This is a genomic window from Amycolatopsis sp. (assembly GCF_035546795.1).
Taxonomy (GTDB): domain Bacteria; phylum Actinomycetota; class Actinomycetes; order Mycobacteriales; family Pseudonocardiaceae; genus Amycolatopsis_E.
This window is the reverse complement of record NZ_DASZWC010000042.1, coordinates 1-57,671: the sequence shown is the minus strand read 5'-3', so window position 1 is coordinate 57,671 and position 57,671 is coordinate 1. Positions and strand designations below refer to the sequence as shown.

Genomic DNA, 57,671 nt, shown 5'->3' with positions numbered 1-57,671 from the left:
CCTTGCAGGCCGGCGTGCGCTCCCGCGGCCAGCGCCGCGGACAGCACCACGGCGTCGGCTCGTTGTTCCGGGGTCAGGTAGACGTTGCGCGAGGACAGCGCGAGGCCGTCCGTCTCACGCACCGTTGGCACCCCGATCGGCCTTGTCGCCAGGTTGAAATCGGCGACCATCCGCTTGATCAGCACCAGCTGCTGGTAGTCCTTCTCCCCGAAGAACGCGTAGTCCGGGCGGATGATGTTGAACAGCTTGTTCACCACGGTGAGCATCCCGGAGAAATGCCCCGGCCGGTGCGCGCCCTCGAGCTCGTCGCCGAGCGGGCCGGGGTGCACCGTGACCGCGCGGCCCGGCAGGTACAGATCGTCGGCCTTGGGCACGAACGCCAGGTCGACCCCGGCCTCGGCCAGCTTCTCCAGATCGCGGTCCAGCGGGCGCGGGTACGACTCGAAGTCCTCGCCCTCGCCGAACTGCAGCGGGTTCACGAAGATCGAGGCGCCGACGACCGTGTTCGGCAGGCGCTTGGCGCGGCGCAGCAACTCCAGGTGCCCGGCGTGCAGCGCGCCCATTGTCGGGACCAGCGCGACCTTCCGGCCGACCGAGTGCAGCGCGGCCGCGACCCGGCTGACGTCGTCCGGGGTCTGGAAGACGTTCAGCTGCCCGCGGGTGAATTTCGGGATGGGAGTCACTTCGGTCCTTCGAGCAGTTCGGTGATTTCGGCGGCCGCGCCGGCGCCGAGCAGGCCGGCCGCCGTGGCCCTGGCGGCTGTCCGCCGGGCGAGCGCCGTGTAGCAGGGTTCGATCTCGGGCGCCGCGTCCGCGAGCACCTCCAGATGCTTGCGGACGGTGCCGACATCGCCACGTGCCACCGGCCCGGTCAGGGCCCGGTCGCCGTGACGCAAAGCGTTGTCCAGTGCCGCTGACAGCAGCGGGCCCAGCATCCGCTCCGCGTTCGCTATCCCTGCTCCGCCAAGGAGTTGCAGGCAGTCCGCGACGAGGGTGACGAGGTTGTTCGCGCCGTGCGCGAGCGCCGCGTGGTAGAGCGGGCGCGCGGATTCGGGCACCCGCACCGGCTCGCCGCCCATCTCGACGGTCAGCGCCTCGCCGACGTTCCAGGCCGCCTCGTCTTCCGGGGCCGCGGTGACGCCGATGGTGCAGGCGGCCATCCGCTGCAGGTCTTCCTCGCGGCCGGTGAAGGTCATCACGGGGTGTAATGCCAGCGGCAGCGCCCCGGCTTCGGCCGCCGGATCCAGCACCGCCACACCGTGCGCGCCGGACGTGTGGATCACGATCTGCCCCGGCCGCCAGGTCTTCGTCGCGGCGAGTCCTGAAACCAGGCCCGGCAAGGTGTCGTCGGGGACCGCGAGCAACACCAGATCGGCCGCCGTGACCACCTCGTCCGGCGGCAGCAGCGGGACGCCAGGCAACAGGCGTTCAGCGCGCTCGACGGACGCGGCGGAGATCCCGGAGGCGGCGACGACGCTGTGCCCGGCACGCGTAAGCGCGGCGCCAAGCACGCTGCCGACCCGGCCGGCGGAGACCACTCCGACGCCAAGCCGGGCGGGCCTCATTGCGTGCCCCTTTGGACGCACATGGCAAGAAACTCCTCAACTCGTTCCAGTCCCGCTCTTCCAGGCGCGGGTACCGGACGACGGCGCGAGAGTAGCTCGAAGCCGGACGGGCCGACCGGCGTTGGTGACAAGCTTCACCCGTCCTGGGGCATCCCGGCTACGCGTTTTCCCCCGCCAGCCGGACGGCTTCGGCGCGGGAATTCCGCAGGCTGGTCAGCAGTTCCTGCTCACGGCGCGGGCTCTGCCCGGTCGGCTTCGCGCGTTTCAAGAACGCCAGCTGGGTGACACTCGCCTGATACGCCGCCACCGCCTTCGCAGCCCGCCGTCCGGACTGCCGCCGGGCCTGTCTGCGCCACTGCCGCCTGCCGGTCAGGCTGGACAGCAGCTCGACCTCCGAGGCCGCGATCCACCGCGCCTGCACCATGTTCGGCAGCGCCGCGACGATGATCCGCTGTTCGCGCCGTCGTTGCAGCAGCACCAGCAGGAAGACCGCGATGAACATCGGCACGAAGATCAGGAAGTACACGTTGAGGAACGTCTTGGCGCCACCGAGCGTGGCGGCGCCGTTCCACAACGCGTGCAGGAAGACCGCGCAGACGTAGCCGGCCAGCGGAGCCAGAATCCTGGTGGCCTTCGAGGCCGACCCCGCCGCCACGCCGAGCCCGATTCCGGTGAGCGTCGCGAACAGCGGATGCGTGAACGGGGAGAGCACGCCCCTGAGCACGAACGCGGCGACCACTCCGGCGCTGGTGCCGTCGCCGAACCCGTAGTCGGCGAAGGCCCGGCCGAAGTAATAGATGTTCTCGGTGAAGGCGAAGCCGGCCGCGGTGAACCCGGCGTAGACGATGCCGTCGATGATCCCGTCGAACTCTTCGCTGCGGCGCAACAGGATCGCCAGCACGAACGCGCCCTTGGCCGCCTCCTCGACCAGCGGGGCCGAGACCAGCGCACTGACCCGGCTGCCCTTTCCGTTGCCCAGCAACAAATCCCCGACTGTCTCGGCGGTGTTGTTGATCAGCAGGGCGGTGATCGTCGCGATACACGCGCCGTAGGCGAACGCGAGCAACAGCAGTTTCGCCGGCTCCGGCTCCCAGCGGTCGATCCACAGGAACGCCGCCACCACCACGGCGACCGGGATCAGCGCGGCGGCCATCCCGATCGCGACCGCCAGCAGGCCGACGCGCACGGTGGCGAGCGCGAGCAGGGTCAGCCCGCATACCGCGACCACGATGAGGCCGAGCACGGGCAAGAGCACGGTGATCCTGCGGGGAGCCGTCACAGCCCGGCACTCTACGGTGACGCTCCACGCACTCCGGAGAGTGCTGTGGCGGGCGCCTCAGTCTTCGGCGCGGCGGCGCCTTCGCGGGATCGCGTCCGTGGTGCCGTGCGCCTTGAGTAGATCGCTCACCGAACGACCGGACGCGTGCGAACCCGTCGGCGTGCCCTCCTCGAGCGCGGGTCGGTAGCCCGAGGACTCCGCCACGCGGCGGCCGTTCGACTCTGGCACGGCCCGATAGCCCGACGACTCGCCGGACCGGCGCCCGGCCTGCGGCGCTGCCCGGTAGCCGGACGACTCACCGGACCGACGCGGCGGCGCGTTACGGTAGCCCGACGATTCGCCGGTGCGACGCGGCGGCTCGATGGGCGCTTGGTAGCCCGAGGACTCGCCGCGGCGGACTTCGGACATATCCGGTTTGGCGTGGCTGCCGGAGTGCTGGCCGCCGTTCGACGTGCCCCATGACGGCGGTTCGCCTTCCGCGCGTCGCCTGCGGCCGCCGCCCGAGGTCTCGGCGGGCGACTCGTCCTCGGAGCGACGGCGACGGCCACCGCCCCGGGCTTCCTGCGCGGCGCGACGCACCTCGACGGGCAACGTCGGATTGCTCGGCGACGGCAGTTCTTCTTCCGGCGGCTTAACCGGTTCCGCCCTGGCCACCACGGGCTCGGGGTGGCGGGCCGGCGCCGGCTCGGGGGTCTTGGGCGCGGTGTTGCCGTTCTCCCCGCGATCACGGTTGAAGCGGCCTTCCCACGAAGGCGTCCAGTCGGCGTCCACCGGCTTGGACATCTTCGTCGGCTCTTCGACGGGCTCAGGCTCCGGCTTCTCCGCCTTCGCCCGGCGCGCCCGCTCAGACGGACTGAACGCGGGGCGGGTCGACTCGGCGCGAGTGTCACGCCGCTGCTCACGCGGCGGCGTCGCGGGCGCCTGCACGCGGGTCTGCTCCGCGCGGGCTTCGGCGGCGGCCTTCGAAATGCTCGACGCGGCCGAAGTGCGGTTCGGCAGTGGCTGATCGTTGTTCGGCGGGCGCCGCGGCGGGAGGTCCAGGGAACGCTCTGGACGGCGTGGCTCCGGCGCGGCCGGACGCCCACCGGCCCGCGCCGGCTGTTTTTCCCGGACGCGGTCCATGAACTGCGTCGGCCGCTCCTTCGGCGGCGTGGGAGCCGCTGTCAGCTGCGCCGGGGTGCGATTGCCGTTGCCCGAGGCGGGTTCCACGACGCGCTGTTCCTCGCGAAGCGCACGCATCCGCGTTGCCTGCGCAGTGAGCGCGACGCGCTCCAGAAGCACTTCGCCACCGAAGAGCGACTGCAGGTTGTCCCGCAGCGCGCTCACTTCGGCGCGCAGGGCGTCGAGTTCGTTCCGGGAATCGGCCTGCACCCTGGAACGGGTTTCGGCCTCGATTTCCAGCTCGTACTCGCGCCGGGCCGCGATCTCCCGTTCCAGTTCCAGTTCGTAGACCTCTTGCGCCTGCGCGACGGCTTCTTCCGTGCTGGCAGCGCTCTTGCGGTACTTGACCGCGAGGAACGCTCCGACGAGTGCGGCCCACAGCGCGGCGACGATGCCCAACCGTAGGTAGCGGATGTCGTCGGCCAGCACGAGTGCCAGGGTCGCGGCCAGGGCGAGGGCCAAGCCGACGACGAACCACGGCCTGCCCAATAGGCGGCCGCGCGAGTCGTCACCCACGCCAGTCATGCCGAACACCGTACCCTCTAGTTATTCGTTTGAGACCTAGTCGGTACTTCGAGCGGTAGCTTCCCCGCGTTAACCGGTCGAGTGATTATCGCGATCCTGATCACGCCGCTCTGGCGTGCGGCAGCAGTGTTCCAGCCACAAAGCCGCCGGTACAAGTAGCGCGGCACTGATCAAGCCGATGATCGCGCTGCGTGAGTCTCCGGCGGCCGCCGATACCTCGTTGACACGTGGCAGCAGAGCCACTAGAGCGCCCAGCCACGCGCCGAAGAACAAGGCTCCCAGCAAAGAGGACGCTTTCGCGAGCGCCACCGCCCGGGCGACTGCGATCGCGCCGACGAGCCGGCCGGCCTTGATCCGGCTCCGGATGGACAGCGCCAGCACGAGTTCGATCACCGCGATCACGAGCAGGGTCACCCCGGCGAGCCGCGGCAGTTCCGGCAGCGAGCCGTAGGCGAATTCGAAGGCGAGATACGCCAGCACCAGCCCGATCAGCCCAGCGGTCACCAGTTCACGGGGCCGCGTGAAATGCATGGGGCCTACGGTACCCGTAACGACTTGACCCTCCAGTCGCTGGAGACCGCAACATGAAGGACGTGAGCAGGAAGTTCACCATCGGCGAGCTGGCACGCCGGACCGGGCTGAGCGTGAAGACGATCCGGTTCTACTCCGATGAGGGGCTGCTCCCGCCCACCGACCGCACGCAGTCGGGCTACCGGCTCTACGACACCACGTCGCTGGCCCGGCTCGAACTGATCCGCACCCTGCGCGAACTCGGCCTCGGTCTCGGTGAGATCGCGCAGGTGCTGGCCAGCGAGACCACCGTGCCCCGCCTGGCGGCCCGGCACGTGGACGCGCTCGACGAGCAGATCCGCCGGCTCCGGCTTCGCCGGGCAGTGCTGCGCGCGGTCGTGAAGCGCGAATCCGAACTGGAGGAAGTGAAGCTGATGAACAAACTGGCCTCGATGTCTGACGACGAACGCGCCAGGCTGCTCGACGAGTTCTGGGCGGAGATGACCGAGGGCCTCGACGTGGACTCGGCGTTCTACGACAGGCTGCGCTCGGCGAAACCGGTGTTGCCCGACGATCCGAGCCCGGAACAGGTGGAGGCCTGGGTCGAGTTCGCCGAACTGATCCAGGATCCCGCCTACCGGCGGGCGATCCGGAGCATGAGCGAACGCCATGCCGCGGTCCGGGCCGCGGGGGTGAACCCGCAGCCCCTGCCGGTCCAGCAGGAAACGTTGTCCGGCTGGACGGACCGAGCGCAGGCGTTGCTCGACAAGGGAAGCGCACCAGATTCGAAACCGGCACAGAAGCTGGCGAGTGAGGTGGAACGCAGCGGTGTCGGCCTGACCCGGCAGGAACTGGCCGACCGGATCGAGCGGCACAACGACGCACGGGCCGAGCGTTACTGGCAGCTGCTGGCGATCATGAACGGCTGGCCGCCGATTCCCAGCCGCTCCGCGGCGATGGCATACATCGTCGCGGCGCTGCGCGCCTGACCGACCGGGCTCCGGACAGCTGCGGGCGCCCGCAGGTGTTCGGGCTCCGTTCGGGCCGCGATGAACTTGGGATCCGCCGGCCGGAGGAGAGAAAGTCCTCTTTGGACATCACGGCCTGCACGAGAAAGCAGACGCCGGTGACCATGGTGAATCCACCGTGTTGGTACGCGAACGCGGCTTGAACGTGCCCGGCGACGTGCGGATCCTCGGGTAGGGTGACCATCCGTTCGCGGCGTATGCAGAGGGGTTTGCCCCGGCCCACGCGCCCGCCCAACTCCCGCCCGGCGACGCCACCCACGCCTCCACGCCGCCCACACCCCGCCACCGAACCGATCCCCAGCGCCCTCAGCGGCCGACGCACCGTTGAACACCGCGCGGATCGGGGCGGTCGTGGGGTGCCTTAGCGCGCTCCGCGCGCGTCCGTTCCTGTCGCAGTGCAATCGTTGCAGCGCAAGGGAAAGGCACGAGTACAGAGATCAAGAGAACTCCTCGCCGGAGGGGCTGCCCCAGGATGACCAGGGGCTCGTAGCTCGGGCGCCGGTGGAGTGGGTGGTTGCGTCGGGTGGCTAACCCGCCTAAATCCGCTTGCCCCAACGATATGCACGTTGTATACAACGAGCATGGAAAACGGGCCACCGTACTACGCGGTAATCTTCACGTCGAGACACACCCCCGGCGACAACGGCTACGCCGCGACGGCGGAGCGGATCGATGCGCTGGCGGCCGAGCAGCCGGGCTATCTCGGCGTCGACTCGGTGCACGACGCAAACGGCTGTGGCATCACGATTTCCTACTGGCGCGACCCCGAATCGATCGCGGCGTGGAAGCAGCACGCCGAACACACCGAGGCCCGCGAGTCGGGCCGGCGGCAGTGGTACGAGGAGTTCGACGTGCGGGTGGCGAAGGTCGAGCGCGCCTACGGCTTCCGCCGGCCCACCACTGACGCGTGCTGACCGCGCCGGAAAAGTCGCAAATCCGGGCGCGGGTGCACCGAGTCGCGGTCCGAAGCAGGCCGGGCCATCAACAGGGTCCGCACCGGACCGTGCCCGGGCAGCACCGCCTCCGGCTCGATCTCCAGCCACGGCACGAGCACGCTCGCCCGCTCCGGGGTGCCGGGGTGCGGCAGCAACAACTCCGGATCGTTCGAAAGCACCCCGTCCACGGTGACCACGTCGACGTCGAGCGTCCGCGGGCCCCAGCGTAGTTCTCGCACCCGGCCCGCGGCCTGCTCCAGCTCCTGCCCGGCACGCAACCACGCCCAGTGGTCCCGCGCGGGATCGTCCACAATGCACACCGCATTGAGGAAGTCCGGTTGGTCGGTCACGCCCCACGGCTCGGTTTCGTACACAGTGGACACCGCCAGCACGGCGAGCCCGAGGCCGTCGAGCACGGATTGCAGATGTGCCAACCGATCACCGAGGTTCGACCCCAGCGAAAGGACCGCCCGGCTCATCGGTCCCGCCGGACCGTTACGGCGACGTCGTCGAAGGTGAGCGGGATCGGGGCGGACGGTTTGTGCACGGTCACCTCGACGGCGCTCAACCGCTCGTCCCGCATGACCTCGTCGGCGATCTTCCCGGCGACGCTCTCGATCAGGTCGTAAGGCTCGCCGCCGACGATCCCCGCCGCGAGTTCGGCTAGTTCCCCGTAATGCAGCGTCTGTTTGAGGTCGTCGGTCTCGGCTGCGGCGGTGAGGTCGAGCCACGCCGTGATGTCGACGACGAACTCCTGCCCGTCCCGCTTCTCGTGCTCGAACACCCCGTGCCGCCCGAACACCCGCAGTCCGCTCAAGGTGATCCGGTCAGCCATTGCCACGCTGCCAAGCCGCGGCGACAGCCACCGCGTCGAGCGACGCACCGACCGAATGCACCCGCACTCCCCAAGCTCCGTTCGCCGCGGCCAGCGCCGAGATGGCCGCTGTCGCGTCCTCGCGGCCTGACGGCGGCCGCGGGTCGCCGTTCTCGTTCGCCAGCAGGCGGCCGAGAAAGCGCTTTCGCGAAGCCCCGACCAGCACTGGGAAACCCATCGCCACGAACTCGCCCAGCCCGTGCAGCAAAGCCCAGTCATGCTCCGCGCGCTTCGCGAAACCGAGGCCCGGGTCGATGACAAGGCTTGCCTCGGCCACGCCGGCCGCGAGCGCGGCGTCCACCCGCTGGGTCAGCTCCGCGCGCACCTCGGCCACCACATTTTCATAGCTGGCAAGCGCGTTCATGTCCTTGCTGTGCCCACGCCAGTGCATCAGCACCCACGGCGCCTGTGTGCTCGCGGCGACCTTCGCCATGTCCGGATCGGCGAGACCGCCGGAAACATCGTTGATGATCCGCACGCCCGCGTCGAGAGCGGCCTCGGCCACCGCTGCGCGCGTGGTGTCCACCGAGAGACACAGGCCATCGGCCGCGAGCGTCCGCACCACCGGAATCACACGCTCGATCTCCGTCTGCGCGTCCACTCGGGAGGCACCAGGGCGGGTGGATTCACCGCCCACATCGATCACATCCGCGCCGCGCGCCCACATCTCGTGCGCGTGCGCCAGCGCGGAATCCAGATCGAGATAACGCCCACCGTCGGAAAAGGAATCCGGGGTGACGTTCAGAACACCCATCACCGCACAGCGACCCGGAGTGGGCAGGCCGACGCTCATCGTCGGCCCGCCCGCGCGGTCAGCTCACTGTCGATTTTGGCCGTCCTGGTCGTTCTCCGGATCCTGCGGCGGGTACTGCCGACGCGGGTTCTGCTCCTCGCCGGGGGCGTGGCGCCAGTCGTCCGAAGGACGCCACGGCTGCTGGTTCCCTGGCTGGGTCGCCGGGGTCCACCCCGGCGGCGCCCCGTAGTGCGGCGGACCGGACTGCTGCCCACCCGAAGGCCACTGACCCGTGCCGTTCGGACCATACGGACGGCCACCACCGTTGGGCGGGTAACCACCCGAAGGCGGCGGGGCGTACGGGTTCGACGGGGGATCCGGCTGACCGTACGGCGGACCGCCGGGCAGATCGCCGCCACCGGGCGCGCTGCCCACGGGGGTGGGTTCCGGACGCCGGACCGGCTTCTCCTGCTGCGGCGGAGGCCACGGCTCGCCGCGCTCCATCGCCAGCTCGCCCGGGGTCTTGATGGGCGGCTTGTCGGACGGGATGCGCTCACCGAACTCGTTGAAGACGGTGATGTGCGGCCGCTTCTCCACCGTGGCGAAGATCCGCTCCAGGTCCTTGCGCTGCAGGGTTTCCTTCTCCAGCAGCTCCCGCACCAGATCATCGAGCACGTCGCGGTAGGTGTTGAGCACCTCGTACGCCTCGGTGTGCGCCGTCTCGATGAGCTTGCGCACCTCCTCGTCGATCTCGTGCGCGACCTCGAGCGAGTAGTCCGCCTGACGGCCCGCGGAGCGGCCGAGGAACGGGTCGCCCTGCTCCTGGCCGTACTTCACAGCACCGAGGCGGGCGCTCATGCCGTACTCGGTGACCATCGCCTTCGCGATCTTGGTGGCCTGCTCGATGTCGGACGAAGCGCCGGTGGTCGGCTCGTGGAAGACCAGCTCCTCGGCGGTACGCCCACCGAGGGCGAACACCAGCCTCGCGATCATCTCCGAGCGGGTCATCAGCTGCTTGTCGTCCTCCGGGACGACCAGCGCGTGCCCACCGGTGCGCCCGCGCGGCAGGATCGTGAGCTTGTACACCGGCTCCAGGTCCGGCATCGCCCACGCGGCCAGCGCGTGCCCGCCCTCGTGGTAGGCGGTGATCTTCTTCTCCTTCTCGGAGATGATCCGGCTCTTGCGGGCCGGGCCGCCGATCACGCGGTCCACCGACTCCTCGAGCGCCGCGTCGGTGATCACGTGCCCGTTCTCGCGGGCGGTGAGCAGCGCGGCCTCGTTGATCACGTTGGCCAGGTCCGCACCCGACATGCCCACGGTGCGCTTGGCCAGCGCCTGCAGGTCGACGTTCTGCGCGAACGGCTTGCCCTTGGAGTGCACTTCCAGGATCGCGCGGCGGCCCATCAGGTCCGGCGCGGACACCGGGATCTGCCGGTCGAACCGGCCGGGACGCAGCAGCGCCGGGTCCAGGATGTCGGGCCGGTTGGTGGCGGCGATCAGGATGATCCCGCCGCGCGCGTCGAACCCGTCCATCTCGACCAGCAGCTGGTTCAGCGTCTGCTCGCGCTCGTCGTGCCCGCCGCCGAGGCCGGCGCCACGCTGGCGGCCGACCGCGTCGATCTCGTCGACGAAGATGATGCAGGGCGAGTTCTGCTTGGCCTGCTCGAACAGGTCACGCACCCGGGAGGCACCGACCCCGACGAACATCTCGACGAAGTCCGAACCGGAGATCGTGTAGAACGGCACCCCGGCCTCACCGGCGACGGCACGCGCGAGCAGCGTCTTACCGGTACCCGGCGGGCCGTAGAGCAGCACGCCCTTCGGGATCTTCGCGCCCAGCGCCTGGTATCGCGCCGGGTTCTGCAGGAAGTCCTTGATCTCGTAGAGCTCTTCGACCGCTTCGTCGGCGCCCGCCACGTCACCGAACGTGGTCTTGGGCATGTCCTTGTTCAGCTGTTTGGCCTTGGACTTGCCGAAGTTGAGAACGCGGTTCCCGCCGCCCTGCGCGTTGTTCATCATCCACATCAGCAGCAGGAGCAGGATGCCCAGCGGGATCAGGTAGACCAGCACCGACTGGAGCCAGGACTGCTGTGTCACCGACGTCGAGAACTTGACGTTCGGCGCGTTGATGAGCTTGTCGTAGATCTGGCCCGTGGCGTCGGCCGGATACGGCGTGATGATCTGGTCGACCTGCTGACCGTCGACGTCGATCTTGTTGTTGAGCGACAGCTTGAGCTGCTGCTCCTTGTCCTCGAGGTTCGCTTCCTTCACGTTGTTCGCGGTGATCTGCGCGATCGCCTGTGAAGTCGGAACCTGGGTGTAGCCGCGATCGCTGTCGAAGATGGTGTTGTACGCCAAGAAGAGCAGCACAACCGCGACGATCCACAGAAGTGGGTTCCTGAGCAGGCGCTTCCGGTCCATATGCCTCGGCCGTGCTGGCCTTGACCCTCCCTGGTTAGGCGGTAGATGTTGACATCCGCCGTCACGGTGTAACTACGACTGACGGTGTGCTAGGGACACCCGTCCAACCAGGGTACAGTCCGGCCGACGTGGGCACCTGCACGAGTCTCCGGCTGGTCAACGGCCGATCAAGGTCCGGTGTTCCCGACGGTCAGCCGCCGAGGCCGGTGACCATCTCCCCGAGCCTGCTGCGCAGGGTCTTGGCGTCGGCCCCGGACACCGTCACCCATTCGCGGCCATCGGTGCCGGCACGGGAAAGACTCAGGTAGCGGCCGGTGGAGGTGTCGAACCAGGCCAGCACCGGCGAGCGGCGGCGGCCGTTCAGCTCGCTTCGCGTGTTCGCTGCAAGCTGACCTCCGCGCAGCCGCGGCTGGCCGGAAATCCGGGCATAAGTATCGCGTTGGTCGGCCGCCTGATCACTGAGCGAGGTCCGGCGCCTCGACTTCACCGGGGCGTCGGGCCCGCCGGCGGGCACCGAAACCCGCGAAGGCGGGATCCGCAGCGCCTCTTCCACCGGCAACGTGACGGAAGGCTCGGTGCCGCGGCTGCCCGGCGGCAGCAGTTCCACCACCGCGGAGACGAGACCTTCGGCGAACGTCGGGCGAATCCAGACGCCGTCCGCGTCCTGGATCGCCAGCACCCCGGTCTGCCCGTCGGACGCGGCGAGAATACCGACCGGCGGCCGCTGGAACTCCGGGATGTGCAGCGCGTCGATGCTCAGCGTGGGCCGGGCCAGCACCGTGAACGCGTCCTCGATCCACGGTTCCAGCCTGCCGAAGTGATCACGCAGACCGCGGGCCTTCAGCTCGTTGTGGGCTCGCTGCCGCAGCGCGGCCCGCTCGTCCACGGTCGCGCCGTGTGAGCGCACCCGCAGCGGATACGGCAGTTCGCCCAGCTCCATCGACTCCCACAGGAAATCGAAGGTCAACGGCGTGAAGAATTCAGGCCGCGTCACCATGCTCCTCCCGGTGCCATGTTCGTTCTGGCGGCACCGGAGAGCATCTCATTGAGGCGCGAGCGCAGCGAGGCCACGTCCGCGGGGGCGATGGTGATCCAGTCACGCCCGTCGTGCCCGCGACTGGCCTGGGTGAAGTAGCGGCCGCTTTCGGTGTCGAACCAGCTCAGCACCGGCGTGCGGGCCTTGTCACCGGTGCGGGTGCGGGCGTTGGCGCCGATCTGGCCGCCGCGCAGCCGGGGCTGGGCCTGCAGCCGGGCGAGTGCCTTGCGGTCGGCGTCCGCGCTGACCCTGCCCTCGGCGCCGGGCACGCGACGCTGCAGGAAATCGGCGCCCGTGCCGGTCAGCAGCTGCTCCAGCGGGACCGTGATGGATTTCTCGGTGCCACGCGGGGCAGGCGGCAGCAGCGAGATGATCGCGCTGGCCAGGCCGTCGGCGGGGGCGGGACGGAAGTGGAAACCACGCTCGTCCCGCACCGTGAGCACGGCCTGTCCGCCGAGCGACGCGGCCACCGCCAGCAGCGGATGCGTGTTCGGCCCGCCGATGTGCACCGAGTCGAGGCTCACCTCGGAACCGCTGAGGATCTCGAAGAAGTTCTCGACATGCGGCTCCGGACGGCCGCGGCCGTCGGCAACGCCACGCCGGACCAGTTGGGTCATGGTCTGTCCACGCAGGTGGGCGCGTTCGTCGAGGGTGGCCCCGTGGGACCGGACCTCCAGGGGATAAGGCAGCTCGCCCTGCCCGAACGACTCCCACAGGAAGTCCAGCTCCAGCGGAGTGAGCAGCTCCGCTCGTGTCACTACGGTCCCCTAACCCCGGGCCGCCACAGCGGTGCCGGACGAAAGCCGGGAGCGAACGCCCCCGGCTCCGTGCTGATCCGTGCTAGTCCTCGTCCTCGTCCGACCAGGCCCCGATGACCGGCGGCGCGGTGGACACGTTGGCGCCGAACGCCTCGTCCGGGTCGGCCTCGATGAGGAAGGAAGCACGCGTGTGCTCCTTGTCCTCCTCGCCCTGCGCCCCACCTGCGCCCATGCCGCCCATACCGGGCGTGGCGGCCGGGCTGTTCTGGCCGCCGATCGTGCCGCTCGCCGACATCATGCTCTGGTTCTGCGCCGCGCCGTGGCCCTGCTGGTCAGCCCCTTCGGTGCTGGCCGCCGCGGTGCCGTCGGCGTCTTTCTTGGCACCCGACTTGTTGCCGCGGCCCAGCGCCGCCTTGATCCCGGCCGTGCCGAGGCCGCCACCGAGCAAGCCGGCGCCGACGCCGAGCGCCGCGGCCGAAGCGCCGCCCGAGGACGACGCCGCCGGCGTGGCAGCGCCCGTGTGCGCGGCGGCACCGGAGCCGGCGCCGGCGCCCGGCACGGGTGGCCCGGCGGGAGCGCCCGGCGCCCCCGGCGCGCCGACCTGGCCGGCTTCGCCGATGTGACCGAACGCGGAGCGGCTGCCCGCGAGGTCGCCGCCCGTGGCGTTCTGCGCCCCGCCCGGGATCAGCGAACCGCCGCCGAAGGCGCCCGTGATGGAGGCGCCGGAAGCGCCGACGGAGGAAGCCTTGGTGGCGCCGATGTTCCCGTCGGCGGGCAGGCCGAGCGAATCGGGGCCGAAGCTCGGGGTGGCATCGTCCACATCGGACATCGCCTGGGTGTACGCGTTGAAGTACTGGACCTGCTGGGCGTGCACCGACTTGGCCTCGTCGGACTGCTGCTTCATGTCCGCGACCATCGCGGCCGGGCCACCGGCGAGCATCGCCGCGGTCTGCTTGGCCGGGTCGAACTCCTTGGGCGCGGGCATCTTCTTGACCTCGGCGGCGGCCGCGGCCTGCTGTGCCATCCGGTTCGCCATGGTGTGCGCCGCGTCCCCGGCTTGCTGGCTCGAGCCCGCGATACCGACCAGCGCGCCCTGCGCCGACGCAGCGCCCTTGCCGACCCAGGCGTTGCCGAGCTCGCTGATCGCGTTGTACAGGTCGTTGGCCGCCTGGTGCAGCTCGTCGCCGTGGCCCTGCCACAGCTGGCCGGTGGCCTCCGCGGTCGCCGGGTCGTTGTTCACCGTGGCGCCCTGGTAGAGCTGGGTGCTCTCCTGCGAAGCCCAGTTGGGCGGGCTGGCGATGGCGCGGTCGGCGCCGTAGTCGAACCCGCCGGCGGAGTTGCGCGCCTGCTGCACGATGGCCGCGCTCTCGCCGTTGTCGCCCAGCTGCACTGTCGACGGGGTCCCGGCCGGAGTCGAATCGCTCTGGTTACCCATGTGTGCTCATGCCCCCCTGGTAGCTCAGGCCCGGCCGGACAATGCGTCCGAGGCGTCCTGCTCGATCTGGTGGTAGTGGCTCATGGCCGCGACGATCGCGTCCTCGGCCTGCTGGTACTGGCCATAGAGGTTCTGCAGCGCCTGCGCGTAGGAGTCGCCCCCGCCGTCCGCGCGCTGGGAGAACTTGGCCGCGATGGCGTCGCCGACCGGGTTGGCGCCGAGCTTCGGCGCCTCGGCCAGCGCACCCGCGTTGTTCAGCAGGTTCTCCACCGAATCCTTGCCGGCACGGATCTTCTTGAGCACGTTCTGCGCGGCGTCCGGGTCCACACCAAGCTGACCGTTCACCGCCGCGTTCTTGAACGCCGCGGCATCCGCGTAGCTGTTCCCCATCGGTACTCTCCTACCCCAAGTCGATGCCGCGCGTGGCAGCCCGGCTACCCGTGTTCGCTAGGTTAACGCACTCGGACCTGCTCTATGACGCGTTCTCGCGACACCGGGTTCCGCAATTTCCGCAACGGCTCCCCGGCATTCACGCGCCGTTACCGATCCGACCGGAAGTAGGCGGAGACGCGCCGGCAGCCGATCTGCTCGTAGCGACCCATTTCCGCCGTGGCTGTAGTCGGATCGGTAACTAACAGCGGAGTTACTCAGGCGCCGTAGACCTTGGGGTCGAGCGTCCCTATGTAGGGGAGATCGCGATAACGCTCCGCATAATCGAGCCCGTAACCGACGACGAACTCGTTCGGGATGTCGAAACCGACATAACGGACCGGCACGTCCACCTTCACCGCGTCCGGCTTGCGCAGCAGCGAACAGACTTCCAGCGAGGCCGGGTTGCGGCTCGCCAGGTTCTTCAGCAGCCAGGAAAGCGTGAGCCCCGAGTCCACGATGTCCTCGACGATCAGCACGTGCTTGCCCGCGATGTCCCGGTCGAGGTCCTTGAGGATGCGCACCACGCCCGACGAGGAGGTCGCCGAGCCGTACGACGACACGGCCATGAACTCCAGCTGCGCCGGCATCGGCAGCGCGCGGGCGAAATCGGTCATGAACATGACCGCGCCCTTGAGCACGCCGACCAGGAGCAGGTCGCCCGTGACCCCTTCCTTTTCGTAGTCCGCCGCGATCTGCTTGGCGAGTTCGGTGATCTTGTCTTGGATCTGCTGCTCGGTAACGAGCACGGAGGCGATCTCGCCTTCGTACACGGTCATTTCCCCTTTTGGCTGCTCGCCCTCGGACACACTCATTCGCCACGGACTTCGCGCCGCTCGCGGCGATCCATGGCCAGCCTGCCATGTGTCCGCTCCACCACCAAGCTGCCCGGGAGCCAGACACCGCCCTGACCGCGCCATTTCCCGACGAGATCGTCCACCGAACGCAGATGCGCGTCAGTGAGATCACACGCGCCGGCGTCGAGCAACCACCGCCGGAGCACCCGGCGGCGCAGGGCGGCGGGCACCCCGGCCAGTGCCTTGGCGTCCAGGGTGTCCTCGGTTCCGCGCAGTCCTTCCGCCAGCTCGTCGAGCGTTTCGACGTCCTCGCGCAACTGCGCGGCCGTCCGGGCGAGCGCCGCCGCGACCCCTCCGGAGAGGACATCTTCCAGTAGCGGCAGCACTTCCGCGCGCAACCGGCTACGACGGAAGCGCGGGTCGGAGTTGTGTGGGTCTTCCCACGGCCGCACGCCCAGCTCCGCGCACGCCTGTCTCGTCGCCGAGCGCGGCACGTCCAGCAGCGGGCGCCCCCACGGTGGGTCGAACGGCTTCATGCCGGCGATCGACCTCGGCCCCGAACCGCGCCCCAGACCGAGCAGCACCGTCTCGGCCTGGTCGTCACGGGTGTGGCCGAGCAGCACCAGGCCGGCGTCCGCACTCGACAGCGCCGCATAGCGCGCGCGGCGGGCGGCGGCCTCCATGCCGCCGGCACCGGTGACCTCGACGGTCAGCACCTCCGCCGCGTCGACTCCCAGCTCACGCGCCTGCGCGGCGGCCTGCGCGGCAACATCGGCCGAGCCCTCCTGCAGCCCGTGGTCGACAACGAGCGCCCGTACCCGGACGCCCGTTTTCCTTGCCACGTAAGCAGAAGCCTCGGCCAGCGCGAGCGAGTCGGCGCCACCGGAGACAGCCACCGCGAAATCCTGCCGGGGCCGCTCGGCGAGAAACCCGCGGACCGCCCGGCGTACCAGGTCCAGGCTCACCCGTGAACGCGGCGGACCCACGCGTCCGGGTCGTCGATCTCGGCCCGGCTCGGCAACGTGTTCGGCGAGGTCCATACGGCATTGAACCCCGTCATGCCGACCCGGTCGACGACCCGGCGGGTGAACGCGGCGCCGTGGGCGTACTGGCGGATCTTCGCGTCCACCCCGAGCAACCCGCGCAGGATCCTGTCGAGCAGCCCGCCGCCCTTGCGGCGCGCGGTGAACCGGGCGCGGATCGTCTCGACCGACGGGACCACGCCGGGACCGACGGCGTCCATGACGTAGTCGGCGTGACCTTCCAGCAACGTGGACAGGGCCAGCAGCTTGTCGAACACCTCGCGCTGGCGCGGGGAACGCAGCAGCTGACCGAGCGCGAGCACCCCGTCGGCCTTGTTGCGCTTGGCCTCCCGGAACGCCTCGGGCAGCCTGCCGAGCAGATCGGTGAGCCCGTCCTCGTCCTCGGTGAGCCCGCTGACCAGCCGCTCCACCTCGTCGGCGAAGTAGTCGCGCAGCCAGCTGACGGCGGTGAACTGCAGCCGGTGTGTGCATTCGTGCAGGCAGACCCACAGCCGGAAATCGTGGCCGTCCACCCCCATGGCGTGCTGCGCGGTGACCACGTTCGGCGCGACGAGCAGCAGTTTGCCGTCCTCCCCGCCGAACGGGTCGTACTGCCCGAGCACGCGGGAGGCCAGGAACGACAGCACCACCCCGGTCTGCACCCCGGCGCCACCGGCCAGCACCGGGCCGAGCGGGTTCGCGGGCAATGTCTGCAAAGCCTTTGCTGTCAACGCGTCCAGCCCGGCGGCGGCCGACCGCACCCAGCCCGGCCGGTCCACGACCGTGCCCGGCAACAAGGGCAAGCCGGCACCGAGACCGGTGAGCTCACGGACGTGCGCCTCGGCGTCCACAGTGAGCTCGCGCAGCTCGGTCACCGCCAGCTGCGCCTCTTCCTTCGGCACCACGGGACCGCCGCGCGCGAGAAACGCGCCCGTCGACGCGGCGAGCGACCAATCGACGACAGGACGGGCTTTCTCCGCGCGCACAGTGCTCACCTCTTCGAAGCTACCCGGCGTCAACCGCATCCGCAGCCACGCAAGGTGGCCGCCACCGCGTCCAGCGCCGGCCGCGCGACCGTCGCGTCCGATCCGTTCGACATCACGGCGAACACCAGCACCCGGCCGTCCTTGTCCAGCACCACGCCGGCGAGGGTGTTCACACCGGACAACGTGCCGGTCTTGGCGCGGATCCAGCCCCGGCCCGCCGTGGCGTCCGCGGCGTCGAAGCGGTCCGCGAGCGTGCCGCTGCCACCGGCCACGGGAAGGCCCTCCAACAGCGGCCGCAGCTTCTCGGTGCGCGCGTCCTTGCCCGTCGGGGCGGCGGCCACGGACAGCAGCTGGGCGAGCAGCGCCGGCGAGACCTTGTTCAAAGTGGACAGTCCGCTGCCGTCGTTGAGTACCGCACCGGAGGTGTCGAAACCGTTCTGCGCCAACACGTTCAGCGCGGTCTGTGCCCCACCGGCGAATGTCGCGGGCGCGCCCGCACCGATCGCGAGGCGGCGTGCGATCGCTTCCGCCAGGTTGTCGTCGGAGATGTTGAGCAGGTTGTTGATCAGCTCGGTGAGCGGCGCCGACTTGACCTCGCCAAGCACCTTCGCCCCCTGCGGCGCGGTGGCCGTGGTGGTCGGGGCCACCGAGACACCAAGCCGCTGGGCGAACTCCTGCAACATGCTCAGCGCGGGATTGGCCGAGCGCATCGAGTAGTCGGCCGTCGGGTCCTGGCGGCCGCCGTCGAGCATGGCCGGTACCACCGGCGCGGCCGAGATGGACGGCGCGTCATCTGGTGCCCAACCCTGGGCCGACGTCGGGCCGGTGTACATCGACAGGTCGATCTGCACCTGTTTGATGGCGCCACCGCTGGCCTGCTTGACCTGCGCCACCAGATCGTCGAGATGCGCTGCGCCCGGGTACACCGATTCTTTGCCCGCGGGCAAAGAAGACAGCGTGGGGTCGCCGCCCGCGACGACGATGGCGGTGTCCGGCGAAGAGCCCTGCACGACCTTCGTGGTCAGCTGCGTCGCGTGGTCGAGCTTGAGCAGCGACGCGGCCGAGATCAGCAGTTTCGTGGCCGAAGCAGGGGTGAGCAGCTGGTTCGAGTTGTGGTTCCACAGCGTCGTCCCGGTGGCCGGGTCGACCACCGTGCCGGCGACCGTGCCGAGCGCCGGGTTGCTCACCGGGCCGGACAACGCCGCGGCGACGCCGGCGCCGCTCGGCGTGGGCGCGGAGGAACTGGGCGGCTGCAAGGCGAGGGTGACCGCGGCCGGTTCGGGCGAGTCGCCCTTCGGCAGGTTGGGCGCCCACGGCAGGCCGAGCCGGTTCGACACGTACGGCATCGCCAGCGCGACGCCCACGGCGATCACCACGACCACCGTCACGCCACTGAAGATCAGGCCCTTGCGTTTCCGTTTGGGCTTGGCCTCGGGCTCGGGCTGCGGCGGCTGCGGTGGGGGTTGCTCCTCGCTCGGCTGCACGACCGGATGGACCTCCCCGGAGGGCTCGATCCGCATCGGCTGCGCGGGCATACCGCCGGCCGGCGGAATCGGGTACTGGGGAGGCTGCTTCTGCCACGGCGCCTGCTGCTGCGACGAGCGCTGCTGCTGCGGAGGAGGCGGGCCCACCGGCCGGAGCGGGACGATCTGCGTCTGCTCGGCGGCCGAGAGGTCCGGCGCCTTCGGCTGCTGCGGCGGCAGCCTGACCTGCACAGTCTGGTCGGCCGAGATCCTCGGCTGCTGTTGTGGCTGCTGCTCGCGTTGTGGCTTCTGCTGGGGCGACGGGAGCGGCACCCAGAGCGTCTGCTGGTTGGCGAGCGAGACCTGTTTCGGCTGCTCGTTCGCCTCGGCCGGAGGGACCGGTAGCTGCGCTGTCGCACCGCTCTCACCTTCGCTCTTCGCGTCGGCAGTGGCGTCCGTGGTGTCCGAATCGTCGGACGGCCACAGCGGCTCATCTTCGTGCGGCGGCACGCACCCCTCCTCATCACTCCGGGGGCCGAGGGGCCAGACTCACTGTCACCAAGACAACATCAGTGCGACTTCCCAACGGCGCGTGGTCCACACTAGTGAAGACAAGTTAGCGAAACCGTAAGCCGCCAGCGCGGCTTTAAAAGACGAGTTCAGCGAGGACGGCCGTGGAGTTCGACGCCACCATCGAGATCCCCAAGGGGGAGCGCAACAAGTACGAAGTGGACCACAAGACGGGGCGTATCCGGCTGGACCGCACCCTGTTCACGGCCACTCAATATCCGGCCGACTACGGGTTCATCGACGACACCCTCGGTCAGGACGGCGACCCGCTGGACGTCCTCGTGCTCGTGCAGGAGCCGACGTTCCCCGGCTGCCTGATCCGCTGCCGGGCCATCGGGATGTTCCGGATGACCGACGAGAAGGGCCCGGACGACAAGGTCCTCGCGGTGCCTTCGGACGACCCGCGCCTGGAGCACCTGCGCGACATCCACCACCTGAACGAGTTCCACAAGCTGGAGATCGAGCATTTCTTCCAGGTGTACAAGGACCTGGAGCCCGCGAAGAGCGTCGAAGGCTCGAACTGGGTGGGCCGGATGGAGGCCGAGGCCGAGATCAAGCGCTCCTACCAGCGGGAGACCGACCGTCTCGCCAAGGAAGCCGCCGACGCCGGCGAGCACTGATTCCCGCAACGCAAGAAGGCCCCCGGCTCGTGCCGGGGGCCTTCGTCGTCACTCAGGCCTGGTAGCCCGGAATCGGGTACGCCACGAGCAGGTCACGCACCTCGCCGGCGATCTTGTCCAGCGCCGCGTCGTCCTGCGCCGAAGCCGCGGTGACCGTGCGGTCGATCCACTCGGCGATCTTCGGCTGGTGCTCCGGGGTGAGCCCGCGGGTGGTGATCGCCGCGGTGCCCAGCCGGATGCCCGACGGGTCGAACGGCTTGCGCGGGTCGAACGGCACCGCGTTGAAGTTCAGCTCGATGCCTGCCCGGTCGAGGGCCTTCGCCGCGGGCTTGCCCGCGATCTGCTTGCTGGTCAGGTCCACCAGCAGCAGGTGGTTGTCGGTGCCGCCGGACACGAGGTCGAACCCGCGCGCGGTCAGCGCGTCGGCCAGCGCCTTCGCGTTCGCCACGATGGCGTGCGCGTAGTCGCGGAACTCGGGCTTACTCGCTTCACCGAGCGCGACGGCGATGGCCGCCGTGGTGTGGTTGTGCGGGCCACCCTGCAGGCCGGGGAAAACGGCCTTGTCGATCGCCTTCGCGTGCTCGGCGTCGGTGAGGATCATCGCGCCGCGCGGGCCGCGCAGGGTCTTGTGCGTGGTGGTGGTGATCACCTGTGCGTGGCCGACCGGCGACGGGTGCGCGCCACCGGCGATCAGGCCCGCGATGTGCGCGATGTCGGCCATCAGCACCGCGTCCACCTCGCGGGCGATCTCGGCGAAGGCCGGGAAGTCGATGGTGCGCGGGATGGCCGTGCCACCGGCGATGATCATCTTCGGCCGGTGCTCCTTGGCCAGGTCACGCACCTGGTCGAAGTCGATGCGCCCGGTTTCCTTCCGCACGCCGTAGTGCACGGCGTTGAACCACTTGCCGGTGGCGGACACGCCGGCGCCGTGCGTCAGGTGGCCGCCGGCGGGCAGGCCCATGCCGAGCACGGTGTCGCCCGGCTGTAGGAAGGCAAGGTACGCGGCGAGATTCGCCGGCGAACCCGAGTACGGCTGCACGTTGGCGTGGTCCACGCCGAACACCGACTTGGCGCGCTCGATGGCGAGCTGCTCCACCTGGTCGATGATCTGCTGGCCCTCGTAGTAGCGCTTGCCGGCGTAGCCCTCGGAGTACTTGTTGGTGAGCACCGTGCCGGTGGCCTCGAGCACGGCCTGGGAAACGTAGTTCTCGGAAGCGATCAGGCGGATTTTCTCGGCCTGGCGACGCGCTTCGTCCTCGACGAGCCCGGCGACCTGCGGGTCGGCAGCGGTGAGGGTCGGAATGGCTGGCTGGTGAGTCATGTCCCTACTCCTGACACTGGCCACACCCAGGCGCGCGGTGCCGGCCTCGTCGGTCGCTTCCCGGTGGTGCTCCACCTCTACGGCGCCAGTCGCAAATGTGCCCCGAAGTCTAGTCGACCGACTTCGAGCCTTGAGCGTGCCGCCGCGCGAGCTCCTGGTAGGCGGCGGCGTTGTGGTCCACCCAGACACGGGCGGAGTCGGACAGCGGAACGAACTTCTTCGCCGGGCTGCCCATCGCGATGTGCTCGGCGGGCACCTCGGTGTTCGGGGTGACCGTCGACCCCGCGGCGACCAGCGCGCGCTCACCGATCGTGGACCGGTCCAGCACCGTGGAGCCGTTGCCGATGAGCGCCTGCTCACCGACCGTGCAGTCGTGCACCAGGCACATGTGCCCGACGGTGACGTTGCGGCCGATCTCGGTGGGCTCGCTGCCGGAGTGGATCACCGAGTTGTCCTGGATGTTGGCGCCTTCCCCGATGACGATCCGGCCGAAGTCCGCGCGGATCACGGCGCCGTACCAGACGGAGGCGCCCTTCTCGACGACGACGTCGCCGATCAGTGTCGCGGTTGGCGCGATCCAGGCTTCGGGGTGCACGGTCGGGCTGACGCCCTCGAACGAAAACAGAGGCATACCTCGCACCCTAAGCCAGGCACAGCAGCTCGATTTCCTCGCGCAGGGTCGCGAACGGACGGCGCCGGACGCGCTGCTGGACGATCGCGCCCAAAAGATAGGACTGCAACGCCCGCGCCCTGGCGCGAGGATCGTCGATCCCCAGGTCGGCCAGCAGGTCGGTGAGCAGCTCGGTGACCGAGCGCAGCATCGCTTCCGCCGCCTGCACGTGGTCGGCTCGGCCGACGGCGACCCAGTACTCGAACCAGACGAAGGCCGCGTTCGGATTGCTCGCGAAGACGTCCAGGTACGCCTCCAGCACGGCCCACAGGCGCTCCGCGTGATCCTCGTACTGTTCGCCGACCGCGCGAAGGTGGTCGAGGAAGGCGTTGACGTGCCCGGCCATCGCACGGTCGATCAACAGGTCGAGGTCGGCGAAGTAGTAGTGGATCGCGCTTTTGGTGAGCGGGCTGGCGTCGGCGATGGCGCGGGCCGTGCAGCCGGCGAGTCCTTCCTTTGCCAGCACCGCGCGCGCGGCCTCGACGATCTGCTCCTGTTTGGCGAGCTGGTTCGGCGAGAGCCGATCGCGGTGACTCGGCGGCGTGACGGCCAAGGCTGGTCCTTCCACAACTGGTTCGGACAGTCAGCCTACCTTTCAGGACGCACGTCCTGCAGCGCTACCGCCAGAAGCCGCAGTGGTGGTCCTTGGCGAAATCGACCTCGGCGATCTTGTCCGTCGAGAGCGACAGGACCGGGCCGCCTGCCTGATACGCGGGCCAGCCGGGGTTGCCGGTCTTCGCGAAGGAAGTCCAGTAGCCGATCATCGCCCTGCCGAGCGTGCCGCCGTCGGCACTGAACAAATAGGACAGTTCCGCGGAATGCGCGGCGCCGAGCGGGAGACCCGCGAGGCTCTTGTGATCGTCCTGCGCGAACTCGTAGGCATAGACGGAAGTACTGCGCGCGGCCGCGTCGTCGGCGGGCAGCACCGAACAGGCACCGAGCTTCTGCCCCCAGTCACCGAGCACTGTGGACAGAGCGACGCCCGGGCTCGAGTAGTGGTCGACGGGATACTCGGCGAGCACCGCGTCGGCACGGTCGCCGAAGACCTGGCGGACGAGCGAGACGTACTGGTCAGCGGTCACCGTGTTCGGGTACCCGGCGGCGACGAACGGGCGCAGCTCGTCGTGCGTGGTGCCCTGGATGAGCGGAATCCCTTTCGCCGCACCATTGGCGAGCGCGGCGATCGGCTGTTCCGGCACCACGGCGGTCTGCGCGACCGGGCCCCACGGCATGTCCTGCAACCGGCCGGTGGGGCTGTACACCTGCTCATCGTCGAGGCCGGTGAAAGCGCTTACCGGCTTGGCGCGCAGGCAGGCGAGGTCGGTGCAGCCCAGTTCCGCGGTGACCTTCCCGGCGCGTGCGCGTGCGTCCGTGACGGACATGAACGAGTTGCCGCACGGTCCACTTTGGATGATCGCCTTGGTGAACAGCCCTTTCGCCGCAGGTGAAGTGAGCTGCGCACACACGCTGTATGCACCGGCGGACTGGCCGAACAGGGTCACGTTGCCGGCGTCCCCGCCGAACGCGCCGATGTTGTCCCGGACCCAGCGCAACGCGGCCTGCTGATCGGCGAGCCCGAAGTTGCCCGCCGCCGGGTCGTCGCCCGTGAGCAGGAAGCCCAGCGCGCCGAGGCGGTAGTTCAATGTCACCACGATGACGTTGCCCTGCGTCGCCATCGCCGAGGGGTCGTAGTCGCTGCCCGCGCCCTCGATGAACCCGCCGCCGGGCACCCACACCATCACGGGCAGGTGCCCGGTGACGTTCTCGGGGACCGTGACGTTGAGGTACAGGCAGTCCTCACTGCTGGTGGGTTTCCCGGGCTGGACGCACGCGGCGGCCGGGTGGGAGGCGTCGAAGACTCCTTGCCACGGCTGGACGGGCTGCGGCGCGCGCCAGCGCAGGTCACCGACCGGCGGCGCGGCGTACGGGATCCCGGAGAACGTCTTGTGGCTGCCCGCCACTGTGCCGCGGACGAGCCCGTCGGCGGTGCGCACGACGTCCTCCGTCTGCGATGCCGCGGCGCCCGCCTCGCAGGCAGTCACCAGCAGCAACGCGCAGAGTGCCGCGGCCAACCGTCGTTTCCCCATCGGCGCAAAGATAGCCGGTTGGGGCGGACCGTTTTCGGCCCGGTCGCCGTCATCAACGCGATGCTGCCGCTGTTGCGGAAGTCGGACTCGGCGGTGATCGGAACGTGTCCAGTGGCCTTGGCACCACGTCCTCGCCGCGCTCTACCGGGAGCTACAGCAGGCGTTTATCCGTGATGAGCGGCGCCTGTCGAGAACGACGGCCGCCGTTCGTCCTCTGCTGCGTCCACCTACTCACCGAAAGGAACCGGACGATGCCTGGAGAGATCAACTGGCTCGAGCTGCCCGCCGCGAACACCGCCAAGGCCCGCGCGTTCTACGGCGGACTGTTCGGCTGGGGCACCAGCGAATTCGGCGACGACTACCACGTGCTCGAAAACGGCCCGGCGGGGGCGATCGCGCCCCGGGCGGAGGGGTTCACCCATCCCCGGGTCTACTTCGCCACCGAGAACATCGACGCCTCGGTCAAGCGCATCCACGAGCTCGGCGGCGCCAGCGAGGACGTGCAGTCCGTGCCCGGCGTCGGCCGGATCGCGCACTGCCGCGACGACCAGGGCGGGCCGTTCAGCCTCTACGAGCCGGGTAACTGACCCGCGAAACACAGTCAGGGCCTTCCCGGAAAACCCGGAAAGGCCCTGATGTTCGCCCGAGCCGCCTAGGGGAATCGAACCCCTGACCTGCTCATTACGAGTGAGCCGCTCTGGCCGACTGAGCTAAGGCGGCGAACACGGACAAGTGTAGCGGCATGGCCCACGTCACCCCCGACCCCCGTCCTCGTTAGTCTCTTTGACGCCGGTCACAGCGGCCCGGCCCTGCTCGTTGGTGGAGGACTTCACGCATGCGTCAACGCCTGACCCGTGTGCTCGCTTTGCCGGTGACCGCCGCCTTCCTCGTGCTGTCGGCGACACCGGCCCTGGCGGACAGCACCATCCCCACGACGCCGACTCCCCAGCCGGGTAGTCCGGGCGAAGCGCCGATCTCGGCGCCGATCGGCCCGCAGCCGCTCGGGCACGCGGTCGGCGACGCCGCAGCGGCGCTCGGCGTGCTGCGCCTGCTGCCCAACGCGGTCACCACGAGCACGATCCTGCCCGGGTACGGCGAGAACCTGCCCAAGCAGTCGGCGCTCGAAGCCGGCATGGGCTTGTCCAGCGCACAGGCGAACTCCGAGGCCTACCTCAGCTACGAGAAGTCGATCGCGCAGTCCTCGCCGCTCGGGCTCGCCGTCGGCGGGAACTCGCCGCAGGCACCAGGCAGCCTCGTGCAGACCGCGCCGCCGGACAACGCGAACGGGCTCTCCGGCGGGCTCACCGCCCCGCAGAACCCACTGCTCAACGTGGGTCTGCTGAACGGAAACGTGCACGCGCGCTGGAGTGACACGCTGGGCCCGTGCGTCGGCACGATCTCCGACGCGAGCACGTCGTTGGCCAGCCTCTCACTGCTGAACGTCATTCCCTCGCTGCCGAACCTGCCGATCAGCAGCCTGAGCAACCTGCCGTCGCTCGCGCAGGGCTTTGACGCGACGAAGGGGCTGCAATCACTCGGCGGGCTGCTCAGCGGCGGCGGGCAGACCACCTCCGACGGCACGAACGCGCTGCTGAGCCTGAACAACACGCTCTCGTCCCACTCGGTCATGCAGCTCGTGGACATGCCGAACTCGAAGAACAAGGCCGTGCAGTCGGTGTCCACCCTGCAGGCCGCCGACATCGAGATCCTCAAGGGCACCCCGCTGGAGCTGACACTGAAGGTCGCCAGCCAGCCGACGCTCAAGGTGACCTCGACCGGCGACAAGGCCACGTCGAAGGTCGAGTACTCCGCGCCGGTCATCACCATCGAGCGGCAGGGCCAGGTGCTCTACACGCTCGACGCCGCGCACCCGACCAAGGACATCCCGATCGGGCTCCCGCTGTCCGGCCTGTCGAACCTGTTCGGCCCGGTCGAGAACCTGCCCGTGGTCGGCGGCCTGGTCGCCACCGCGGACAAGGGCGTGCAGCAGGTGAACAGCACCACGGGCAACGTGCTGGACCTCGGCGTGCTGCGGTTGGGCATCGGTGAGCTGAACCAGAACTCGCAGCAGCTGACCACACCGTTCGACGGCTACCAGCTCGGCGCCTCGGCCCGGCTGCTGGACCTGCAGGTACTGCCGACGGCGGGCTTGAAGGCGCTGCTGCCCGCCGGTTCGGCCGACTCGCTGCCTTCGTCGCTCGCACAGCTGTCGCTGGGTGAGCAGATCGGCCGGGCGTACGCCCCGACGGGCGGCGTCGTGTGCGGCACGGCCACGCCGGTGGGCAACCCCGCGCCAGGCGTCCCGGCGAAGCTGGCGTATACGGCCGGCGCGTACTCCGCGGTTCCGCTGTTCTGGACCGGCACCGGGATGCTGTTGCTCGGTGTGGTGCTGGTGGCAGGAATGCCGAACCGCCGCCGCAAGGCCGCCGCGGTCAAGCCTTCGCCGTTCCCACGCGAGAGGTGACGGTCGCCGGGGTGCTCCGCGGAGCACCCCGGCTCAGCCGTGGCGCAGCACCGTGACCATGGCCTCGACGGCGATCCGGGGCTTGACGTTCCACTGGATCGCCTCGCGGCAGGCGAGTACGGCTTCGAGGCGGCGCAGGGTGGATTCCGCCGTCCAGTGCCGGGCCGCCTCGCGAACGTCCGAAGCGTGGTCCGGGTGGTTCAGCATGGTCTTCGCGCCGCTCCCGACGACGAGCACATCGCGGTAGAACGCGGCCAGGTCCACCAGCGCGAGGTCCAAAGTGTCCCGCTGCGTCCGCGTGGCACGCGACTTCTGCTTCTTCTCCAACGCTTTCACCGCGGCCTCGGCGGCACGCTTCGCACCGGCGACACCCTTACCGGTCGCGTCGCCGCCCATCGCGTTGCGCAGCTCCGCCTTCTCGCTCTCGTCCCGCGCTTTGCTTTCCTCACCCGCGTCGCCCTCCGCTGCCGCGATCAGCTCGTCGGCGCACGCGAACACGTCGGCGGGACGCCGCAGCCCGAGCGGGATCCGCAGCACGGTCTCGCGACGCTTGCGTGAGTGTTCGTCCGTGGCAAGACGACGGGCGCGGCCGACATGCCCACCGCATACCGACGCCGACCACTGCGCCAGCTCCGGATCCACGCCGTCACGCTCGACGAGTACGCGGGCGATCGCCTCGGGCGGGGGCGTCCGCAGGTTCACCAGACGGCACCGCGACCGGATGGTCACCGACACGTCCTCCGGGTGATCCGAGGGCGCGCACAGCAGGAACACCGTGCGGTCCGGCGGCTCCTCGACCGCCTTGAGCAGCGCGTTCGACGCGCCCTCGGTCAGCCTGTCCGCGTCCTCGATGATCACCACGCGCCAGTGCCCGGTGGTCGGGCGCCGCGCGGCGGCCTGCACCAGCGCGCGCATCTCGGCGACCGAAATGGACAATCCTTCCGGGACCACCAGTTTCACGTCGGCGTGCGTGCCGTGCATTGCCGTGCGGCAGCCGGTGCATTCCCCGCAGGCAGTCCCGGCCGCGCACTGCAGCGCCGCCGCGAACGTCCTCGCCGCCACCGACCGTCCCGAGCCGGGCGGCCCGGTGATCAGCCAGGCGTGCGTCATGGCCCCGGCCGGAACCCGTTCTCCGGCAACGATTTTCACTGCGGCGGCACTCGCGGCCGAGAGCACTTCGACGGCCGGTTCCTGGCCGACGAGCTCAGCCCAGACGCTCACTCAGGCCTCCACGACCTCTTCGATCGGCGCCAGTCCGGATCGGCGCCCCACCAACACGGCACGCACAGCTGTCTGCACCCGTTCGGCGACCTCGTCCTCGGTGCCGTCGCCGTCCACCACCACGTAGTGATCCGGGTCGGCCGCGGCCATCTCGCTGAGCAGGCTCTGCACGCGCCACTGGTCCTCGATCGAAATCGGGCCGGGAGGCGCGCCGCCGGGGTCGGAGTCGAGCAGCACCGTGACATCGGGCCGCAACCGCCCGGTGGCCCAGTCCGCCAGCCCTTCCAGCTCCTTCGCGTCGAGCCCGGCGACCGCGGACAGATGCGCCAACGGCGAGTCAACGAAGCGCTCCATCACCACGATCGAGCCCAGGTCCAACGCCGGTTGCACGTCACGCTCCACGATGTCGGCGCGCACCGCGGCGGCAGCGAGCGCCTGCGCCCGCGCCCCGGACAGCGAAGCGCCGCTGACCAGCTTGGCCAGCCGCTTGTCGTCCAGCGCCGGGTCGGCAGCCAGCACGACAGGCCGGGAACCCACCTCGCGCAGCCAGTCCGAGAGCCGAGCCGCCTGGTTCGCGGTGTCCGCGGCGGTCGTCCCCTCGAGCGCGATCAGCAGGCCGTTCGCCCGGCGAGGCCGGCGGCGGATGACGTTGCGCAGGTCGGCCAGGATCGTTTCGGGGTGCCGCGAGTCCATCTGGCGGTAGGCGATGACGCCGACGATCGCGGCCAGGATGCCGCCACCGAGCATCACCGGGCGGGTGCCGTCGATGATGATCGGACTGCCCCACACGGTGACCGTGCGGGGCTTGGTGAGACCGATCAGCAGCGGCACCACCGCGGTCGAACCGAACACGATGATCTTCATCATCGACTGGTAGATCGCGTTGATCCGGCCGCGGATCGAGTCGTCCACCTGCGAGCCGATGATCGTCACACCGGTGAGGAAGGCAGCGCCGGCGCAGGCACCGACGATCGCGACGGCCACCAGCGAAACCGCGAGATGGGGGGACACCGCGACCAGGATGAGCGCGAGCCCGGCCAGCACGATGGAAATGCCGAACAGCCTGTCGTGCGGGAGCCGCCGGGACAGCTTCGGCGCGCCGGCCATGCCCGTGGCCAGGCCGACGAACACCGCCACCAGCAGCAGGCCCCACGCCGAATCGCCGGCCAGCAGGCTCGAGGAGTACGGCTTGGCCGAACCGACCACGGCACCACCGGCGGCGAACGCTCCGGCCGCACCGATCAGCAGCCCGCGGACGAGCGGGGTGCTGCGCACGAACTTCGCGCCGTCACGGACCAGCGTCCCGAAGCCCGGCTTCGGCTCCTCGGTCTCTTCTTCCTTCTTCTTCGCCTCGGTGGCGGCGGCCTCGGCCGAGTGGACCCGCCGCGACAGCTCCGGGATCCGGGTGATGATCAGGATCGCGCTGGTCAGGTACAGCAGGCCGATCAGCACCACGATGACCTTGGCGAACCCGAGCTCGCCGAAGAGGTTCGGCGGCAGGTGCAGGGTGGTGCTGATGCCGGTGAACACGGAGTACACCGCGCCGGCGGAGAGCACCGCCACGCCGTAGGTCATCACCATGCCGAGCTGGTTCGCCGTCTCCACCTGGTCCGGCCTGCGCAGCAGGTTCGGCACCGCGGCGTCCTTCGACGGGATCCACATCATCGCGCTGGCGCTGGCCAGGAAGTTCGCTACGTAGAGCCACCAGGCGCCGCCGATGAACGCGATCGACATGATGAACCCGCAGCGCATCAGATCCGCCACGAACATGACCTTGCGCCGGTCGAACCGGTCGGCGAGCAGACCGCCCAGCGGGGCGAAGATCAGGCCGGGCAGCAACGCCGAGAGCAGCACGCCGGTGAACGCGAAGTTCTGTGCCGTGTAGTTGGTGGTCAGCTTCGTGGCCAGACTGGTGACGCCCAGCAGGGTCAGCCAGTCGGCGACGCTACACAGATAAGTGACACCCCACAGGCGCCGGAACGGCCGGATCGCCAGCACCCTGCGGGCACGGAAGATCGTTGACCCGTCGCGGGCGGCCTGCGCCTCCGCGTCGGGTTTCGTCTGCACGCCCTCGCTGATTCGACCCACCCCGCTAATCGCCATGCCACCGGCCATCCGTCAGGGCTTCTGCCTTCGGGTCCCCGGACCGGTGTCGTCAGGGTAGCTCCGGACTGCTGAGAGCGACTCGTTTGGGTTAGTTGAACAGCCCCGAGATGCTGCTGATCAGGCTCGACAGGAATTCGATGGCGACGAACGCGAAGACGATCATCATGAGCACCGCGATGATCACGCCGGTGGATCCGCTCGAGGGCCGGCTCGGTCGCAGCCCGCCGTTGCCGGTGAACCTCGGCATCTTCAACGCCGGGCGCTTCATCGACCGCAGCCCAGCGCGGCTGCGCTGCCGGGGCAGGATGCCCAGCGGCGGCGCCGGCGGGATCGGCTGCGTGGGCACGCCGGGCGGCGTGACGTCCGGCTTCGGTGCGTCGACGTCGAGGATCTCGCCGAACCCGCCGGTGGTCGGCCGGGCCGAGAAGTCGATTCCGGAGGACTCCGGCCGCACCGGGGACGCGACTCTGGTCAGCTGGAAGTCGTCCGAGTCGTCTTCGCCGACCGGACCGGACAACGCGTCACCGAACGCCCCGGCATGCGTGCCATCGTGATAGTCGCCATCGCCCTTGGACGGACTCATACCACTCCTCGTGCTCGACCGGCCTCCACTCCAGGCAGGCTTCGCTACCAGGGTAGTGGTCGACCGGCCGATCCGACTGGCCCATCCGGGTAAGGGCCCGGTTACCGTCCGCGAGAGTTACTTCTTCGCGGCCGTCGTCCTCTTGGCCGGCGCCTTCTTCGCGGGCGCCTTCGCGGCGGCGGGCTTCTTGGCCGGGGCCTTCTTCTTGGGGGCCGGGCCTTTCGCGCGCTTGTCCGCCAGCAGCTCGGCCGCCCTGTCCGCGGTCAGCTCCTCGATACTGTCGGTCTTGCGCAGGGTCGCGTTGTACTCCCCGTCGGTGACGTACGGCCCGAACCGGCCGTCCTTGACCACCATCGGCTTACCCGACACCGGATCGTCGCCGAGCTCCTTGAGCGGCGGCTTCGCCGCACCACGGCGGCCCCGCTGCTTGGGCTGCGAGTAGATCTTCAACGCCTCGTCCAGCGTGATGTCGAAGATCTGGCTCTCGGTCTCCAGCGAACGCGAGTCCGTGCCCTTCTTCAGGTAGGGGCCGTAGCGGCCGTTCTGCGCCGTGATCTCCTCGCCGGACTCCGGATCCTTGCCCACGACCCGCGGCAGCGAGAGCAGCTTCAGCGCGTCGTCCAGGGTGACCGACTCGATCGACATCGACTTGAACAGCGAACCCGTGCGCGGCTTGAGTTTCGCGGCCTTGCTGGTCTTCTTCCCGTCCGCGGGCTCCTCGGGCTCGGGCAGCACCTCGGTGACGTACGGCCCGAAACGGCCTTCCTTGGCCACGATCTCGTGCCCGCTCACCGGATCGGTGCCCAGCGGCCTGCCCTCCTGCGGCGTCGCGAACCGCTCCTCGGCGATCTCCGCGGTCAGCTCGTCCGGCGGCAGGTCGTCCGGCAGGTTCGCGCGCTGCGACTTGCCGTCCACCTCGCGTTCGAGGTACGGACCGTAGCGGCCGACGCGCACGTACACGGTGCGGCCCTCGGCGTCGGTGAACATCGGGATCGAGTTGATCTCTCGGGCGTCGATGTCCTCGACACCAGTGCCGACCAGCTTCTTGAGCCCGCCGATACGCCCGATCGACCCGTCCACGCCCTGGTCGCCGCCGAAGTAGAAGCGCGACAGCCAGGTGGTGCGCTGCTCGTCACCGGAGGCGATCCGGTCCAGCTCGTCCTCCATCGCGGCGGTGAAGTCGTAGTCCACCAGCCGCTCGAAGTGGCGCTCCAGCAAGGCGACCACGGCGAACGCGACCCACGACGGGACGAGCGCGGAGCCCTTCTTCCACACGTAGCCGCGGTCCTGGATCGTCTTGATGATCGAGGCGTACGTCGAGGGCCTGCCGATGCCCAGCTCCTCCAGCTTGCTGACCAGGCTGGGTTCGTTGTAGCGGGGCGGCGGGTTGGTGTTGTGGCCGTCCGGGGACAGCGCGGTCGCCGTCAGCTCCTGGTCCTTGACCAGCCGCGGCAGCCTGCTCTGCTTGTCGTCGGCCTCGCCGCCGCTCTCGCTGTCGACCGCCTCCACGTAGGCCTTGAGGAAGCCCGCGAAGGTGATCGTGCGGCCCGAAGCGGAGAACGTGCACTCCTCGCCGGTGGTCGCCTTGCCGACGATGCGCACCGACATCGTGGTGCCCTTGGCGTCGGCCATCTGCGAAGCGATCGTGCGCTGCCAGATCATCTCGTAGAGCCGGAACTCCTCGTTCCGCAGCTCGCCCGCCACCTGGCCGGGGGTGCGGAACACCTCGCCGGCCGGGCGGATCGCCTCGTGCGCTTCCTGCGAGTTCTTCACCTTGCGGGTGTACTGCCGCGGGCTCGGCGAGACGTACTCCGAGCCGTACAGATCGGTGGCCTGGTTGCGGGCCGCGGTCAGCGCCGTCTCCGACAGGGTCGTGGAGTCGGTACGCATATAGGTGATGTAACCGTTTTCGTACAGCCGCTGCGCGGTCCGCATCGTGGCCTCCGAAGAGAGCCCCAGCTTGCGGCCGGCCTCCTGCTGCAGCGTGGAGGTCATGAACGGGGCGTACGGGCGCCGCGTGTACGGCTTCTCTTCGACGCTGGTGACCTTGAAGTCCTGGTTGCGCAGGGCTTCGGCCAGCCGGTTCGCGTCCGCCTCGGCGAGCACCCTGACGTCCTTCGCGGACGCCTTGAGCTCCCCGTCCGCACCGAAGTCACGGCCCGTCGCCAGGCGTGCGCCTTCGACCGCGATCAGCCGCGCCGGGAAGGCACGCGGGGTGGCGTCGGCGCCGGCGTCCATGGTCGCGGCGATGTCCCAGTACGAGGCGGACTTGAACTGCATCCGCTCGCGCTCGCGCTGCACGATGATCCTGGTCGCGACCGACTGGACCCGGCCCGCCGAGAGCTTCGGCATGACCTTCTTCCACAGCACCGGCGAGACCTCGTAACCGTAGAGCCGGTCGAGGATACGGCGGGTTTCCTGGGCGTCGACGAGGTCGGCGTCGAGCTCACGGGTGTCGGCCGCGGCGGCCCGAATGGCCTGCTCGGTGACCTCGTGGAACACCATTCGGCGCACCGGCACCTTGGGCTTGAGGGTTTCCAGCAGGTGCCAGGCGATGGCCTCGCCCTCGCGGTCGGGGTCGGTGGCGAGGAAGAGCTCGTCGGCGTCCTTGAGCAGGCTCTTGAGTTCGGTGACCTTGGCCTTCTTGTCCGGGCTCACCACGTACAGCGGCTCGAAGTCCTGGTCGACGTTCACGCCGAGCCGAGCCCAGGCCTCACCCTTGTACTTGGCCGGCACGTCCGCGGCACCGCGCGGCAGGTCACGGATGTGCCCCACCGACGACTCGACGACGTAACCGCCGCCGAGATACGGAGCGATCTTGCGGGCCTTGGTGGGCGACTCGACGATCACGAGCCGCCGACGGCCGGCACCGTTCGCCCCGGCGTCCGTCTTATTCGTCCGTGCTGCCACGCTGTCCGCTCTCCTGCTCATTCCTCGTCGTCCGGCCGACGACGCTTGTTCAACCAGCCAGTGTGCACGCTGGTGGCCGGTTATGTCCGCTCAGGTGACGCAACACGCCGTCCACGTCGTGTGAAGCGCATCGGCGCCGACCGGTGCGGCGTTTCCTTTCCACACCTAGCACGTGACGGGCGCCACGTGCCGGGCGGGGCTGCGGCGTAGCCGTTCGGCTACGCTCCGGCGTCATGTTGCGCCGCCTCCTTCTCCTCCTGCCCATCGCGCTCCTCGGTATCGGAGCAACTCCCGCCGCGGCCACCCCGGCCACTGATTACACGGGCATCGTCGCGCTGGACGACTGCTCCGGCTCCCTCGTCCGGCTACCCGGTTCCCGCGACACCGACCCCGCACTCGCGATGACCAACGGTCACTGCGACGAGAACGGCATGCTCGAACCCGGCGAAGTGATCACCGGGCAGCCGAGCCGGCGCACGATGGAGCTGCTGGGCGCCAATGGTGCGCACATCGGCACGCTCCGCGCCACCGAAATCCTGTACGCCACCATGACCGACACCGACGTGCTCGTCTACCGGCTGGACTCCAGCTACCGGCAGATCGCCCGCGAAACCGGTGGCAAACCACGCACGCTGGCCGCCGCACCCGCCGACGTCGGCACCCCGGTCGACGTCGTCTCCGGGTACTTCACGCGCACCTGGAGCTGCGACATCGGACGGGTCGTCTACTCGCTGCGGGAAGGCGACTGGACCTGGCACGCCTCGATCCGGTACTCGCCGGGATGCGACACCATCCACGGCACCTCCGGCTCGCCGATCGTCGACCGCGGCACGGGCCAGGTCGTCGGCATCAACAACACCGGCAACGACAGCGGGTATTCCTGCACCCTCGACAACCCGTGCGAGGTGGACGAGCAGGGCGCGGTCAGCTTCGCCCAGGGCCGCACCTACGGACAGCAGACCTACGGCCTCACCGCCTGCATCGGCCGGGGCAACCGGCTCGAGCTGAACCGATCGGGCTGCCTGCTGCCCAAACCCCAGGGCCTCACGCTGCCGATCCCGCTTCCGGCCTGAGCCGTTTCACCGGGGCGGTACGCGGCCAGATCGCGGCCGCCGCCGGTGGCGGTGCACCGAGCAGTTCTTCAAGCGCCGCAAGCCTTCTACGGCCCGTCACACGCACGGCCGGCCCACCGGCGCGCGGGCCGACCAGCTGGGCGGGCACCCCGAGCTGTGTGCACGCCTGGGCAAGCTGCTCGTGCCGCGCCGGGGCTGCTTCGTCCACGGCGAGGAGATAGTGGTTGTCGGCTGGTATGCCGTCGGCCAGCGCCCACAACCGCAACGCGCTGCCGGTCAGCCGGAAACCCGGCGGCAGCTCCTCGCACTGCCACGCGTTGGCCAGCCGGATCAGATCGATGCGGAACGGCGTGCGCACGAGCAGGCCCTCTTCGCCACGCGAAACGTCGGCCTGCACCCCGCGGCGGCCGAACTCGGTGACCAGCGCCCGCGCCCGCCACGGCTCGTCGACGGTGACCGACAGCCGGGCGGCCGTGCGCCCGAAGCTGACGATTCGTCCCCGGCCGCACAGCACCCCGGCAAGGTCGGCGAGTTCCGGGCCACTCGCCTCCGCCGAGAAGAACGAGAGCTGATCCACGGCGGACAGCGTAGAACACAAGTTCGATTCTGCGCAAAGGATCGGCCACTCCATCGAAGAACCAACAGAAGGAATGAAAATATCGGCTGAACGGATGTTCGAAGCCTTCGCTTTCCGCAGCCAAGGCGAGGCGCGCGGCAGCGCGCCGCTAAGAAGTCTCGCGCGCCGTCAGCTGCTGGCACACCGGCGCGTGGGCGGCCGCCGTCGCCAGCGTGGGCACGGAGTTCAGGCCCGCCAGCACATCCACCTTGGACACCTCCGCCAACGGCCCCTGCGCCTCGCCGAGGGTGTCCTGATCCACCGTGGTCGCGGCACCGGCGGCGTCGAGGTGCTGTTTGGCGGTGGCTGCGCGCGCCCGGATGCCGGCGAACTGGGCGACCGCACTGTCGCGGGCCGTCGCGGCTTCCGGCACCGGGGCCGCAGGCAGGGTCCGCAGTTGCTGGACCGTCTTGTCCAGCCCGCCGATCATCGACGCGAGCAGGTCGCTGGAGGTCTGCACGGTGCGGCGCGGTGTGCTCGGGTCGATCGAGGGCATGGTGGCCAGACCGTCCACGAGTGAACCGACCGCGATGCAGTAGTCGTTGGCCCACCTGGAGGTGGCGTCCTGCCGGTCCACGTCGTCCTTGGACAGGCCCGGCCCGCCGGGCTGTGTGGCTGCCGTGTCGACGGGTGGTTGCCCGCAACCGGCCAGGATCGCGCAGAGACCCGCGAGTACCGCCAGGAACCGGATCTTCCCGGGCCGCACGTGAACACCTCCCGAAGATGTGAACCAGTCTCGACGGTACCGACCCGGTTGCACTGTGCAAATCGTGGGCTGGTCCAGACGAGAAAACGGGCCCGCCGCACATGCTGTGCGACGGGCCCGTCCAGTTCGTTGTCAGGCTGTTTTCGCAGGCTCCTGCCTGTCGGCCGGAGTGTCCGCGATGGCCGTGCCGCGCCTCTTGGAGACGACGATCGCCACCACGATGATGACCACCGAGACCAGCGAGATCGCCAGCCGGATGCCGAACGAAGCGTCCGGTCCGATCGAGAACTGCACGACGGCGGGCGCGATCAGCACCGAGACCAGGTTCATCACCTTGATCAGCGGGTTGATCGCCGGGCCGGCGGTGTCCTTGAACGGGTCACCGACCGTGTCACCGATCACAGTCGCGGCGTGGGCCTCGGAACCCTTGCCACCGTGGTTGCCGTCTTCCACCAGCTTCTTGGCGTTGTCCCAGGCACCACCGGAGTTGGCCAGGAAGATCGCCATCAGCGTGCCGGTCGCGATCGCACCGGCCAGGTAGCCGGCGAGCGCGCCGGTACCGAGCCCGAAGCCGACCGCGATCGGGGCGAACACCGCCAGCAGACCCGGCGTCGCCAGCTCACGCAGCGAGTCACGGGTGACGATGTCGACGACCTTGCCGTACTCGGGCCGCGTGGTGCCCTCCATGATCCCGGCGATCTCCCGGAACTGGCGGCGCACCTCGTACACCACCGCGCCCGCGGCACGGGACACCGCGTTGACCGCGAGACCGGAGAACATGAACACGACGGCGGAACCGATCATGACGCCGACGAGCGTGTTCGGGCTGACGATCGTGTCGACGAACGACTTCACGCCTTCCGCGCTGGCCCCGATGCCGGACAGCGCCTTGGTGATCGCGTCCTGGTAGGACCCGAACAGCGCCGTCGCGGCGAGCACGGCGGTCGCGATCGCGATGCCCTTGGTGATCGCCTTGGTGGTGTTGCCGACCGCGTCCAGCTCGGTCAGCGTCTGCGCGGCGGCCTCGTCCACGTCGCCGGACATCTCGGCGATGCCCTGCGCGTTGTCCGACACCGGGCCGAAGGTGTCCATCGCGACGATGACACCGACGGTGGTCAGCAGGCCCGTGCCGGCGAGCGCGACCGCGAACAGCGCGATCGTGCCACCGAGCAGGTAGGCCCCGAACACCGCGGCGCCGATCACCAGCGCGGTGTACACGGCGGACTCGAAGCCCACCGAGATACCGGACAGAATCACCGTGGCCGCACCGGTTTCCGACGTCTTGCCGACGTTCTTGACCGGGCCGTGCTCGGTGCCGGTGTAGTAGCCGGTGAGCTTCAGGATGACCCCGGCCAGCACGATGCCGATGATCACGGCGACGGTCGCGATGACCGCCGGGTTGCCCTCGGTGGCCGCGAAGTCCTGGCCGAACCCGGAGAACGAGCTGGGCAGGAACACGAACGCGGCGATCGTGCACAGCACCGCGGAGATGACGGCGGAGATGTAGAAGGAGCGGTTGATGGTGACCAGCCCGCTCTCGTTCTCCCGCGACTTGGTGATGTACACACCGATCACCGCGGTGATCACCCCGATGGCAGGCACGATCAGCGGGAACAGCAGACCCTTCGCACCGAAGGCGGTGCTGCCGAGGATCAGCGCGGCGACCAGAGTCACCGCGTAGGACTCGAACAGGTCCGCCGCCATCCCGGCGCAGTCACCCACGTTGTCACCGACGTTGTCGGCGATGGTGGCCGCGTTGCGCGGGTCGTCCTCGGGGATGCCCTGCTCGACCTTGCCGACCAGGTCGGCGCCCACGTCGGCGGCCTTGGTGAAGATACCGCCGCCGACACGCATGAACATGGCGATCAGCGCGGCACCGAAACCGAAGCCCTCCAGCACCTTCGGCGCCTGCCCGGCGTACGCCAGCACCACGACCGCGGCGCCGAAGAGGCCGAGGCCAACGGTGAACATGCCGACCGAGCCACCGGTGCGGAACGCGATCCGGGTGGCCTTCTCACGGCCGCCCGCCTCCCGGGACGCCGCGGCCACGCGCAGGTTCGCGCGAGTGGCCAGCCACATGCCCAGGTAACCGATGGTGAACGAGAACAACGCACCGAAGAGGAAGAACACGGAGCGGCCGATACGCTCGCCCCACCCGTCCGCTGGAAGTGCGAATAGCAGCAGGAACACCAACACCCCGAAAATCGAGAGGGTGTTGCGCTGCCGGTTGAGATAAGCGGTCGCCCCTTCCTGCACCGCCCTGGCAATGTCCTGCATCTTCGCGGTGCCCTGGCCGGTGGCCAGCACCTCCTTGAGCAGGAAATAGCCGATAACGAGCGCGGCAAGGGCGACCACGGCGACTACGGCGACTACGCCGTAGTCACCCCCGGAGAGCTCTAGGCCCTCCGCGAGGAATTGCCGGGACATCCGTCCTCCTGGAAACGTCGCGTACCAACGACGGGTCGCCTGCGGACAGCCTTGCCGACGTTGGCATGGGATCTACACCACAAGTGGTGCCGGTTCGCCGGAGTGTATTGGTAGCGATTCCGCTGCGGTCATCGCGTCCCGTAACGAACACTCTCCGTGCATGTGAGTCTGCTCACTGTTCATGATCATCAGACGTTTCCGCGGGGTTGTCGTACACCTGTGCGATCCTGGGGCGCGTGGCAGAAACCGAGCGCGCACGGCAGCTTCTGCGCCGGGTCACGGCCGGTATCCCGGAATCCGCGAACCCCGTGACGCACGTGGCGGAGCAACCCGCCCGCGAGGCCGGTTTCACCGACTGGCCGTCCTGGGCGGACCGGGACGTGGTGGCCGCGCTGCGGGAGTCCGGCGTGGAGCAACCGTGGAGGCATCAGGTCGAGGCCGCTTCGCTCGCGCATTCCGGGCAGCACGTGGTGATCTCGACGGGCACGGCTTCCGGTAAGTCATTGGCCTACCAGCTGCCGGTGCTGTCGAGCCTGACCGAGGACGAGCGGGCCTGCGCGCTCTACCTCGCGCCGACGAAGGCGCTGAGCGCGGACCAGCTCCGTTCGGTCTCCTCTTTGGACATTCCAGGGGTGCGGGCGGCGGCCTACGACGGGGACACCCCGATGGCGGAGCGCGACTGGGTGCGGGCGCACGCGCGGTGGGTGTTCACGAACCCGGACATGCTGCACCGCGGCATCCTCGCCTCGCATGCCCGCTGGACGAGGCTGTTCCGCAAGCTCGCGTACGTCATCGTCGACGAGTGTCACGGGTACCGCGGCGTCTTCGGCTCGCACGTGGCGCTGTTGTTGCGCCGGCTGCAGCGGGTCGCGGCCCGGTACGGCAGTTCGCCGACCTTCGTGCTCGCGTCCGCTACGACGGCATCGCCTGCCGACTTCGCGGGGCGGTTGATCGGGCAGGACGTCGCGGCGGTCGCCGAGGACGCCTCGCCTCGCGGCGCGCGGACGGTCGCGCTGTGGGAGCCGCCGCTGTTGGAGGACTTCTCCGGTGAGAACGGCGCGCCGGTACGGCGTTCGGCGGGTGCCGAGGCCGGGCGGATCCTGGCGGAGCTGGTCGTCGAGGGCGCGCGCACGCTGGCTTTCGTCCGGTCGCGCCGCGGTGCCGAGCTGACGGCGCTGGGCGCGAAGCGCATTCTGTCCGAAGTGGACACCAAACTCGCCGGTCAGGTCGCGGCGTACCGCGCCGGGTTTTTGCCGGAGGAGCGGCGGAAGCTGGAGCGTTCGTTGCTGTCGGGTGAGCTGCTGGGGGTGGCCACCACGAACGCGCTCGAACTGGGCGTGGACATCGCCGGCCTGGATGCCGTTGTGCTGGCCGGATATCCGGGCACGCTGGCGTCGTTCTGGCAGCAGGCAGGCCGCGCCGGGCGTGCCGGCGATGAGGCGCTGGTGGTGTTCGTCGCGCGGGATGATCCGTTGGACACCTATCTGGTGCACCATCCGGCGGCGATCCTGGACCGCCCGGTCGAGACAGCGGTGCTCGACCCGGCGAACCCGTATGTGCTGGCGCCGCAGCTTGCTTGTGCGGCGGCCGAGCTGCCGCTGACGGCGGCGGAGTTGCCGACGTTCGGCGGGGAGGCGGCCCGGCAGGTGCTGGATTCGTTGGTGGAACAGCGGATCCTGCGCCGCCGGGCGAGCGGTTGGTACTGGACGTCAAGGGACAGGCCACAGTACGAGGTGGACATCCGCGGTTCGGGCGGCGAGCAGGTGGCCGTCGTGGAAGAGGACACGTCTCGGCTGCTCGGCACCGTCGACCCGGGCTCGGCCTGTGTCACGGTGCATCCGGGTGCGGTATATCTGCATCAGGGTTCGTCGTACGTGGTGGACGAGCTGGATCTGGAGTCGGGCATCGCGCTCGTGCACGCGGAGGATCCAGAGTGGACCACTTCGGCGCGGGAGGTCGCGGACATCGCCGTGTTGTCCACGCAGGAGCGGGTGGATTACGGCGGGGTGAGCGTGTGCCTCGGCGACGTGGCGGTGACTTCGCAGGTGGTGGGTTTCCTGCGCCGCCGCCCGTCGGGGGAGATTCTGGATCAGGTGGCGCTGGACCTGCCGGAGCAGAAACTCGAGACCCGTGCCGTCTGGTACACGGTCTCGGAGGATCTGCTGGGGACCGGGGAAGGTGGCAGGGCGCCGGGGGGCGCTGGGCTTGAGCCCGCGCGCATCCCCGGCGCCCTGCATGCCGCCGAGCACGCGGCGATCGGCCTGCTACCGCTGTTCGCTACGTGCGACCGCTGGGACATCGGCGGGGTGTCTACCGCGTTGCACGCTGACACCGGGGAGGCGACGGTGTTCGTGCATGACGGCTATCCCGGAGGCGCGGGATTCGCCGATCGCGGTTTTGCCGCTCTGGTCCCTTGGCTGGCCGCTACGCGGGAGGCCATCGTCTCCTGCGAGTGCCCGGCGGGTTGCCCGTCCTGTGTGCAGTCACCGAAGTGCGGGAACGGTAACGATCCACTGGACAAGGCGGGGGCTGTGGCCGTACTGGACACTGTGCTCGGGGCGGTGCGTCTGCACGGCGGCCGGCACGGCCACATGGTGGATCAAGCCGCGACAGAAGCCGCCGCGACGAGCTGCTGAGTACGGTCTTCCTGGTCCAAGGCACGGGCCAGGACGGTGTGCACCGCGTCCGCGGCCGGCAGCTGCCAGCCCCACACGTCGGGCTTGACCCGCCAGTGCACGACGCCGTGCTGGAACGGGGTGGGCGGCAGCGGAACCCAGCTGCCTTCGCCGTGCCAGCGGACCGCGCCGCTGGTGGCGAGCTCCTCGGGAAGGTTCTCGGCGACGGTGGTCAGGAACAGCCAGCGGCCGTCCGGGGTCGCGACGATCGGCGCCGGGTGCCCGGTGGCACGGAGCAGCCGCGCGGCACGCTTGCCGAGTTCGACGTCGACCTCCACCGCGTCCACGACCCGGCCGGTCGCGACCAGCAGGCTGTAGGGGCGGCCGGTCCACCATTCGGCGACCTCGTTGGGGTGCGCGCCGAGCCGGTCGGCCCAGTCCTCGTGTACGGGCACCGGTCCAGACCACGCCTGGGTACCGGCTTCCGCAGCCGGAGAAGTGCCCGGCAGCACCGGCCAACCGTGCCAGGCAAGCCCGATGGCTTCCGCACGCAGCTCGATGCGGAACGCGCCGCGCCAGCTATCCGACCAATCCGTGTCCAACATCCCTCAACAACTCCTCATTCGCTCCAGTGGAGCGCGGTGGCTTTCCCATTTCAATAAACGGCAAATTGCAAAGTGCCGGTAGTAGGTGGTCGACAACCGGCTGTTGTGGAACGACGAGCGCGTCGAGCGGCACCGCCCGGGCTGAAGGCCGCTTGTCGATCATCGCGCGACGACCAGTGGCACCCGACCGGATGACTCGGCAGTGGCCTTCCGCACAGTTTTCCCTTGACACACAACGGTTTCATGGCGTCGCACCGCCACCGCCGGCCGTCGGCCGCCGACCGTTCGCCGCGCGGAGGCGACCGTCCGTCCGCAGCCCGGGGCGATCGTCGGGCCGTCGACGAGCGGCGGCCAACTCCCAGTGGGCCCGCGAGCCGCCGATGACCGGCGGTGGCCGCCGGTCGGCGTGGCCCCGGGGGCTTGTGGTCACTGCCGGTGGGCGTCGGCCTGGGTCGGTGGGGCGTGGCCGGGGCCGGTAGGGCGTGGCCGGGGTGACGGCCTGGGTCGGTGGAGGCCCGATGAGCGGGGTGGGACCGTTCGCCGGGTTGCGTTGGGGAGCGGGTGGTGGGGCTCGAGTGGGACCGCCGGCTGGATGGCGCCGGTGATAGGGCGGCTTGTGGCCAGGCTGAGCGGGAGTGGAATGGCACCGCGAGGATCCGGAGTTCGATGGCTGATCGGACGGGATTGCTGCTTGGACGGGGGCGGGGTGGCTGGTTGGACGGGTGCCGTAGCGCGTAGCCGCCCAGCGGGTGGGCCCGGGGTGTCGGTGCACAGAGCCGCCCGGCGGGTGGGCTCGGGTTGTCGGTGCGCGGAGCCGCCCGGCGGGTGGGCTCGGGTTGTGGTTCGGGCGGGGTGCGGCAGGGCAGGTCCGGCCGCTGCCCTGCCCGAACCACCGCCATCGGGTCGGGTGGTCATCTGGGGGCCGGCGCGGGCGCCGTCCCGGCGCGGGCAACCGGGCCGGCTCTGGCGTGGGCGGAGGCGGAGCCGAGACCGCCTGGGGCGGCGGCCTCGACTTCCACCAGCGCGTCCCACCCGTCGAGCCGGCAGCCGACCAAGCGCACAGTCATCTCTTCGGCGACGGTCTGCGCACGCCCGCAGGCCGTCGCCACCCCCAGATCCGCTTGTCCCGCCGCGGCCAGGGCGGCGAGGTCGGCGGCGTTGACTGCGCGATGGCGGGTGAGGATCGCCGAGCCGAACAAGAGCAGTAGGCCGGCGAGCCCGAGCAGCGCGGCGATCGCGCCGGCTGCCCATACGGTGGCCACCCCCCGCTCATCCCGAAGCATCGGAGACTCCGGGTTCCAGCACGGCATATGCCCGGCCGTTCAGTTCGATACCGGGTAGGAGGCCACCGATCGCTTCGGCCCGCACCTCCACCGTTATGGCATCCCCTTCCGCCGCGACGCTCAACCGGGCGCCATCCGGTGCGAGTTCCTTGACGGCCTGGTCGGCCAGCGGACGCTGACCTCGCGCGACCAGCCTGGCGGCCTCGCGGGCGGCGTCGGCGCACCTGATCTCGCCCGTCACGACCAGGATGCCCGACAGTACGAGGCCGAACATTGCCATCAGCCCGCACAGGGCGATCGCTGCCTCGACGGTGACCGCACCGCGGTCGGAACGCGCACGCATGATCAGAACTGCACTGTCAAAGCATGTTCGATCACCGACCGCAGCGCCGACACGACCGAATCGCCCGTGAGCACGGTGTAGAGCAAACCCGCGAAGCCCGCGGCGGCGACGGTGCCGATGGCGTATTCGGTGGTGCTCATCCCGTCGTCCGCACGGGCGAGCGAGCGGAACCAGCGCTGCCACCACCGGACCCTGCGCCGAGCATGACGACCGGTTGACTGCATGAACATGGGAGATCCCCTTTCAACTTTGTCTACTGTGGACGTTCAAGTGATGAGATGGCCGGCGAGCCCAAGTACGACCGGCACCACCCCCAGGCAGAGAAAGGCGGGCAGGAAGCACAGGGCCAGCGGCCCGGCGATCAACACCCCTGCGCGTTGCGCCTTCGCCTCGGCGCGATCGGCGAGCGACGCGCGGAGCTGCGTTGCTATCTCCTCCGCGACCTGCGCGAGCGCGCTGCCGGACCGCGCCGTCCGGCGGGCCGCCCTGGCCAGCTCCGCGGTTCCCGGACAGGCTCGGGCCGGCGCCCATGCTTCCGCCGGAGCGGCACCCATAGTGAGCAGTGCCGCTGTCGCCCGAAGGGCGTCGGCCTCCGGGCCCTCCCAGTCATCGATGATCGCCTCGATGGCGGCCGGAACCGGCATGCCGGCGCGAAGACAGGCGGCCAGCAGATCCCAACTCGCGGCGAGCCGGGTTCCGCCTGATCGCGGCTTTCGCCTGGCAGACCAGGGAACGCGGAGCTTTTTCGGTGCGGGGCGCATCAGCAGACGGGTGAATCGTGCGTGGGCCGCGCTTTGTCCGGGGAGTACGAGCAGTGCGGTGGCCACCAGCGCCACGCCTTGACCGGGCATCATCCGGGCGCCGTTCGGGAGGCGCTGGCAGGTAGCGATTGCCTTGCGAGAGAACGAGGCCGCGGAGGTGATCGTCGGTTTAGAGGGCAGGCGGGAACTCCGAAGGTGGTCATGGTTTCTCCAGGAGATGGTGTGAATGCTGACGGGTCAGATCGCGCCCAGCTGGGTGAGCCGAGCGCTCCAGGCGGTGCCGGCCAGGATGAGTGCTGCGCCGAGAAGCAGTAAGACCTGCCCGGCTAGGGTTCCGGTGAGTACGTGCAGCGGCTGAGCGCCCATCGCCTCGCCCAGCAGCAGGCCGAACAACGGCAACGCGGCGAGGACGCCGGCACTGGCTCGTGGGCCGGCCATGGCGGCCTCGGCTCGGCTGGTGAACCGCGTCCGGGCGATGACATCTCGCCGGACGGACTCGAGCAGTTCGGCCAATGGCAGCCCGTGACGGCGGCTGAGCGTCCAGGCCTGCGCGACCTGTTCCCGCCACAGGGCAAGGAATCCGGAGCCCGGTGGCGCCTGAACCTCGCCACCGAAGCGGGCAGCCGCCGCGAGCGTTCGCATCAGGACTGCGACGTCCTCAGGCGCGTCTGCGCCCGCTGACTCAGCCGCAACGGCGGGCGGTGACCCGCCGCGCAGTTCGGAGACCATCGCGTGAAGTGCCTCCGCCACGGCACCGCCCGCAGCCAGTTCCGCCTTGGTCCGCCGACGGGATGCTCGCTGCTTCCACCAGGAGGCACCGAGCAATCCCACTGCGACGACTCCGGCCGGACCGACGAGCGGGAGCAGCACGACCAGGCCGGCGATCGGCACCCATTTCGCCGGGGGCCGCCAGCGTTCACGATCGCCGGTCGGCGGGAACACCGCGGCGAATCGCGTCAGGCTTCGGCGGATCGGCCAGCACAGCAAGGCGGCCGCGACGCACGGCAGGATCAACGTCATCATGGCAGCCGAACTCCCTGCGCTGTAAGCAAAGTAGCCAGCAACGCCTTGCGTTTCGTCCATTCGCCGTCACGCCACACCGGAAGCACGCGGACGTCACCGCTTGCGTCCCGGCTCAGGACACCGACCTCGGCCAGGCATCGTCCCGAGCCGGCACGCCGCATGTGCAACACGACCTGCACCGCGGCTGCGAGCTGGCTGTGCAGCGCCGCGCGGGGCAGCCCGCCCAACGCGGCGAGCGCCTCCAGCCTGGCTGGAACCTCGGCTGGGGAATTGGCGTGCAGCGTGCAGGCGCCGCCTTCGTGACCTGTGTTCAACGCATTGAGGAGTTCACAGACTTCTCGGCCGCGCACCTCGCCCACGACCAAGCGGTCCGGGCGCATCCTGAGCGCCTGCCGCACCAGATCGCGCAGGGTGATCTCACCGGCGCCCTCGACGTTCGGCGGACGGGCGATCAAGCGCACGAACTGAGGATGGCCGGGCTGGAGCTCTCCGGCGTCCTCCACGCAGACGATCCGCTCGGACGGGTCGACGGCGCCGAGCATCGCCGCGAGCAATGTACTTTTGCCCGCCCCGGTGCCACCGGTGACAAGGAACGCGAGCCGCGCGGCGACGACTGCTTGCACGAGTTCCGCACCCTGGCCCTCAAAGGTGCCCAGCGCGCGAAGTGCTTGCAGATCGTGCACCGCGGGCCGGAGCACACGGAGCGAAATGCACGTTCCGTCAGCGGCGACCGGCGGTAGGACCGCATGCAGCCGCACCGAGCCCTGCGATCCGGCTCCGGGGAGCCAGCCGTCCACATAGGGCTGTGCATCGTCCAAGCGGCGACCTGCCGCAAGCGCCAGCCGCTGCGCAAGCCGCCGGACCGCCTCGTCATCCGCGAATCTGATCTCGGTGCGGTGCAGACCTTTCGGGCCGTCGATCCACACTTCGTCAGGCGCGGTGACGAGCACGTCGGTGGTTCCAGGGCGAGCCAGCAATGTCTCCAGCGGCCCGACACCGGTGAACTCGTGACGCAGCGTGCGCAACGCGTCGAGCACTTCGGTGTGCCCGACCGGCCCGCCGGCCTCTGCGCGCACGGCATCCGCGACAGCCGCCGGATCGGTGCCGGAACCGTTACCCGCCAAGCGAAGGCGGACTCTGTCGATCAGTTCGGTGTTCACGCCGCGACCTCGGCCATACCGGTTTCCGATCGCACCGCTGCCAAGGCGGTATGGGCCGCTGAGGCCAGCGGGCCGCGGCTGCGGAACGGGAACTGCCCGCCTTCCAACACCTTGTCGAGCTGACGCTCGGCCGCCATCGAGACCAGCAGCGGGGCCTTGACCGCCTCCACGACATCGGCGGGACCGAGGCCACCCGGCGACGGGCCACGCACGACCAGCCGGACCCGGCCTGCCCTGGCACCGATGCGGCCGACCAGGCCACGTGCGGCGACGCACGCGCGGATTTCGGCCGGCACCACCAATGCGAGCAGGTCCGCCCTGTCCAGCACCGCTTCGACCCGGGCGTCGAAATGCCTCGGGAGATCGCAGACGACCAGGCGGCCCGCACGGCGGCCGGCATCCACAACGGACGCGATCGCCTCGGGCGTCGGCTCCTTGCCCTCCGGCTCGCAGGAGACGAACGGCAGACGCCCACCACGGAACGGGTGTGACGGGAGCGCCTCCGTCAGTGACGGCATGGCCACCCGCCCACCGTCCAGCCGAAGCCCGGACCACCGACTGCCGTCCTGAAATTCGGCTCCCAGCAATAGATCCAGGCCGCCGCCGAGCGGATCGCAGTCGACCAGCAATGCCCCGGAATCGGCCCCCGCGAGCGCCAGCGCCGTCGCGAACACCGATGCGCCGGCTCCACCCCGGCCGCCCAGCACGCCCACCACACAGCCGCCGGGCGCGCCTGGGCCTTCGACGACATCGGCGAAAGCGCCGACCAGTGCGGCCTCGGCATCCGGCAGTGACAACACCTGTTGCACGCCGGCCGCGAACGCGCGCTCCCAGGTGGCCGCTTCCGGCGGGCCCTTCGTGATCAGCAGGACCCCGGCACGGCGCGGGAGTTCGAGCCCGGTGGCCAGTGCGTGCTCGTCGACCAGTACGAGCGGCGCCCGAATCCACTCGCCCCGCGCCGACAACGGATCGGGCGCACGCTGGGTCTCACAGCCCGTGGCCGCGGCGAGGCGCAACACCTCGTCGAGCAGCGCCTCGTCGGTGACGATCACGAGCGGACGTTCGTCGGTCATCGGAGCCCCCAGGGATTTCGGTGGTGGAATTCGGCTTGTTCCCACCGTGGCGCTGAGGGTCTTGAGGAGGCAATAGGGAGTTGGCTCGCCTGTGGATAACCGGGGTGGTGTGGATAAGTCCGCGTATCCGGGAAAGAAGGCAACCCCCGCCAGGGGGGAGGGGCGGGGGTCGCCAACGGTTCAGTCCCGGGGGGTCGGACTGAACCAAGCCGGTGAGTTACACCGGGCAGAGCTCACCTTAACTCCGGGATCCGCCGTTTCGACCTCCACAATTCGATAACGTAAATCAGCAATCGATTTCCTGTTCCCGTAACGGATTTTCAGGCTGTCCGGGCAAGACTGTGGTCGCTGGCGACCCCGGTGCCGGGAAGCTTCTATCCTGGGTGGGTGGCAGAACCGATCAGCTCGCCGGCGAGCGCAGCGCAGGCCGCGGCAACGGGTACCGGCGTCGCGGCCTTTTTCGACCTCGACAAGACGATCATCGCTTCCTCCAGCGCGCTCGCGTTCAGCAAGCCGCTGCTGCGCCAGGGGTTGATCAGCCGGCGGGCGGCGTTGAAGAGTGCGTACGCCCAGCTCGTCTTCTCGCTGTCCGGGGCGGACGAGGACCGCACTGAGCGGATGCGCGCGGAGATCTCGAGGCTGTGCGCGGGCTGGGACGTCGCACAGGTTCGCGCGATCGTCAACGAGACCCTGCACGACATCGTGGATCCGCTGGTCTACGCGGAGGCCGCGGAGTTGATCGCCTCGCACAAGGAGCAGGGGCACGACGTGATCGTGCTGTCCGCGGCCGGCGAGGAGGTGGTGGCTCCGATCGCGGCCATGCTCGGCGCCACTCGCAGCGTCGCGACCCGCATGGAGATCGTGGACGGCCGATACTCGGGTCAGGTCGACTTCTATTGCTACGGCGAGCAAAAGGCCGTCGCGGCGAAGCAGCTCGCCGTCGAGTACGGTTACGACCTCGGGGCCTGTTACGCCTATACCGATTCGAGTACCGACGTGCCGATGCTCGAGGTGGTCGGCCATCCGTACGCGGTCAACCCGGACAAGGCGCTGCGCAGGCTCGCGAACGAACGTGAATGGCCCGTGCTGGCCTTCACCAATCCCGTGTCACTGCGCAGCAGGATCCCGGCGCCGTCACCGACCGCGCTCGCGGTGGGCGTGGGCATCGGCGCGGTCGCCGCAGCCGGGGTGACCTGGTACGGACTGGCCCGCAAGCGGCGCGAAAAGTAGTCGCGCACGGTGGTCTCATCACCGAATCGAGTCTCTGTACCGGTGCACCCGTTCAACCCCTTGAAGTGACGGCCGTCACTGGGTAGAACAGAGGTGCGGACATTTTGTCGGCCAGGGACGAAGCGAAGAGAAGCTTCACTCCACCCCGAGAGATGTCCGTGCGCGGACTCCGGGCACCCACGCGCAGCACGCCGCGGGAGGCTTGTCGTCAAGGGACTGCGTACCGGGACGCCGGACGCCGAGTCCAGATAGATACGACACGAGTTGCACGCTTGGTCACCCGAGCGGTCCGCGCGGGCGGGCGCCGCCGGCATTTCGCCGGCGGCGCCCGCGCACGTTTACGGGTCTTTTCCGGAAGTTCCCCCGATCAGGGCTCTGCCAAATGGCAGATGCAGCCGTTGACCGCGGTCATCGCGAGTGAGTAGCTTCCCGATACCGAATGGTTCAGGTGGAAATCTTTCCACCGCCATCGGTACTGGAGGGAGGCCATTCGTGGGCCGGAGGAATCATGCGCTCGCAGCGACCGTCGCCGGAGCGCTCATCGTGACCGGGCTCAGTGCCGCGAGTCCGGCCGCCGCGGTGCCGCAAATTCCCGGCGCGGACGCACAAGCGGTGTCCTGGGCGCAACGGACGCTGCGCGGGATGTCGCTTGAGGACAAGGTCGGGCAGCTGTTCGTCGCCGATGTCTGGGGCAAGTCGGCGGACGAGGTGAACCCGGGCAACCAGACGAAGTACGGAGTGGACACTCCGGCGCAGGTCGTGCAGCGGTACCACCCCGGCGGTGTCATCTACTTCAACAACTCGGGCACCGACAACGTGGACGATCCGGCGCAGGTCGCCGCGCTGTCCAATGGGTTGCAGCGCGCCGCGCTGGCCTCCGGCGCGCATCTGCCGCTGATCGTCTCGACCGACCAGGAGGGCGGCCGGGTCACCCGGATATCCGCGCCCGCAACGGAATACCCCGCGAGCATGGCTGTCGGCGCCGGCCGCAGCGCCGCCGATGCCAGGCAGCTCGCCACGATCAACGGGCACGAGCTGCGCGCGATGGGCATCAACCAGAACTTCGCGCCCGACGCGGACGTGAACTCCAACCCGCTCAACCCGGTGATCGGCTCGCGCTCGTTCTCCGCGGACCCGGCGCTGGCGAGTGAGCTGGTGGCCGCCGAGGTGGATGGGTACCAGAATTCGGGCCCGGCCACGGAAACGGTGTCCTCCGCAGCGAAACATTTCCCCGGCCACGGCGACGCGGCGACGGACAGCCACACCGGGCTCCCCGTCATCAGTCACACCGAGCAGCAGTGGCGGGAGATCGACCTGCCGCCGTTTCAGTCCGCGATCAAGGCCGGCATCGACGTGATCATGACGGCGCACATCACGGTGCCGACCCTCGATCCCTCCGGGGAGCCGGCCACGCTGTCGAAGCCGATCATGACCGGAATCCTGCGCGACGAGCTCGGCTACGACGGTGTGGTCGTGACCGACTCGCTGCAGATGGCCGGCGTGCGGCAGATGCACCCGGATGCCGAAATCCCGGTGCTGGCGCTGGAAGCCGGGGTCGATCAGATGCTGATGCCGCCGGATCTGAGGGTGGCGATCAACGGCGTACTCGACGCGGTGAAGAGCGGCAGGCTCACCGAAAGCCGGATCGACCAGAGCGTGCTGCGGATCCTGGAACTGAAGTACAAGCGTGGGATTCTCGCGAAACCGTTCACCGGCGGCCGGGTGGACCGGACGGTCGGCACGGCGGAGCACCGGGAAGCGATCCAGACGCTGACCGACAAGACCACCACCGTGCTGCGGAACGACGCGAACCTGTTGCCGCTCAAGGATTCCACTGGCGTGCTTGTCACGGGCTGGGACAACCCGGCCTATCCGGGCTACCCGGCGGAACCGGTGAACACGCTCGCCACACAGCTCGGCGGCACGGCGCTGCCGACAGGGGCGAGCCCGACTGCCGACCAGATCAGCCAGGCGGTTTCCGCCGCGGACAAGGCGAAGACGGTGGTGGTGCTGACCAACGGGCTGCGCACTTCGCAGCCACAACGGGACCTGGTGAACGCGTTGCTCGCCACGGACAAACCGGTGGTCGCGGTGACCATCCAGGAGCCTTACGACCCGGGCTACGCCGACGTGCCGACCTGGGTCGCGACGTACGACTGGCGGGACGTCGCGATGACCTCGCTCGCCAAGGTGCTGACCGGGAAGCTCTCCCCGCAGGGCAAGCTGCCGGTGAACATCCCGGCCGGCGACGACGGGAGCAAGATCCTGTACCCGTTCGGGACGGGGCTGACCTGGTGAGCGTCAGCCGACGCCGAGCGCTGGCCGCCGGCGCACTGGCCACGCCGCTGCTGGCGAGCGGGTCGGCATTGGCCGGTGGCTCGGCGCTGGCGGCCGAAAGCCCGGGATTCGTTGTGCCGGCGGCAGATCAGCTCGCCGCGCAGGGCTGGCGAAAACTGGCCGGGCGCAGGGTCGGAGTGCTGTCCAACCCGACCGGGGTGCTGGCGGATTTCGTCCACATCGTCGATTCGATGGTCGCTGCCGGGGTCCGTCCGGTGGCGGCGTTCGGGCCCGAACACGGTTTCCGCGGGAGTGCGCAAGCGGGCGGCTCGGAGGGTGACTACACCGACCCGCGCACCGGCATCCCGGTGTACGACGCGTACGGCGCAAGCGTGGACAGCCTCGCCGCCATGTTCACCAAGGCGGGCGTGGACACCATCGTCTTCGACATCGCCGATGTCGGGGCCCGGTTCTACACCTACATCTGGTCGCTCTACACGGCGACGGCGGCCGCCGCCCGAACAGGCGCGTCGTTCCTGGTGCTCGACCGGCCGAATCCCGTTGGCGGCAAGGCTTTCGGGCCGATGCTGGAACCCGCGTTCGCTTCGGGGGTCGGGCTCAAGCCGATCGTGCAGCAGCACGGGATGACGGTCGGCGAGCTCGCCCGGTTCTTCGCGGGCGAGTTCCTGCCACCGGCGACGATCGACCTCGAGGTGGTGCGAGTCGAAGGCTGGAGGCGGGAGACGTTCTTCGCACAGACGGGATTGCGGTGGACCCCGCCGAGTCCGAACATGCCCACCCCCGACACCGCGCTGGTCTACCCCGGGCTCGGCATGTTCGAGGGCACAGTGTTCACGGAGGGCCGCGGTACGACCCGCCCGTTCGAGATCGTGGGTGCGCCGGGGGTCGACTGGCGCTGGCGCGAAGAGCTGACGGGGCTGGGCCTGCCGGGCGCGGAGTTCCGCGAGACCTACTTCGTGCCCACCTTCGGCAAGTTCGTCAACGAGACCTGCGGCGGCGTGCAGGTGACGGTGACCGATCCACGGACGTTCGACGCGGTCCGGACGGCGGTGGCGATGTTCGTGACGGCGAAACGACTGCATCCGGATCTGTTCGGCTGGCGCCCGGATCTGGCGATCGACAAACTGTCCGGGTCCGACCGGCTGCGCAGGATGATCGACGCGGGCGCGGGAACTGACGAAATCGCCGGTTCGTGGCAGGACGAACTGACCGGGTTCGTCCGGCGCCGGCAGCCCTACTTGCTGTACTGGTGAGGTCGTCATGCGTGTCGGCAAACTACTGGTCGTATTGCTCGTCGCGGCCCTGATCGTTCCGGGAGCCAGTGCCATCGCCGAGGTCGCTCAGCCGTGGGCAGGCCGGTTCGACCGGCCACAGCAGGGCTTCGCCCCCGCGAACACCGTGCTGCGCACGGGAAATCCCGCCGAGGTCCGACTGGCCGGCGGACCGATCTCCGCGGCCGAGGAGTTCCTGGCGAGCTGGGCCCGAGACGATCCGGCCACCGGGCATCCCCATTTCTCCGGTGCGGTCGGGCTACTCGCCCACGACGGCGTGATCGTGGACCAGTACGCGACGGGCGGCGCGGTGCGTTACGCCGATGCGGCAGGCACGGAGCTGCCTGCGGCCGAGCAAGTGCCGATGCGCGTGGACACGATCTTCGACATGGCCTCGGTGACGAAGCTGTTCACCTCGATAGCGGTGCTGCAGCTGATCGAGCAAGGCAAGGTCGACCTGACCGCGCCGGTGGCCCGGTACCTGCCCGAGTTCGCGACGAACGGCAAGCAGGATGTCACCGTGGTGCAACTGCTCACGCACACGTCCGGGCTGGACGCCGACCCGGTTCCGTCGCTGTGGCAGGGCTATTCGGACATCCCGGCGCGGCGCAAGGCAGTGCTGGACAGCCCGCTGGTGCACCCGCCCGGCACCGTGTACCTGTACTCGGACATCAACCTCATGACACTGGGCTTCCTGGTCGAGCAGGTCACGGGTGCGCCGCTGGACACGGTGGTCCGGGACCGGATCACCGGGCCGCTCGGGATGACGGACACCGGTTACAACCCGCCCGCTTCGAAGCTCGGCCGCATCGCCGCGACCGAGTACGAGTCGGACCCGCCGAGGGGGCTCGTCCGCGGCCAGGTCCACGACGAGAACGCGTGGGCGCTCGGTGGGGTGTCCGGGCACGCCGGGATCTTCTCCACCGCGCAGGACATGGCGGTTCTCGGCCAGACGATCCTCAACGGCGGCTCGTACCAGGGCGCTCGCATCCTGCGGCCGGACACCGTGCGCCGGATGTTGACCAACTACAACGAGGCCTTCCCAGGAGACGAGCACGGTCTCGGTTTCGAGCTGGACCAGATGTTCTACATGGGTGCGCTGTCTTCGCCGGTCACCGCAGGGCACACCGGGTTCACCGGCACCACGTTCGTCATCGACCCGGGGTCGCGGTCGATCGCGATCCTGCTGACGAACAGGGTGCATCCCACCCGGAACTGGGGATCGATCAATCTCGCGCGGGAAAAGTGGGCGACGTCGCTCGCCGAGGCGATGGCTGTGCGGCCTGCCGCCGGGCGGGACTCGTGGTTCAGCGATATCGGCAACAGCACCACCGCAACGCTGACGACTCCGGTGTTGCACCCGGCGGGGCCGAGCCACGTGCGTTTCGACACGTTCGTCGACACCGAATCGACCGATCCGCTCGTGCTGGAGGCCAGTTCCGACGGCGTCACCTGGGATCCGGTCGAGTTGCGGGTAACGGGCCGAGGTGCACCGACAGGTACCAGCATGTCACTGAGCGGGCACGGGCATCGCGCTTGGTGGTCGGTGACGGCAGAACTACCGGCGGCCGGACAGGTGATTCTTCGCTGGCGCTACCGGACGGACGCGAATTACGCGGGACGCGGGGTTTACGTGGACGATGTCCGAATAACCAGCACCAACGGAAATCTGCTGGACGCCGAACAACAGCCTTCGTCACTGAGTGCGATCGGCTGGATGCTGAGTACACGCTAAGAATACGACCACATTGCTCACGGACCGTCATAACATTCGGCTGGCGGCTCACTATCACTGGAGCGCGCGGCAGGCTACCGACGAACGTCTGCTGTTTCGGGAACCACAGTAAGTTGCCAAGTCGTTAACAAGTAGACGTTAACAACTCCGACCCGGTTGGCGACTTTCCGGGCAACTGAGTCAGCGCAGCTTGGACGTGCAGGGGCGAACGAGTTGCGATCATCCCGAAGGATGTGGGTAGCCTTGTCTCAAATGCCTACGGTTAGTAACTTTCCCACGGCAACGGATGTCGAATCGGTAACCGAGCAGGTACCGACCGGCATCGTTCCCGTCAGCAGAGAGTCCGAAGCCAGTCCGCTGGTCCGGATTCGGTCGTTACTGCCCGGATTGGCCCGCGCGGAACAGAGAGTGGCCAAGGTGGTGCTCGAAGACCCGTCTTCGGTCGCCCGGCGCAGCATCACCGAAGTCGCGCTGGCCGCGAGTACGTCCGAAACGACGGTGACGCGTTTCTGCAAGGCCGTCGGCGTCGGTGGTTATCCGCAGTTGCGGATCGCGCTGGCCGCGGACACCGCGCGCTCCGAGGCGCGCTCGACGCGGAATCTCGGTGGCGAGATCGGGTTGGACGACGATCTGGCCGCAGTGGTCGGCAAGGTCAGCTTCGCCGACGCGCGTGCCGTCGAGGAGACGGCCGACCAGCTCGACATCCCGACCTTGGAGCGGGTCATCGCCTTGCTCGCCGAAGCGGGCCGTGCGGACGTCTACGGCGTGGGCGCCAGCGCCTTCGTCGCCGCGGACCTGCAGCAGAAGCTGCACCGCATCGGCCGGATCTGCTTCTCCTGGTCGGACACGCACATCATGCTCACCTCGGCCGCGGTGCTCGGCCCCGGCGACGTCGCGATCGGCGTCTCCCACACCGGCGCGACCACCGACACCGTCGAGGCGTTGCGGGTGGCGCGTGAGCACGGTGCGACCACGGTCGCGCTGACGAACTTCCCCCGTTCCCCCGTCACCGAGGTCGCCGACTACGTGCTGACCACGGCGGCCCGCGAAACCACCTTCCGTTCCGGTGCGACCGCGAGCCGGATCGCCCAGCTGACCGTGATCGACTGCCTGTTCATCGGCGTGGCGCAGCGGCACATGGACGCCGCGGCGCTGGCGCTGGACGCCACCCGCGAAGCAGTCGGCGCGCACCGGCTCGGGGTCAGGCCGGACGGCAGGAGGCGTCCCCGAGAAACCGGTAAGTGAGACGGACGAAATGAGGCGCATGATGACGGTGCCGAGCCAGGTGGTGCACGTCGATTCACCGACGGAGCAACGCAATCCCCGTACGACCGAGATCGACCGCATGCCGACGATCGGCATCCTCGGCTTGATCAACTCCGAGGATCGGCGAGTGCCCGAAGCGGTACACGAAGTGTTGCCCGAGCTCGCGACCGCGGTCGATCTGGCGGTGGAAGCGTTGCGCTCCGGGCACCGGGTGCACTACGTCGGCGCCGGCACCTCGGGGCGGCTCGCCGTCCTGGATGCTGCCGAACTCGTCCCCACCTACAACGTCCCCGCTGACTGGTTCGTCGCGCATCACGCGGGCGGCGACCGTGCGCTGCGCGAAGCCGTGGAGAACGCCGAGGACGACGCGAAGGGCGGCGCCGCGGAGCTGTCCGCCTCGGTCGAGCCGGGCGACTTCGTCCTCGGCCTCACCGCGTCCGGCCGCACCCCGTTCGTGCTCGGCGCGCTCAACGCGGCGAGTCTCCGGGGCGCGCGGACGGCGCTGGTATCCGGGAATCCGCGGGCGATGCGGCCCGTCGGCGTGGACGTGCTGATCGCGGTGAACACCGGCCCCGAGGTCATCGCCGGGTCCACCAGGATGAAGGCGGGCACGGCGCAGAAGGTCATTCTCACCGCGTTCTCGACGGCCACGATGATCAAGATGGGCCGCACGTATTCGAACCTGATGGTGAGCATGCGGGCGACCAACGCGAAGCTGCGTGGCCGCACGTTGCGGATCCTCGAAGAAGCAACCGGAGCGAGTGAGCAGGACTGCGCGGCCGCGCTCACCGAAGCCGGCGGCGAGCTCAAGGTCGCGTTGATGCACCTGCTCTGCGGCGTGGACGCGCGCACCGCTTCGCAGATGCTGGCCGCCAACGGTGGTCACGTCCGGGACGCGCTCACGGCCACCACCTGCTCGGCCTAGCGGAGACGCTCAGCCCGCGGCTTCAGCGATGCCGCGGGCTTCGCGGGCGCCTTTTTCCATTGCCTCGCAACAGAAAAGCAGCCATTCGCGAACTCCGTCCGGTGTACCGCCCGCGAACGCCTCGGCCGTTTCGCGGTACTGCTTGAGCCGTCGCAGACAGGCGACCTCGGGGATGGTCAGCGACTTGGGATCCACCCCGGTCGCGACCATCGTCAGGCGCGCGGCCGCCCTCGCCACCACCCCGTCGGCGCTGCCGAACGGTTTGAGGGCAAGGAGTTCTCCGTGCACGACAGCGGTGAGCAACGGCCCCGGTACCGCGGTCGCGCCGGCGACCAGCTGCGACAACATTTCCAGGCGGGCCCCGGTTCCTTCGCGGGGCCGGCCGAGCAGATCACGGTCCGGCACCAGGTCGGACGCCGCGAGCACATGCATCCGGGCCAGCGCCTGCCCTGGCGCGCGCCGCCAGGTCGGCAGCAAGGACTCGGCGGACTCGGCAACGCGCAAAGCGCCTGCCAGCACGGGATCCTTCACAGCGGCGTCTTCGGGGATTTCCGGGTCCGCGCCGTCGATCGCCGCGGACGCGCGGGCGGCGCGCACCGAGGCTTCGGCCGCGGTCGCCGATCCACCACGCAGGTTCGCGGGATGGCGGTGCACCGCGAACACGGCGTCCTGCGCGGATTTCACGGCGGCCGCAACGCCGTCGAGGTCGAGTAGCGGGGCGAGTGGGTCTGTCACGCGTCCAGCACCTGCCCCTCGCGCCGCACCACGGGTGGCACGCTCGACCACGGGAAGTTGATCCACTTGTCCGTGCGCCGCCAGACGTAGTCGCATTTGATCTCGGACTGCGACTTCTCGTAGATCACCGCGCAGCGGACCTCCGCCACGTGGTCCGCGCAGAAGTCCCGGACGAGCTTGAGTGTCGCCCCGGTGTCCGCCACGTCGTCGGCGACCAGGACGTGCGCGCCGGTCAGGTCGACGGCGTTGGGCACCGGTGGCAGCATCACCGGCAGATCGAGGCGTTCGTCGACGCCGGTGTAGAACTCGACATTCATGACGTGCAGGTTCTTGACGTCGAGCGCATAACCGAGCGCACCCGCGACGAAAAGGCCACCACGCGCGATCGACAAGATCAGGTCGGGCTCATAGCCGCTGTCCGCGATCGTCTGCGCCAGCTCCCTGCTCGCTGTACCGAACAACTCCCAGGTGAGCTCTTCCCGCTCCGCCATCCGCTCTCCTACCGCCGAGTACCCGCGAGCATATGTGGCGGCAAACTGGTCCTCAGCGCTCGCCCGAATCCACGATCACGAAGAGGCCACTCGCCGGAAGGCCGCGTGCGAGGATGAAGTCCACTCTGCGTATACCGAACGGTCCCGGGCTCTGCGGACCAAGGCCGTTACCGCCGTCCACCCGGGGAGTCTGTTGGGCCGCACTCTTTCGCTCTGAGTACTAACGTCGTTACGGTGCTCCCGGCGTAAGCCCATCGATACATAACTTTCAGGAGGCCGTGCACCATGACCGAGCAGTCCCCCGCGCTCGACAATCTGCTCACCGAGAACCGGACATTCCCGCCGTCCGAGGACTTCGCCGCGCAGGCGAACGCATCCGCCGACTGGTATGAGCGTGCCGCTGCGGATCGTGAGGCGTTTTGGGGGGAGCAGGCGGAGCGGTTGTCGTGGGATACGCGGTGGTCGCGGGTGGTGGATTGGTCGGGGGCGCCGTTTGCGAAGTGGTTTGTGGGTGGGAAGTTGAATGT

The 57,671-nt window shown here is 69.4% G+C and carries 52 protein-coding genes, 1 tRNA gene and 1 riboswitch (1 of these 54 running past the window's edge); of the genes, 14 read left to right on the top strand and 39 right to left on the bottom strand.

All coding sequences use genetic code 11. The features are described from left to right. The 5 genes from panC to VHD82_RS24090 form a co-directional block, all read right to left on the bottom strand. A protein-coding gene (gene panC, locus VHD82_RS24110) for a pantoate--beta-alanine ligase (protein WP_325708156.1) crosses the window boundary here: on the bottom strand, positions 1-683 show its 5' portion. It extends 199 nt beyond the left edge of the window; the window shows 683 of its 882 coding nt (coding positions 1-683); the start codon lies at positions 681-683; its stop codon lies off the left edge, out of view. Beyond that, entirely contained in the window at positions 680-1,564 is an 885-nt protein-coding gene (locus VHD82_RS24105) for a Rossmann-like and DUF2520 domain-containing protein (protein WP_325708153.1), read from the bottom strand. The genes panC and VHD82_RS24105 overlap by 4 nt, the downstream gene beginning before the upstream one ends. Before the next feature lie 157 nt (positions 1,565-1,721). Then, on the bottom strand, positions 1,722-2,819 hold the full coding sequence (locus VHD82_RS24100) for a PrsW family intramembrane metalloprotease (RefSeq protein ID WP_325708272.1): 1,098 nt from the start codon (positions 2,817-2,819) through the stop codon (positions 1,722-1,724). A gap of 81 nt (positions 2,820-2,900) precedes the next feature. Continuing rightward, positions 2,901-4,529, bottom strand: coding sequence for a DUF6779 domain-containing protein (locus tag VHD82_RS24095; protein WP_325708150.1), 1,629 nt, complete (start codon positions 4,527-4,529; stop codon positions 2,901-2,903). A 69-nt stretch (positions 4,530-4,598) separates the two neighbouring features. Then, a complete protein-coding gene (locus VHD82_RS24090; protein ID WP_325708147.1) occupies positions 4,599-5,060 on the bottom strand; it encodes a DUF3180 domain-containing protein in 462 nt (153 codons plus the stop codon). Positions 5,061-5,113: 53 nt separating this feature from the next. Between VHD82_RS24090 and VHD82_RS24085 the strand changes: the two genes are divergently transcribed. Beyond that, the gene (locus tag VHD82_RS24085) at positions 5,114-6,028 is read left to right on the top strand and encodes a MerR family transcriptional regulator (RefSeq protein WP_325708144.1); all 915 of its coding nucleotides are present in this window, start codon (positions 5,114-5,116) and stop codon (positions 6,026-6,028) included. A gap of 620 nt (positions 6,029-6,648) precedes the next feature. Continuing rightward, positions 6,649-6,981 carry an antibiotic biosynthesis monooxygenase gene (locus VHD82_RS24080; protein ID WP_325708141.1) on the top strand — a complete coding sequence of 111 codons (333 nt, stop codon included), beginning with the start codon at positions 6,649-6,651 and terminating at the stop codon, positions 6,979-6,981. On the opposite strand, the gene folK is transcribed toward VHD82_RS24080, so the two are convergent. From folK to dacB, 12 genes are all read right to left on the bottom strand, one after another. Beyond that, positions 6,945-7,481: a 2-amino-4-hydroxy-6-hydroxymethyldihydropteridine diphosphokinase gene (folK, locus tag VHD82_RS24075; RefSeq protein WP_325708138.1), complete on the bottom strand. Its 537-nt coding sequence runs from the start codon at positions 7,479-7,481 to the stop codon at positions 6,945-6,947. The genes VHD82_RS24080 and folK overlap by 37 nt on opposite strands. After that, on the bottom strand, positions 7,478-7,837 hold the full coding sequence (gene folB, locus VHD82_RS24070) for a dihydroneopterin aldolase (RefSeq protein ID WP_325708135.1): 360 nt from the start codon (positions 7,835-7,837) through the stop codon (positions 7,478-7,480). Before folB ends, folK begins: the two co-directional genes overlap by 4 nt. Then, positions 7,830-8,630, bottom strand: a complete 801-nt coding sequence (gene folP / locus VHD82_RS24065) for a dihydropteroate synthase (protein ID WP_325708131.1) — start codon at positions 8,628-8,630, stop codon at positions 7,830-7,832. Before folP ends, folB begins: the two co-directional genes overlap by 8 nt. 63 nt (positions 8,631-8,693) lie before the next feature. Further along, a complete protein-coding gene (gene ftsH, locus VHD82_RS24060; RefSeq protein WP_325708128.1) occupies positions 8,694-11,030 on the bottom strand; it encodes an ATP-dependent zinc metalloprotease FtsH in 2,337 nt (778 codons plus the stop codon). A gap of 190 nt (positions 11,031-11,220) precedes the next feature. Next, a complete protein-coding gene (locus VHD82_RS24055; RefSeq protein WP_414637572.1) occupies positions 11,221-12,027 on the bottom strand; it encodes an ESX secretion-associated protein EspG in 807 nt (268 codons plus the stop codon). Next, positions 12,021-12,824, bottom strand: a complete 804-nt coding sequence (locus VHD82_RS24050; RefSeq protein ID WP_325708123.1) for an ESX secretion-associated protein EspG — start codon at positions 12,822-12,824, stop codon at positions 12,021-12,023. Before VHD82_RS24050 ends, VHD82_RS24055 begins: the two co-directional genes overlap by 7 nt. Before the next feature lie 82 nt (positions 12,825-12,906). Next, on the bottom strand, positions 12,907-14,259 hold the full coding sequence (locus tag VHD82_RS24045) for a hypothetical protein (RefSeq protein ID WP_325708120.1): 1,353 nt from the start codon (positions 14,257-14,259) through the stop codon (positions 12,907-12,909). Between the two features lie 24 nt (positions 14,260-14,283). Then, positions 14,284-14,649 (bottom strand): hypothetical protein, encoded by a 366-nt coding sequence (locus tag VHD82_RS24040; protein WP_325708117.1) that lies wholly within the window; start codon positions 14,647-14,649, stop codon positions 14,284-14,286. 257 nt (positions 14,650-14,906) lie between these two features. Continuing rightward, positions 14,907-15,461: a hypoxanthine phosphoribosyltransferase gene (hpt, locus tag VHD82_RS24035; RefSeq protein WP_325708269.1), complete on the bottom strand. Its 555-nt coding sequence runs from the start codon at positions 15,459-15,461 to the stop codon at positions 14,907-14,909. 38 nt (positions 15,462-15,499) lie between these two features. After that, positions 15,500-16,450 carry a tRNA lysidine(34) synthetase TilS gene (gene tilS / locus VHD82_RS24030; RefSeq protein WP_325708114.1) on the bottom strand — a complete coding sequence of 317 codons (951 nt, stop codon included), beginning with the start codon at positions 16,448-16,450 and terminating at the stop codon, positions 15,500-15,502. Continuing rightward, a complete protein-coding gene (locus tag VHD82_RS24025) occupies positions 16,447-17,532 on the bottom strand; it encodes a zinc-dependent metalloprotease (protein ID WP_414637571.1) in 1,086 nt (361 codons plus the stop codon). The genes tilS and VHD82_RS24025 overlap by 4 nt, the downstream gene beginning before the upstream one ends. After that, complete coding sequence (gene dacB, locus VHD82_RS24020) at positions 17,523-19,466, bottom strand: D-alanyl-D-alanine carboxypeptidase/D-alanyl-D-alanine endopeptidase (protein ID WP_325708108.1); 1,944 nt, start codon at positions 19,464-19,466, stop codon at positions 17,523-17,525. The genes VHD82_RS24025 and dacB overlap by 10 nt, the downstream gene beginning before the upstream one ends. 164 nt (positions 19,467-19,630) lie before the next feature. Here dacB and VHD82_RS24015 point away from each other — a divergent pair, with 164 nt between their 5' ends. Then, positions 19,631-20,146 carry an inorganic diphosphatase gene (locus VHD82_RS24015; RefSeq protein ID WP_325708104.1) on the top strand — a complete coding sequence of 172 codons (516 nt, stop codon included), beginning with the start codon at positions 19,631-19,633 and terminating at the stop codon, positions 20,144-20,146. A gap of 52 nt (positions 20,147-20,198) precedes the next feature. Here the strand turns inward: VHD82_RS24015 and glyA are convergent, their stop codons facing one another. The 4 genes from glyA to VHD82_RS23995 form a co-directional block, all read right to left on the bottom strand. Next, entirely contained in the window at positions 20,199-21,467 is a 1,269-nt protein-coding gene (gene glyA, locus VHD82_RS24010) for a serine hydroxymethyltransferase (protein WP_325708101.1), read from the bottom strand. Positions 21,468-21,484: 17 nt separating this feature from the next. Continuing rightward, positions 21,485-21,570: riboswitch (ZMP/ZTP riboswitch) on the bottom strand. Between the two features lie 6 nt (positions 21,571-21,576). Continuing rightward, the gene (locus tag VHD82_RS24005) at positions 21,577-22,098 is read right to left on the bottom strand and encodes a gamma carbonic anhydrase family protein (RefSeq protein ID WP_325708098.1); all 522 of its coding nucleotides are present in this window, start codon (positions 22,096-22,098) and stop codon (positions 21,577-21,579) included. Between the two features lie 10 nt (positions 22,099-22,108). Next, a complete protein-coding gene (locus VHD82_RS24000; RefSeq protein WP_325708095.1) occupies positions 22,109-22,690 on the bottom strand; it encodes a TetR/AcrR family transcriptional regulator in 582 nt (193 codons plus the stop codon). Between the two features lie 64 nt (positions 22,691-22,754). Beyond that, on the bottom strand, positions 22,755-24,224 hold the full coding sequence (locus tag VHD82_RS23995) for a carboxylesterase/lipase family protein (RefSeq protein ID WP_325708092.1): 1,470 nt from the start codon (positions 24,222-24,224) through the stop codon (positions 22,755-22,757). 251 nt (positions 24,225-24,475) lie between these two features. On the opposite strand from VHD82_RS23995, the gene VHD82_RS23990 reads away from it, so the two are divergent. Then, complete coding sequence (locus VHD82_RS23990) at positions 24,476-24,811, top strand: VOC family protein (RefSeq protein ID WP_325708089.1); 336 nt, start codon at positions 24,476-24,478, stop codon at positions 24,809-24,811. Between the two features lie 59 nt (positions 24,812-24,870). Here VHD82_RS23990 and VHD82_RS23985 read toward each other — a convergent pair. After that, positions 24,871-24,944, bottom strand: a tRNA-Thr gene (locus VHD82_RS23985). A gap of 115 nt (positions 24,945-25,059) precedes the next feature. Here VHD82_RS23985 and VHD82_RS23980 point away from each other — a divergent pair. Continuing rightward, a complete protein-coding gene (locus tag VHD82_RS23980) occupies positions 25,060-26,688 on the top strand; it encodes a hypothetical protein (RefSeq protein ID WP_325708086.1) in 1,629 nt (542 codons plus the stop codon). Between the two features lie 33 nt (positions 26,689-26,721). Here VHD82_RS23980 and VHD82_RS23975 read toward each other — a convergent pair whose 3' ends face one another. From VHD82_RS23975 to topA, 4 genes are all read right to left on the bottom strand, one after another. Next, on the bottom strand, positions 26,722-27,909 hold the full coding sequence (locus tag VHD82_RS23975) for a DNA polymerase III subunit delta' (protein WP_325708083.1): 1,188 nt from the start codon (positions 27,907-27,909) through the stop codon (positions 26,722-26,724). Then, positions 27,910-29,997 (bottom strand): bifunctional MFS transporter/dTMP kinase, encoded by a 2,088-nt coding sequence (locus VHD82_RS23970; protein WP_325708080.1) that lies wholly within the window; start codon positions 29,995-29,997, stop codon positions 27,910-27,912. A gap of 106 nt (positions 29,998-30,103) precedes the next feature. Continuing rightward, on the bottom strand, positions 30,104-30,598 hold the full coding sequence (locus VHD82_RS23965; RefSeq protein ID WP_325708077.1) for a hypothetical protein: 495 nt from the start codon (positions 30,596-30,598) through the stop codon (positions 30,104-30,106). A 117-nt stretch (positions 30,599-30,715) separates the two neighbouring features. Continuing rightward, complete coding sequence (gene topA, locus VHD82_RS23960) at positions 30,716-33,529, bottom strand: type I DNA topoisomerase (protein ID WP_325708074.1); 2,814 nt, start codon at positions 33,527-33,529, stop codon at positions 30,716-30,718. A gap of 212 nt (positions 33,530-33,741) precedes the next feature. Here topA and VHD82_RS23955 point away from each other — a divergent pair, with 212 nt between their 5' ends. Beyond that, positions 33,742-34,581, top strand: a complete 840-nt coding sequence (locus VHD82_RS23955) for a trypsin-like peptidase domain-containing protein (RefSeq protein WP_325708071.1) — start codon at positions 33,742-33,744, stop codon at positions 34,579-34,581. Here the strand turns inward: VHD82_RS23955 and VHD82_RS23950 are convergent. The 3 genes from VHD82_RS23950 to VHD82_RS23940 form a co-directional block, all read right to left on the bottom strand. Beyond that, entirely contained in the window at positions 34,553-35,158 is a 606-nt protein-coding gene (locus tag VHD82_RS23950) for a hypothetical protein (protein ID WP_325708068.1), read from the bottom strand. The genes VHD82_RS23955 and VHD82_RS23950 overlap by 29 nt on opposite strands. A 148-nt stretch (positions 35,159-35,306) precedes the next feature. Then, on the bottom strand, positions 35,307-35,903 hold the full coding sequence (locus tag VHD82_RS23945; RefSeq protein WP_325708065.1) for a hypothetical protein: 597 nt from the start codon (positions 35,901-35,903) through the stop codon (positions 35,307-35,309). A gap of 132 nt (positions 35,904-36,035) precedes the next feature. Next, positions 36,036-38,330: a sodium-translocating pyrophosphatase gene (locus VHD82_RS23940; protein ID WP_325708062.1), complete on the bottom strand. Its 2,295-nt coding sequence runs from the start codon at positions 38,328-38,330 to the stop codon at positions 36,036-36,038. Between the two features lie 227 nt (positions 38,331-38,557). Between VHD82_RS23940 and VHD82_RS23935 the strand changes: the two genes are divergently transcribed. Then, positions 38,558-40,966 carry a DEAD/DEAH box helicase gene (locus VHD82_RS23935; RefSeq protein WP_325708266.1) on the top strand — a complete coding sequence of 803 codons (2,409 nt, stop codon included), beginning with the start codon at positions 38,558-38,560 and terminating at the stop codon, positions 40,964-40,966. Here VHD82_RS23935 and VHD82_RS23930 read toward each other — a convergent pair. From VHD82_RS23930 to ssd, 8 genes are all read right to left on the bottom strand, one after another. Beyond that, a complete protein-coding gene (locus VHD82_RS23930) occupies positions 40,930-41,550 on the bottom strand; it encodes a bifunctional DNA primase/polymerase (protein WP_325708059.1) in 621 nt (206 codons plus the stop codon). The genes VHD82_RS23935 and VHD82_RS23930 overlap by 37 nt on opposite strands. 911 nt (positions 41,551-42,461) lie before the next feature. Then, complete coding sequence (locus tag VHD82_RS23925) at positions 42,462-42,812, bottom strand: Rv3654c family TadE-like protein (protein WP_325708056.1); 351 nt, start codon at positions 42,810-42,812, stop codon at positions 42,462-42,464. 7 nt (positions 42,813-42,819) lie between these two features. Further along, complete coding sequence (locus tag VHD82_RS23920) at positions 42,820-43,176, bottom strand: TadE family type IV pilus minor pilin (RefSeq protein WP_325708053.1); 357 nt, start codon at positions 43,174-43,176, stop codon at positions 42,820-42,822. Positions 43,177-43,178: 2 nt separating this feature from the next. Then, entirely contained in the window at positions 43,179-43,406 is a 228-nt protein-coding gene (locus VHD82_RS23915; protein WP_414637570.1) for a DUF4244 domain-containing protein, read from the bottom strand. A 36-nt stretch (positions 43,407-43,442) separates the two neighbouring features. Continuing rightward, positions 43,443-43,937, bottom strand: coding sequence for a type II secretion system F family protein (locus VHD82_RS23910; protein WP_325708260.1), 495 nt, complete (start codon positions 43,935-43,937; stop codon positions 43,443-43,445). Positions 43,938-44,174: 237 nt separating this feature from the next. Then, entirely contained in the window at positions 44,175-44,960 is a 786-nt protein-coding gene (locus tag VHD82_RS23905) for a hypothetical protein (RefSeq protein WP_325708049.1), read from the bottom strand. After that, a complete protein-coding gene (locus tag VHD82_RS23900; RefSeq protein WP_325708046.1) occupies positions 44,957-46,120 on the bottom strand; it encodes a TadA family conjugal transfer-associated ATPase in 1,164 nt (387 codons plus the stop codon). Before VHD82_RS23900 ends, VHD82_RS23905 begins: the two co-directional genes overlap by 4 nt. Next, positions 46,117-47,193: a septum site-determining protein Ssd gene (gene ssd / locus VHD82_RS23895; RefSeq protein WP_325708044.1), complete on the bottom strand. Its 1,077-nt coding sequence runs from the start codon at positions 47,191-47,193 to the stop codon at positions 46,117-46,119. The genes VHD82_RS23900 and ssd overlap by 4 nt, the downstream gene beginning before the upstream one ends. 387 nt (positions 47,194-47,580) lie before the next feature. Between ssd and VHD82_RS23890 the strand changes: the two genes are divergently transcribed. The 6 genes from VHD82_RS23890 (at position 47,581) to VHD82_RS23865 (ending at position 55,918) form a co-directional block, all read left to right on the top strand. Then, on the top strand, positions 47,581-48,423 hold the full coding sequence (locus VHD82_RS23890; protein ID WP_325708041.1) for an HAD-IB family hydrolase: 843 nt from the start codon (positions 47,581-47,583) through the stop codon (positions 48,421-48,423). 492 nt (positions 48,424-48,915) lie between these two features. Next, complete coding sequence (locus VHD82_RS23885; protein ID WP_325708039.1) at positions 48,916-50,721, top strand: glycoside hydrolase family 3 protein; 1,806 nt, start codon at positions 48,916-48,918, stop codon at positions 50,719-50,721. Further along, on the top strand, positions 50,718-51,974 hold the full coding sequence (locus VHD82_RS23880) for a DUF1343 domain-containing protein (protein ID WP_325708036.1): 1,257 nt from the start codon (positions 50,718-50,720) through the stop codon (positions 51,972-51,974). Before VHD82_RS23885 ends, VHD82_RS23880 begins: the two co-directional genes overlap by 4 nt. Positions 51,975-51,981: 7 nt before the next feature. Beyond that, positions 51,982-53,727, top strand: a complete 1,746-nt coding sequence (locus VHD82_RS23875; RefSeq protein ID WP_325708033.1) for a serine hydrolase — start codon at positions 51,982-51,984, stop codon at positions 53,725-53,727. A 252-nt stretch (positions 53,728-53,979) separates the two neighbouring features. Continuing rightward, complete coding sequence (locus VHD82_RS23870) at positions 53,980-54,972, top strand: MurR/RpiR family transcriptional regulator (RefSeq protein ID WP_325708030.1); 993 nt, start codon at positions 53,980-53,982, stop codon at positions 54,970-54,972. 19 nt (positions 54,973-54,991) lie between these two features. Continuing rightward, entirely contained in the window at positions 54,992-55,918 is a 927-nt protein-coding gene (locus VHD82_RS23865) for an N-acetylmuramic acid 6-phosphate etherase (RefSeq protein WP_325708027.1), read from the top strand. A 9-nt stretch (positions 55,919-55,927) separates the two neighbouring features. On the opposite strand, the gene VHD82_RS23860 is transcribed toward VHD82_RS23865, so the two are convergent. Further along, the gene (locus VHD82_RS23860) at positions 55,928-56,653 is read right to left on the bottom strand and encodes an oxidoreductase (protein WP_325708025.1); all 726 of its coding nucleotides are present in this window, start codon (positions 56,651-56,653) and stop codon (positions 55,928-55,930) included. Further along, complete coding sequence (locus VHD82_RS23855; protein ID WP_325708022.1) at positions 56,650-57,144, bottom strand: phosphoribosyltransferase; 495 nt, start codon at positions 57,142-57,144, stop codon at positions 56,650-56,652. Before VHD82_RS23855 ends, VHD82_RS23860 begins: the two co-directional genes overlap by 4 nt. Before the next feature lie 285 nt (positions 57,145-57,429). On the opposite strand from VHD82_RS23855, the gene VHD82_RS23850 reads away from it, so the two are divergent. After that, positions 57,430-57,671 (top strand): acetyl-coenzyme A synthetase N-terminal domain-containing protein (locus tag VHD82_RS23850; RefSeq protein ID WP_325708020.1); only part of this gene is annotated, 242 nt, incomplete at its 3' end.

Excerpts from the sequence above, each read along its gene's own strand:
- VHD82_RS24105 (WP_325708153.1), bottom strand. The coding sequence starts at position 1,564 with ATGAGGCCCGCCCGGCTTGGCGTCGGAGTGGTCTCCGCCGGCCGGGTC.
- VHD82_RS24095 (WP_325708150.1), bottom strand. The coding sequence starts at position 4,529 with ATGACTGGCGTGGGTGACGACTCGCGCGGCCGCCTATTGGGCAGGCCG.
- VHD82_RS24090 (WP_325708147.1), bottom strand. The coding sequence starts at position 5,060 with ATGCATTTCACGCGGCCCCGTGAACTGGTGACCGCTGGGCTGATCGGG.
- VHD82_RS24085 (WP_325708144.1), top strand. The coding sequence starts at position 5,114 with ATGAAGGACGTGAGCAGGAAGTTCACCATCGGCGAGCTGGCACGCCGG.
- VHD82_RS24080 (WP_325708141.1), top strand. The coding sequence starts at position 6,649 with ATGGAAAACGGGCCACCGTACTACGCGGTAATCTTCACGTCGAGACAC.
- folK (WP_325708138.1), bottom strand. The coding sequence starts at position 7,481 with ATGAGCCGGGCGGTCCTTTCGCTGGGGTCGAACCTCGGTGATCGGTTG.
- folB (WP_325708135.1), bottom strand. The coding sequence starts at position 7,837 with ATGGCTGACCGGATCACCTTGAGCGGACTGCGGGTGTTCGGGCGGCAC.
- folP (WP_325708131.1), bottom strand. The coding sequence starts at position 8,630 with ATGGGTGTTCTGAACGTCACCCCGGATTCCTTTTCCGACGGTGGGCGT.
- ftsH (WP_325708128.1), bottom strand. The coding sequence starts at position 11,030 with ATGGACCGGAAGCGCCTGCTCAGGAACCCACTTCTGTGGATCGTCGCG.
- VHD82_RS24055 (WP_414637572.1), bottom strand. The coding sequence starts at position 12,027 with ATGGTGACGCGGCCTGAATTCTTCACGCCGTTGACCTTCGATTTCCTG.
- VHD82_RS24045 (WP_325708120.1), bottom strand. The coding sequence starts at position 14,259 with ATGGGTAACCAGAGCGATTCGACTCCGGCCGGGACCCCGTCGACAGTG.
- VHD82_RS24040 (WP_325708117.1), bottom strand. The coding sequence starts at position 14,649 with ATGGGGAACAGCTACGCGGATGCCGCGGCGTTCAAGAACGCGGCGGTG.
- VHD82_RS24025 (WP_414637571.1), bottom strand. The coding sequence starts at position 17,532 with ATGCGGTTGACGCCGGGTAGCTTCGAAGAGGTGAGCACTGTGCGCGCG.
- glyA (WP_325708101.1), bottom strand. The coding sequence starts at position 21,467 with ATGACTCACCAGCCAGCCATTCCGACCCTCACCGCTGCCGACCCGCAG.
- VHD82_RS24005 (WP_325708098.1), bottom strand. The coding sequence starts at position 22,098 with ATGCCTCTGTTTTCGTTCGAGGGCGTCAGCCCGACCGTGCACCCCGAA.
- VHD82_RS23995 (WP_325708092.1), bottom strand. The coding sequence starts at position 24,224 with ATGGGGAAACGACGGTTGGCCGCGGCACTCTGCGCGTTGCTGCTGGTG.
- VHD82_RS23990 (WP_325708089.1), top strand. The coding sequence starts at position 24,476 with ATGCCTGGAGAGATCAACTGGCTCGAGCTGCCCGCCGCGAACACCGCC.
- VHD82_RS23980 (WP_325708086.1), top strand. The coding sequence starts at position 25,060 with ATGCGTCAACGCCTGACCCGTGTGCTCGCTTTGCCGGTGACCGCCGCC.
- VHD82_RS23965 (WP_325708077.1), bottom strand. The coding sequence starts at position 30,598 with ATGAGTCCGTCCAAGGGCGATGGCGACTATCACGATGGCACGCATGCC.
- topA (WP_325708074.1), bottom strand. The coding sequence starts at position 33,529 with ATGAGCAGGAGAGCGGACAGCGTGGCAGCACGGACGAATAAGACGGAC.
- VHD82_RS23955 (WP_325708071.1), top strand. The coding sequence starts at position 33,742 with ATGTTGCGCCGCCTCCTTCTCCTCCTGCCCATCGCGCTCCTCGGTATC.
- VHD82_RS23940 (WP_325708062.1), bottom strand. The coding sequence starts at position 38,330 with ATGTCCCGGCAATTCCTCGCGGAGGGCCTAGAGCTCTCCGGGGGTGAC.
- VHD82_RS23930 (WP_325708059.1), bottom strand. The coding sequence starts at position 41,550 with ATGTTGGACACGGATTGGTCGGATAGCTGGCGCGGCGCGTTCCGCATC.
- VHD82_RS23920 (WP_325708053.1), bottom strand. The coding sequence starts at position 43,176 with ATGCGTGCGCGTTCCGACCGCGGTGCGGTCACCGTCGAGGCAGCGATC.
- VHD82_RS23915 (WP_414637570.1), bottom strand. The coding sequence starts at position 43,406 with ATGTTCATGCAGTCAACCGGTCGTCATGCTCGGCGCAGGGTCCGGTGG.
- VHD82_RS23910 (WP_325708260.1), bottom strand. The coding sequence starts at position 43,937 with ATGCGCCCCGCACCGAAAAAGCTCCGCGTTCCCTGGTCTGCCAGGCGA.
- VHD82_RS23905 (WP_325708049.1), bottom strand. The coding sequence starts at position 44,960 with ATGATGACGTTGATCCTGCCGTGCGTCGCGGCCGCCTTGCTGTGCTGG.
- ssd (WP_325708044.1), bottom strand. The coding sequence starts at position 47,193 with ATGACCGACGAACGTCCGCTCGTGATCGTCACCGACGAGGCGCTGCTC.
- VHD82_RS23875 (WP_325708033.1), top strand. The coding sequence starts at position 51,982 with ATGCGTGTCGGCAAACTACTGGTCGTATTGCTCGTCGCGGCCCTGATC.
- VHD82_RS23870 (WP_325708030.1), top strand. The coding sequence starts at position 53,980 with ATGCCTACGGTTAGTAACTTTCCCACGGCAACGGATGTCGAATCGGTA.
- VHD82_RS23865 (WP_325708027.1), top strand. The coding sequence starts at position 54,992 with ATGATGACGGTGCCGAGCCAGGTGGTGCACGTCGATTCACCGACGGAG.
- VHD82_RS23855 (WP_325708022.1), bottom strand. The coding sequence starts at position 57,144 with ATGGCGGAGCGGGAAGAGCTCACCTGGGAGTTGTTCGGTACAGCGAGC.